Below are 57,671 nucleotides of genomic sequence, written 5' to 3' on the forward strand. Positions count from 1 at the left end.
TCGGATCGCTACGCCACCTGATCTTCGGCGGCGAGGCCCTCGACGCACGTCGGCTCACCGCCTTCCTGCGCCGTTGGCCCGACGTCCGGGCGATCAACATGTACGGCATCACCGAGATCACCGTGCACGCCACCCTGCTCGACATCGACGCCGACTCCGCGGAACGTTCGGTGGGCAGCGCCGTCGGTGCCGTGTTGCCCGGATTCACCGGTCGGCTGCTGGACGGATACCTCCGTCCGGTGCCGCCCGGGGTGATCGGCGAACTGTACCTGTCGGGTCCGCAGGTGGCCCGGGCATACCTGAACCGTCCGGGATTGTCGGCGGCGCGGTTCGTCGCCGATCCCGGTGGTGGCGGTGGCACCTGCTACCGCACCGGAGACCTGTTCCGGCTCACCGGCGATGGCCGTCTGCGCTCCGAAGGCCGCGCCGACTCGCAGGTCAAGATCCGCGGCTTCCGCATCGAACTCGGTGAGGTGCGCGCCGCCGTCGCCGGGGTGAGCGGCGTGCGCGACGTCGTGGTGATCACCCGCCCCGGCCCGGCGGAGGGCCACCGGCTGCTCGCATACGTCGTCACCGACGGGATCACCCCAGACGACGTGCGCTCGGCGCTCGCCACGTTGCTGCCCGAGCACATGGTGCCGGTGGCGGTAATCGGTATCGACGCCATTCCGTTGACCACCAACGGCAAGACCGATGTCGCGGCGCTACCCGAGCCGCACACCTCAGGCGTGGCACGCGAGGGTGCCCGAGAGCCGGCCACCGAGGCCGAATCGGCACTGCTGGCGATCTTCGCCGAGACACTGCACCTGCCGGCGTGCGACATCTCGGTCGATGACGACTTCTTCGCGCTCGGTGGTGATTCGATCGTCTCCACCACGCTGGTCAATCGTGCCCGGCGGGCCGGTTGGCGCCTACGAACGAAGGATGTCTTCACCCACCGCACCATCGAAGCCCTGGCCGTGGTGGCCGGACCGATCAGCGAGGGTGACGACGCTGACACGCACTCCGACACGGCACCAACGGGTTCCGGTGAGGTCATCGCTCTGCTGCCGATCATGCACCGGCTCCGCGAACTGGGTGGGCGGATCGATCGCCACAATCAGTCCGTCGTCGTCGACACCCCACCCGAGGCCACACCCGCGTCGATCACGGCGGCACTGCAGTCGCTGATCGACGCCCACGAGGCACTGCGCATGACCCTGAACGTCATCGCCGGCGACGTGTGGACGCTCACCGCTCGAGCCCCTGGCGATGTCGCGGCCACCGACATCCTCGACGTCGTCCCCCTCGACGCCCACGACACTGTCGCCGACGCGATCGCCGCGGCCTCCGATGCCTGCGCTGCACGGTTGTCGCCGGTTTCGGGCCGGATGATCGCCGCCGCCCATCTGACGCCGAGGAATCCGGGCGATCCGGGACGCCTCGTCCTCGTCATCCATCATCTGGCGGTCGACGGGGTCTCCCGCCGCATCCTCCTCGACGACCTCGCCGCCGTGCACGACGCCGGTTCGGCCACCGACACCGCAGACGCAACGAGGCTCGGCGACTTCGCCGCCGCCGTCGCCGAGGCCGCACTCGCCCCGGAACTGCTGGGCGAGGTGGCGCACTGGGCTGCGGTGCTCGCACCGGGAGGCGAGTTGATCCCGGGGTCCCCGGCACGCTCCGGCACTCTCGCGGCACAGCGCAGCCACGTCGTCGAACTCGATCGCGCGACCTCACGGGCGATCGTCACCGATCTGCCGAGCCGTCTCGGGGTCGGGGTCACCTCGGTCTTCCTCGGCGCGCTGCGCATCGCGGCGACCGAGGTCACCGGCGCCGGTGACCTCGTCGTCGACACCGAGCGACACGGTCGCGACACCGAATCGGCCGGTCTCGGTCACCGGGATCTGACCCACACGGTGGGGTGGTTCACCACCATGGCCCCGCTGCGCCTCCCGGCCGCCGACGGCACCGATCCGCGCGCGGCCGTACTGGCGGCAGAACACCAATGGCAGGAGATGCCCTCAGCCGGAGCCGGTTTCGGGATGTTGCGGTATCTGAATCCGCAGACCGCCATGGCGCTGGCCACGCTGCCACCAGCGAGTGTGCTGCTCAACTACCTGGGCCGCTTCTCGGTGGGCAGCGGCGGTGCGTGGCAGCCATCGGCCGAGTCGTACGCCGTGGCGGCGGCCGCCGACCCGGACCTCGGGGTGGCCCATCCCCTCGAGGTGGAGATCGTGTGCCGCGACGAGGCGGATGGCCCGATCCTCACCGGGACCTTCCGCCATCTCGGCGACCAGATCGACGCCGGGACCGTCGCACGACTCGCCAACCGGTGGCGCACCGCGCTGCAGGATCTGGTCGCGGCCAACCCACCCGGAACCGACGCGTCTCATCACACGGACCAGTCCCCCGCTCAGTCCCCCACGCATCAGCAAACCACCGGAGTGTGTTCGTGACCTCGATCTCCCGCCTGTCCCGTTCGACCGAGTCGACCGGGCGGCGTCATCCCCTCCTGGCCGGACAGCGTGACATCTATCTCGGCATGCAGATCGCCGCCGACCCGACGCTCTACAACACCGGCCTCTACATCCGGATGCCGTCGACCACGGACCCTGATCGCCTGCGGACGGTGATGCGCCAGACCCTCGACGCCGCCGAGGCCATGCGGGCGGTGTTCGCCGAGGAGGACGGCGAACTCACCCAACGACTGCTGTCGATCGACGAATTCGACGTCCCCGTCGTCGACATCCGCGGCACCGATCCGCACGCGTGGATGCAGCGAACCATGGCCCAGCCCATGGATATTCACGCCGGTCCGCTCAGCGACTTCCGGATCCTGCTCGCCGGTGACGAACCGGCGGCACCCCCCACGGCGGTGTTCGCCTTCCTGAAGGTACATCACCTCGTCTGCGATGGAATGGGTCTGGTCTCCTACGCCGAGACCGTCCGCAAGCGCTACGACGCCCCGGCGGATCCCTCATCCGGTGACGGCGGTCGCATACATTCCGACAGTTGGGCGCTCGGCGACATCGTCGCGGCCGAATCCGACTACCGGTGCGGTCCCGCCTATCTCGAGGACCGTGAATACTGGACCGGGTTGATGGCCGACCACCCCGAGCCGGTTCGACTGCTCGATCAGCAGTTGCCACCGGGACCGGGAATCACGCACGCCCGCTTCGAGATCGACGCCGACCGATTGGCGGTGCTGCGTGCCCTCGCCTCCCGGGTGGGGGTGCGGCCCGCGGTCATGTTGATCGCGGCGGTGGCGGCCTTCGCCCACCTGCGCACCGGTCGTGACGATCTCGTGTTCGCACTGCCGGTGACCGGTCGCCTCGACCGGGGGACGCGTTCGGCGCCGTCGATGGTCACCAGTGTGTTGCCGCTGCGGGTGGCGGCGTTCGGCCGTGACCATCTCGCCGACCTGGCCACCCGGGTGGACCGCGCCCTCTTCGGCCTGCTGCCCCGAAGCCGTTTCCGCGCCGAGGATCTCGGTCGTGCCCTCGCCGCCGACGCCGATCCGGCGAGCGGGCCCTACCGTATGTTCGGCCTCGGCATCAACGTCCTCACGAACAGCACACGACAGACCATCGGCGGCGGTGAGGTGAGTGTGCACGCCCTCGCCTCCGGTCCGGTCTCCGACGTCGAGATCCAGATCCAACTGCGCCGCAAAGGACTTCCCGCCGAGGTCATCGTCCGCGGAGTGGCCGAGGCGGCCATCGAGAGTGCACAGATCGCCACAGCCTTCGACGATTTCCTCACCGACCTGAGCCACGGGCCCGACGACCGCCTCACGGAGATCGGCGTGAGCGCCGACGACCGCCCGGCGCAGGACAGCCCGATGCCCGCCGCCGGCCTCACGCCGGCCCTGCACCGGCTGCGGATCGCCGAGATCGACCCGGATAGCCTGGCACCGAGCCGCATTCACGTCGACGTTGCGCCGGAAACCGCACCCGGGACGGTCACCGAGATCCTCTCGGCCCTCGCCGCCCGCCACGACGTGCTGCGCACCACGCTGGCCCGACCGGTCCCGATCCTGTGGACGCTGTCCACCGCGCCGGCCGACGGCGCGACGATCCCACTCGACTGCACCACCGAGACCGCGTCCGAGCCGGATTCGGCCGCCGCACACCTTCCCCGCGCCACGCTGGACCAGGCGTCGGGCCGACTGACGCTGTGGGTGCACCCAGCACTGGCCGATCCGGTCACCATCGACATCCTGCGCCGAGATCTGACGGCCGCGGCGGACGACCTCGCGCGTGGGCGCACGATCGAGATCGATCCGGTGCCCATGTCACTGGGTCGGGCCTCCGCCGCGCTGGCCGCACAGGCCGCGGACCCGTCGGCCCTGCCGCAGTGGCTTGCGGTGCTGGCCCCCGGAGCCCAATTACCGACCCACCCAACCGGTCTTGATGACCCTGCGGACCACGGTGGCCCGGTCTGCGTCCGTCGCCCGGTCGACGTCACCGTTGCGCCGGACCCGGCGGAGATCGCCGGCGTGGTGTGCTCCGCCCTCGCGCAGCACCTCGGTGAGCGCCTCGGGAGCCACCTGCTCGTCGACGTGGTCACCGACCTGCGACCGGCGGGTGCCGAGCGCACCGGCGGGCCGTTCCGGGGCGTCACACCCACCCGCATCGCCGTGTCCGATGGCGCGACCACCGCGGTGCCCGGCCCGGCCCTCGATATCCTGCGATACCTGTCTCCACAGGTGGCGGCCTCGCTGATGGCGGCACGGAGCGCCGGTGACATCGTCGATCCGGACGTGATCGTCGGCGACCACGGACTGCCCACCTCGCATGCGGTGTCGGTGGCGGTCCGTCCCGCCCGGACCGATGACGGCGCACCCACGGCCGCGGGATGGGAGGTGCGAGTCCGTATCGATCCCGCGCGGGTCGAGGATGCGAGGCGTCTCGCCGACGCCGTGGCGGGTGCCGTCGTCGGATTCGCCGAGGACCGCCTGGTCGATCTGGACTCCGAGTCGCTCACGGAACTGGTTGCCGCACATGGTGACATCGCCGATGTCTGGCCCCTCACGCCCCTGCAGGAGGGGCTCTACTATCAGGCCCGGATGGATGCCGACGCCGACATCTATACCGCCCAGTTCTGGCTGGATTTCGGTCATCGCATCGAGGCCGCGGAATTGCGTCGGGCCGCGGGCACCCTGCTGGACACCAACCCCGAGTTGCGGGCCGCATTCGTCGAGGTGGACGGCCGGCCCCTGCAGGTGATCGCCGCCGTCGTCGAACCCGATGTGACCGAGATGGATCTGTCGCAGCACTCGGCCGCCGATGCCGAGCATCGCCTCGCCGAGTTGCTCGCCGAGGACCGCGCCACCGGGTTCGCCCTCGACCGGGCACCGTTGTGGCGGATGCGTCTGGTGCATCTGCCCGGCGATCGTGACCGTCTGGTGGTCAACCGGCGATTCCTGTTGTGGGACGGCTGGTCCGGTGGCCTCTTCGTGTCCCGACTGCTCGCGCACCTCAACGGCAGTCCGATTCCGGTGCGGGAGGCGTCACTGCGCGACTACCTCTCCTGGCTGGCCCGTGGCGCCGACGACGCCGATGCGGTGGCGGCGTGGATCGCCCACCTCGACGGCTACGACGAGCCGGCGTTGATCGCACCTCGCGGCACCACCGCGACCACCACTCCGCGCGCCCCCCGACGCATCGACGTCGACCTCGGCGCGGAGTTCTCCGAACGGCTGCGCGCCGATGCCCGCACGGCCGGCGTCACGCTCAACACGGTGCTGACCGCCGCTCTCGATCTGACCCTGTCGCGCCAACTCGGCCGCACCGATGTCGCGTTCGGTTCCACGGTGGCCGGCCGACCCCCCGAGGTGCCGGGCATCGACACCGTCATCGGCCTGTTCCTCAACACAGTGGCCGTCCGCACGGTCCTGCGACCCGACGAGACTGTCGCAGAACTGTTGCGCCGCATGCAGGATCAACGTGTCGAGATGATGGCCTATGACCATCTCGGCCTCAACCGGCTCCAGCAGGAGACCGGGCACCCGGTGCTCTTCGATGTGCTCTACGTGTTGCAGAACTTCCGGACCGAGGACGAGGAACGCACGCAGTCGGCGTTGCACGACGTCATCGGCGAGGGCAGTCTCGATCACACGCACTATCCGGTGGCGCTGGTGGTCACCCCGTCCCGCAACATCCGGTTCCGGTTGGAGTACCGCGACGACCTGATCGACGAGACCACCGCGCTTGCACTTGTCGCGCGTTTCCGCCGGGCGCTGGATGGTATCGGCACCCACCTCGACGCACCGGTGGCCGCGGTGGATCTGAGCCTGCCCGGCGACACCGGCCTCGCCGGCCCGCTCCACGAGCTACCCGACGTGACCGTGTCGAACCTCCTGGGTGAACGCGCCGCGACAATCCCCGACGCCGATGCACTCGTCTTCGAGAACCGGCGGATGACCTACGCCGAACTCGAATCCGAGGTCGACCGCGTCGCCCACATCCTCTCCGATCACGGCGTGGGTGCCGAAACCGTTGTCGCGCTGGCCATTCCCCGCAGCATCGACACGGTTGTGGCGTTGTTCGCGATCCTGCGGGCCGGCGCCGCCTATCTGCCCCTGGAACTCGATCATCCCGACGAGCGGCTACGCACCATCATCGACGACGCCGCACCGCGAATCATCCTGTCCCACAGCCGCGTCGGCGAACGATTCGCCGACACCGGGGTGCCGATCCTGACCATCGACGACCTGCCCGCGCCCGACGAGCCGACCTGGACCACACCCCGGGTGCATCCGGACTGGCCGGCGTACGTCATCTACACCTCCGGTTCCACCGGGAAACCCAAGGGTGTCGTCACGCCGTACCGCGGCCTGACCAACATGCAACTCAATCACCGGGAGAAGGTCTTCGAACCGGCCATCGAGGTGGCCCGCTCGGCGGGCATCACCGGACGACTGCGCATCGCGCACACCGTGTCCTTCGCGTTCGACATGTCCTGGGAGGAACTGCTCTGGCTCGTCGAGGGTCACGAAGTGCACGTCTGTGACGAGGATCTGCGCCGTGATTCGGCTGCGCTGGTGGCCTATTGCGCGGCCCACCGCATCGACGTCATCAACGTGACACCCACGTATGCCGCGCAATTGTTCGCCGACGGTCTGCTCGACGGCAACGCCGGCGATGCGGCCGATCATGTGCCGCCACTGGTGCTGCTGGGCGGTGAGGCCGTCGGAGATCCAGTCTGGACCCGGCTGCGGGAGAACCCGAAGACATTCGGCTACAACCTGTACGGGCCGACCGAGTACACCATCAACACGCTGGGCATCGGCACCGACGAGTCGCCGACCTCGTCGGTGGGCACCCCGATCTGGAACACCCACGCCCATCTGCTCGACGGCTGGCTGCGGCCGGTGCCCCCGGGGGTCGCCGGTGAGCTCTACATCAGCGGTGCCGGATTGGCGCGCGGCTACCTCGGCCGCGCGGACCTGACCGCCGAACGTTTTGTCGCCGATCCGTTCTCCAGCGGCGGACGGTTGTATCGCACCGGCGATCTGATGCGGATCCGCGCCGACGGCAACCTCGACTTCCTCGGGCGCACCGACGACCAGGTGAAGGTTCGCGGATACCGCGTCGAACTCGCCGAGATCGACACCGCCCTCACCGCACTCGACGACGTGGCATCGGCCGCCGTGGTCGCCGCCGCCGACCCCGGCGATCCGTCCATCAAACGTCTGGTCGCCTACGTCATCCCCACGGACCCGTCGGCCGGTGTGGACTTCACCGATATCCGGCGGCGCCTGGCGACGCGACTACCCGACTACATGGTCCCGACGCTGTTCGCCGCGGTCACCGAATTCCCGATGACGGTCAACGGCAAGCTCGACGTGCGAGCCCTTCCCGACGCGCGACCGGCCACCACCCATCGTGAGCCGCGGACGGAGATCGAACGGCAGCTGTGTGCCGTGTTCGCCGATGTCCTCGGCACCGCCGATCCGGTGGGCGTCGACGACGACTTCTTCGAACTCGGCGGCCATTCGATGTCGGCGATGCGGCTGGTGTCGGCGGTCCGCACCGAACTCGGTGCGCAACTGTCCATCAGAGATCTGTTCGAGGCCCGCACCCCCGCCGACATCGCCCTGCGGGTCCACCGAACCGGCTCGGCCAGCGACATCGTCGTCGGCGTCCGACCCGACCCGCTGCCCCTGTCGCCGGCACAGGAACGGCTGTGGGTGCTGCATCGCCTCGATCCGACCGATACGTCGTATCACTACGGGCACGTCGTCCGGCTGCATGCGGCGATCGATCCGTCGGCGTTGCGTTCGGCGGTCACCGACCTGCTCACACGTCACGAGAGCCTGCGCACGGTCATCGTCGAATCGGCGACAGGTGAACCGTCCCAACGGATTCTGGACATCACGGAGATCCCCGACATCGTCGAGGTCACCACCGTCACCGGCCCGGCCGGTGAACTGGATGCCGAACTCGGCGAACGGGCCCGCGAGACACTCACCCGTCCCTTCGATCTCGCCGCGCAACCACCCATCCGGGTGCGCCTGGATCGGGTGGCTGCCGACGTCGTCGAATCCGGCGGGAGCGGTGAGACCGCCGGCGTCCTCACCATCGCGATGCATCACATCGCGACCGACGAATGGTCCGACCGACCGCTGTTGACCGATCTCACCGCCGCTTACGCGGCACGGCTGGCCGACGCGGCACCCCCATTCGCGCCACTGCCCGTCCAGTACGGCGATTACGCCGTGTGGCAACGAGATCGGGTGGACGCCGTCGGCACCGGTCAGCTCGAGTTCTGGGCGCAGACCCTGTCCGATCTCCCCGACGAACTGCCGCTGCCCCGGGACCGGGCCCGACGTCCCGGGGCCGCCGGTCCCGCCGCCACCGAGATGGCGACCATCGACGCCGCCACCCGCAGCCGCCTCGCCGAGGTCGCCACCGCGCACGGCGCCAGCATGTTCATGGTGGCCCAGGCCGCCGTCGCCACTCTGCTCCACCGGGAAGGAGCGGGCGACGACATCCCGCTGGGAAGCCCCATCTCCGGCCGCAACGACCCGGCCCTCGAGGACCTCATCGGCTTCTTCGTCGACACGCAGGTGATGCGCATCGACGTCTGTGGCCGTCCGGCATTCGGTGAGTTGATCGATCGGGTCCGTGAGGTCGACCTCGCGGCCTTCGACAATCAGGACATCCCGTTCCAGCGGGTCGTCGAGCGGCTCGCACCGGCACGGGTGTCCGGACGCAACCCGCTGTTCCAGGTCAGCGTGTCCTACCTGCCGCTCGACGGAGTCCCCGACCGATTCCTCGGTGTTCCGGCGACCTTCGCACCGCTCACCTCGGTGGCGGCGAAGTTCGACCTCGCCTTCACCTTCGTCGACGCCGCCGACAGCGGTGAACTGACCATCGGCCTCGAGTACGCGACCGCCCAGTTCGACCGCACCACCGCCCGGGCACTGCTCGATCACCTCACCCGGGTCATCGGGGCGGTGGCCGCCGATCCCGATCTCGCGCTCGATCGCATCGCGGTGCTCGATGCGGCCGACCTCGACGCCCTGCGTCGTGCCGAACGTGGCGGTGACCCGACGGCTCTCGCCGGTGACGGCGGCACCTCCACGCTCATCGACCTGCTCGATGACGCGGCGCGGGCCACCCCGGACGCGCCGGCCCTGACCGACACCACGGGCAACATGATGACCTACCGGCAGTGCCGCGACGCGGCCCGGCGGATCGCGGCACGACTCAGCGCGGCCGGCGTCGGACCCGAATCCGTTGTCGCGGTGATCATGTCCCGCAGTATCGGCCAGCTCGTCGCGCTGCAGGGGGTGCTGTATTCCGGTGCCGCCTACCTGCCGATCGACGCGGATCTGCCCAGCGCACGTATCGCCGAAATCCTCGGTGACGCGACGCCCGCCGTCGTCCTCCTCGACGACGCCACCCGGCACCTCGCCACCGCGGAACGTCCGGTGCTGGTACTCGACGGACTCGGCGGTATCGCCGAGGACGGGCCGACCCCCCAGCCCGCTCACCCCGATCATCACCGGGCCCCCGCGGTCACGGCGTCGGCGGTCACAGCGTCGGCAGTAGCACCACCGACGATTCACCCCGACCATCCCGCGTACGTCATCTTCACCTCCGGTTCCACCGGACGTCCCAAGGGTGTCGTCGTCAGTCACCGCAGCGTCGTCAACGTACTGCGGTGGCGTCTGGCGACCATCCCCGGCGGCTTCGGTGCCGGGGATCGGATGCTCGTCAAGACCCCGGCGGGCTTCGACGGTGCCGTGTGGGAACTGTTGCTGCCCTTCGTGTCCGGTGCCGCGGCGGTGGTGGCCGAACCCGATGCACACCGCGACCCGCGTCGGCTCGCGCGGATCATCGCCGACCACGCGGTCACGGCTGCGGTGTTCGTCCCGTCTCTGCTCGACCTGTTCGCCGAACACCTGCCCGAGCTGGCAACGATGCGACATATCATCGCCGGCGGTGAGGCCCTGACCACACCGTTGGCCACGCGAGTCGCCGCCGCGGCACCGCAGATCGCGTTGATCAACGCCTACGGCCCCACCGAGACGGCCGTCGTCGTCACCGATCAGGTGGCCGATACCGACGATTCGGCGACAATGCCGACGATCCCGATCGGTACCCCGATCGCCGGAACCGACCTACTGATCCTGGATGCGGCCCTGCACCGGGTGCCCGACGGTGTCCTCGGGGAGCTCTACGTGCGTGGAATCCCGGTCGCCCGTGGATATCTGGGCCGAAGTGGACTGACCGCGGCGTCGTTCGTGGCCGATCCGACCGGCGAGATCCCCGGCGGACGCCTCTACCGCACCGGCGACCTCGTCCGCCGCCGCGGCGGCATTCTCGAGTACGTCGGACGCGCCGACAGTCAGGTCAAGGTGCGCGGCAACCGCATCGAACTCGGCGAGATCGAGGCCGCCTTGCGGGCCGTCGACGGCATCGCCTCGGGTGCCGTCGCCGTCGACGCCGATCGTCTCGTCGGGTGGGTGGTACCGGAGGATTCCGCGGCCACACCCACCGACGTGGCCGCGGCCGTCACCGCCGCGTTGTCGCGGCGGCTGGCGCCCTACATGGTGCCCGCGCCGATCATGGTGGTCGCCGCATTGCCCCTCAACCACACCGGAAAGCTCGACCGTGCGGCACTGCCGGCGCCGGAGATGACGACCGCGGGCGGCACCGCACCCCGCACCGATCTCGAGTCCGACCTGGCCGAGATCTTCGGTGAGGTCCTGGGCCACCCGGTCACCGACGTCCACGCCGACTTCTTCGCGCTCGGCGGTCATTCCCTGCTCGCTATCAAGGTGCTCAACCTGGTGCGCTCCACCCTCGGATACGACGCCGAGCTGCGGGTGCTGTTCGACGCGCCCACCGTGGCCGCACTCGCCGAGCACCTCTCCTCGGGAACCGCCGCATCGGCCGCGCCGCTGCCGGAGCTGGTGCGCCGCACCGATTCCGCACCGATCCTGTCCTACGGGCAGGAGCGGATGCTGACGCTGCACACCCTGGCCGGACCGACCACCACCTACAACGTGCCGCTGATGTGGCGTCCGGGTGGGCCCACCGGGGCCGCCGAGCGGATCGACATCGAGGTTCTCCGCGCGGCCGTGGCCGATGTGGTCGATCGTCATGAGGTCCTGCGGACCTGCTATCCCGATCAGCAACCGCACCTCGTCGACGAACCCGACATCGTCGTCGAGCATGTCGACGGTCCGGCCGATCTCACCCGCTCGAGTGCGCACGCCTTCGATCTGGCCGCCGAGATCCCGATCCGGGTGGCGGCCACCGACGACGTGGCCGTGGTGACGATCCACCACATCGCCACCGACGAATGGTCCGCGCCACCCTTGCGCGCAGACCTGACCACCGCGTATCGGGCCCGTCAGGCCGGTGCCGCTCCGCCGTGGGAGCCCCTGGGTCTGCAGTACTCCGACTTCGCGTCGTGGCAACGCGAACTCATCGACGGCGGGCGGGGTGAGCAACAACTCGACCACTGGCGTTCGGCCCTTGCGGGACTCCCCGACGAGTTGGCGTTGCCCTACGACCGCACCCGCCCACCGCGACCGAGCGGGGCCGGCGACGGTGTGTTCCTGGCCCTCGAACCGCACCTGGTGGCCGGGCTGCGTGACCTGGCGTCGGCCACCGGGACGTCGATGTTCATGGTGATGCGGACCGCGGTCGCGGTGCTGCTGTCGCGGCTCGGTGGCGGCACCGACATCCCCATCGGCACACCGGTGACGGTGCGTTCGGATGCCCGCCTCGACGATCTCGTCGGCTTCTTCCTCAACACACTGGTGTTGCGCACCGACCTCGGCGGCGACCCGACCACGCGTGAACTCCTCGCACGGGTTCGCACCAGCGATCTCGATGCCTACGGCAACAGGGACATCCCGTTCGAGCGCGTCGTGGAAGCCGTTGCACCACAACGCTCCACATCGATGAACCCGCTGTTCCAGACGATGGTCGTCTACGTCGACGGAATCCTTCCGGACCTCGACGGGCCGGTCTCGCTGCCGGCACCGACCACCGCGAAATTCGACCTGTCCTTCGACTTCACCGAGGACACCTCGCGTGGTGACGCGCGGGTCGGCGGCGTGATCGAATACAGCACCGACCTGTTCGAACGCGCCACCGTCGAGGCCATGGCGGCACGCCTGACCGGCATCCTCGAATTCATGGTGGCCGACACCGATACCCCACTGCGGCGCATGGACATCCGCACCGCCGACGAACACCGCTCACTGTTCCACCCGGCCACCGAAGCGCCCACCACCGTCGCCGATCTCCTCGACCGCGCCACCGAATCCGACCGACTCGCCCCGGCACTGCGCGGGCCGGACGGCCGACGCAGCTTCGGTGAACTCCACGACCGTGTCCGGGTCATCGCCGGACGGCTCGCCGCCGCCGGCATCGGACCCGAAGACGTTGTGGTGGTGCGACTCCCGCGCGGGGTGGACGCACTGGAGGTGATCTTCGGTGTGCTGTACTCCGGTGCCGCGTACCTGCCGATCGAGCCGGACACTCCCGACGATCGGGTCGCGGCGATGGTGGACGTGGTGCGTCCGGTCCGGGTCATCGACCGCCTCGACGATGAACTCCTCTCCCCGGCAACCGAAGCGGAACTCGCGACGGTGTTCCGGCCGTCGGCGGGTGCACGGCCGTTGCGACCGGAGCACCCCGCCTACGTGATCTTCACCTCGGGTTCGACGGGAACGCCGAAGGGTGTGGTCATCCCCCATCGGGCGCTGGCGAATCTCTTCGGCAGTCACCGACGGATGCTGCACGAACCGGCGCGTCGACGCACTGGTCGCGCCAGGCTGCGGGTCGGGCATGGCTGGTCGCTGGCGTTCGACGCGTCGTGGCAGCCGCAGCTGTGGCTGCTCGACGGCCATGAGGTGAGCATCGTCGACGCCGACACCCAGCGCGACGCCCAGACGCTCGCCACCCAACTCGTCGACGAGGCGTGGGACTTCCTGGAACTCACCCCATCGCACCTCGCCGCGCTCGGCGGCGCCGAGACCACCATGGCCGCCATCGGTTTCGGTGGCGAGGCGGTCGCACCCGAGCAGTGGCAGCGGTGGCGCGATCTGCCCGGCTCCGACGCCTACAACCTCTACGGACCGACCGAGGGCACCGTCGACGCCCTCGTCGCACGCGTCGCCGACACCGAGCGCCCGGTCATCGGCCGACCGGTCGACGGGATGCGGGCCTACGTCCTCGACGACGTGCTCGTCCCGGTGGCCGACGGCGTCGACGGCGAGTTGTACCTCTCCGGGGCCGGACTGGCCCGCGGGTACCTGGGCCGCGGCGATCTGACGGCCGAACGGTTCGTCGCCGACCCGTTCACCGCCGACGGTTCCCGGATGTACCGGACCGGCGACACGGTGCGCTGGACGAGCACCGGTCACATCGAATACCGCGGTCGCGGCGACGATCAGGTGAAGATCCGCGGTCACCGGGTGGAACTAGGTGACGTCGAGGCGGCATTGATCGCGGTCGGCGGGGTGTCCACCGCAATCGCGGTCGAGCGGTCGAATCGACTGATCGCCTACGTCGTCGCCGACGCGACGGAGGGTGACCGCTCCGATGGCGCGCCGGATCCGGCCGGTCTGCGGGCGGCCGTGCGCGCGGTACTGCCCGATTACATGGTGCCGGCGGCGGTCGTCGTCCTCGATGCGCTACCGACGCTGCCCAACGGGAAGATCGATCGCCGGGCGCTGCCGGAACCGCACGTGGAGCGCTCGTTGCGGGCACCGACGAACTCTGCCGAACGCCGAATCTGCCGGGCATTCACCGAGGTGCTGGGCCTCGACGCCGACGACGTCGGCGTCGATGACGACTTCACCGAACTCGGTGGTGACAGCATCGTGGCGATGCAACTGGTGGCGCGGTTGCGGGCGGACGGTTTCGTCGTCGGCCCGCGGGATGTGATGACCCACCGCACCGCCGCGGAGTTGGCGGCGCACCTGCACACCGTCGACGGGCCGGTGCAACCGTTGCCGGTGGTGTCCTCCGGTCCGGTGCCCGCGACCCCGATCATCCGGTGGCTGCAGGAGGTGAGTGCCGGCGATGCCGAGGTCATCGCCGGGTTCCATCAGTCGGCATTCCTGACGGTCCCCGCGCATCTGGATGTCAATGCCCTGAGCACCGCGTTGGGCACCCTGGTGCATCGTCACGCGATGCTGCGCGCGCACCTGGTCGCCGACGAATCACCGTGGCGCTTCGAGATACCGGAGACCGCATCCGCGGTGGAGGTGGTCACCGAGGTCGTTGCGGAACTGAACCCCGGGGTCGTCGAGGACATCGCCCGCCGCACCCGCGACCGCCTGAATCCCATTGCCGGAGAGATGCTGTCAGCCACCTGGATCGATCGTGGCAACGAGCCGGGACGGTTGCTGCTGGCGATCCACCACCTCGTCGTCGACGGTGTGTCCTGGCGCGTACTCGTCCCCGAGGTGGTCGCCGCGTACTCGCAGATCGTGGCGGGCGACGCCGTGTCGCTGGGGTCCGTGCCGCCCGGATTCGGATCGTGGGCAAGGGAACTGGTGACGCTCGATCGCTCCGACGAACTCCCGATGTGGCGGGACCTCACCGATTCGGTGGCCGCGCCACCCTTCTCACGACCGATCGACCCGGGCACCGACCGCGAGGCCGACGCTCGCGAGTATCGGGTGACCGTCGACACCGATGTGGCCCGCGATCTGCTGGGCCCGGTTCCCGCCCGCCTGGGTGTGGGCGTCGACGATGTGCTGCTCGGTGCGCTGGGCGCGGTACTGGCGCAGACGACCCTGATCGATCTCGAAGGCCACGGCCGCGAGGAGCAGGTGGTGCCCGGTGCAGACCTCACCGGCAGCGTCGGCTGGTTCACCGCGGTACATCCGGTGGTAGTGGGCAACGCCGGGTCCGTCGCCGAGGAGGCGCGGGCGTTGAATGAGCAGCGCGCCACCATCGCGGACGGCGGCCTTGGTCACGGCCTGCTGCGCCACGTCGCCGGTGCTTCGCTGCCCGGCGCCGCCATCGAGTTCAACTACCTGGGCCGCTATCGGTCCTTCGAGTTCGATGGCTGGGGTATGGCGCCGGAGTCGGCGGATGTCGGACCGGGCGAACGGATGCCCGCGTCCTACGGTCTGATCGTGAACGTCACCACCCTCGACGGTCCGGACGGACCACGCCTGGTGGCGACCTGGGTGTGGCAGCCGGGTGTGGTCGACGAGGATACGGTGACGTCGTGGGCCGATCGCTGGGTGGCGGAGTTGACCGCCGCGACGGCCGTCTCCGGCGCTCCGAGGGACACCGTGAACACCGTGACCAACGACGAGGGAGAACACTGATGGCCGGGCGGGCCCGAGGATTGCTGATCGACATCACGCCGCTGCGGGTGTCCCCGCCGTTCCGACGGATCTTCGTTGCGCGACTGGTCTCGTTGGTCGCCATCGGGATGCTGCTGGTGTCTGTGCCGGTGCAGATGTACGACCTCACCGGTTCGTCCGCGCAGGTCGGTGCGGCGACCGCGGTCACCGGGATCGCCACCTTCGTGGGCATGCTGCTCGGCGGTGTCCTCGCCGATCGCTTCGATCGCAAGCTGCTCATCCTGGCCGGCCGCTCGGCGGCCGCGCTCTCGTTTGCCGGATTGGCGGCCAACGCCTTCGGTGTCTTCGGCGGCTCCGCGTCGGTGGCCGTGCTCTACGTGCTCGCGGTGGTCGACGGTCTGATCGGCGCCTTGTCGACGTCGGCGTTGATGGCCGCGGTCCCGACGTTGATCCCGCGCCGACACCTGGCAGCCGTTGGAGCGCTGGGAGCGCTGACGGTGCGCATCGGTTCGGCGGTGTCACCGGGCATCGCGGGCTTCGTGATCGGTGCCGCCGGTGTCGAATGGGCGTACACCGTCGCCGCGGTGCTGGCCTTCCTGACCGTCCTCATCATCAGCGGACTGCCCTCTCTGCCACCGCATGCCCCAGTCCTCGACGACGCCGTCCACGACGATGGCCGCCTCGATGACGCGGCCGTTGATGACGGCGGTCGGCCGCAGCCGACGGCCCAGACACCCACGGCCGATCGGGCCGACGCCACCGATTCCGCCGACTCTCCCGCCACCACGGTTCCGCCGCTCTGGTCGTTTCTCCGCAGTCAGCGCATCGTCGGGGCGGTGATGGTCGTCGGTGTGCTGGCGATGTTCGCACCCGGTGTGGTGGCGTTGCTCCCGGCACTGGTCGCGCAGCGATTCGACGGCAACGCGTCGATCACCGGCCTGCTGTTCGCAGCTGTCGCGGCCGGTGCGATGGTCGCGGCACTGACCAGCGGGTGGCTCGGGTCGGTACGTCGACCGGGAGTTCTCCTCCTCGGCTGCCTCATCGCAACCTTCGCGCTCATGGCCGTGTTCGGTCTGACCGCCTACGCGTGGCTCGCCATCGCGTTGCTCGTGGTGATCGGATTCCTCGAGGCGATCCAGGAAGTGCTGCGCTACACGCTGATCCAGCAGCACACACCCGGGCCGCTACTGGGCCGGGTCAACGGTATCTGGATGGCCCAGGAGGTCGGTGGTGTCACCGTGGGCGCGCTCGTCGCCGGCGCATTCGGGTCGATCTGGGTGGCCTCGGATGCGATCGTGTACTACGGCCTGATGCTGCTGGCCGCTGCCGTCGTCGCGGCCCTGGTGTTGCGGTCGCTGGTGACGCTGCGCCAGGAGGCGCCCACGCAGACACCGGTCGGCTGAGGCCGCCGCGCGTGAGCCGAACCCGGACGGGACTCTGAGCCCGATCAGCGGGTCAGCAACTCGCGCAGTTTCTTTCGGCTGACCTTGCCGACGCCGGTCTCGGGGAACTCGTCGATCACCGTGATCGCATCGGGTAGCTTCCACTCCGCCAGACCTGCGCGGCGCACGAATGCGCGGATTGCGGCGAGCGTGGGCGGATCGTCGCGGTCGGCGGGGATCACGTAGGCACAGGTCCGCTCGCCGAGGTAGGTGTCGGAGGCGGCGACGACGATCGCATCCCGGACCGACGGATGTGCAAGGAGATGCTCTTCGAGTTGTTCGGCGGACACCTTCTCGCCGCCACGGTTGATGCGGTCGGTGCCCCGCCCCCGCACCACCAGGTTGCCCAGCGCGGTGAACTCGACGACGTCGCCGGTGCGATACCAGCCGTCGGCGGCAAAGGATGTGGGGCTCGCTCCCTCCCAGTACGAACGAATCGTATAGGGCCCCTGCGTCTCCAGGAAGCCCGGCCCGTCGGTGACGGGGACCCCGTCCTCGTCGACGAGGCGCAGTTGGTCCCACTCCGACATGGGTCGGCCCTGCGTGGTGGTGATCTCGTCGTCAGGATCGTCGAGCCGGGTGTAACAGACCAGTCCCTCGGCCATGCCGAAGACCTGCTGGAGTCGTGCACCCAATGCGGGGCCGATCCGCTGCGCGAGTTCATCCGGACAGCGGGCACCTCCCACCTGCACGGTCTGCAGGCTCAACAGGTCGAAAGCCGTTCCGTTCTCCGCGGTTTCGGTCCAAACGCGGGCGAGCGGTGGCACCAACCCGACCATGGTGACCCGCTCCCGTGCGACCAGCTCCCACGCCACCGACGGCAACGGGGCCGCCGACAACACGACCGTGCCACCGGCGTGCAGGGCGCCGAGGATGCCAGGTGAACTCATCGGGAAATTGTGGGCGGCCGGCAGGACGACGAGGTACACCGTGTTCTCGTCGACGCCGCAGACCTCGTTGCTGCGCCGCACGCTGTACAGGTAGTCGGCGTGGGTGCGGGGAATCAACTTCGGTACGCCCGTACTACCACCGGACAATTGCAGGAATCCGAGATCCTCCGGGTCGGCCCGACCGTGATCGATGGGGTCGGCCCAGATCTCCTCGAGTACATCCGAGTCGATGAGGTGACCGACCGTGTCAACCTGGTCGGCGACCGACCGCGCGAGACCGCGATAGTCGAAACCCGGCGCCGACGCCGGGGAGATGATCGCCACCGCCCCGGCCGACCGCGCGATACCGACTAGCTCGTTCTCGCGGTGAGCTGGCAGACCGAACACCGGCAGGGCCCGTAGGCGGAACAGTGCGAACACCACTTCGACGTACTCGACGGAGTTCGGGATCTGTAGCAGGACCCGATCGTCCGGCGCGATACCGAGGGTAGCGAGGCCGGCGGCCAGACGACCCACCCGATCATCGAGTTCGGCATAGGTCAGCGAACGATCCACGTCGACCACCGCGAGCTTGTCCGCGAACGCCGGATCCGCGGCCCGACGTGCGACGATGTCGTCGAAGGTGTCGTCGGTCCACACCCCGTTCTCGCGATAGTGGTCAGCAAGTTCGGAGGGCCATGACATCGCACGCACAAGGTGAGGCTACCCTAATGCTGTGTCCATTCCGCCCATAGCTCCTTACCGTATACCCGACGGGCCGTTCCCTGCCCGGGTCGACTGGACGCTGCACCCCGATCGATGCGCACTTCTCATCCACGACATGCAGCGCTACTTCATTGATGCCTATCGACTCGATCATGAGCCGATGGCGACCGCGCTCCCCAACATGGTGGCGATTCGCGATGCCTGCCATGCGGTCGGAGTGCCGGTCGTCTACACGGCCCAGCCCGGTGATCAGCATCCGTCCCGACGTGGCATCCTCTCGGAGTTCTGGGGCCGCGGTCTCAGTTCCGGACGAGACGAGGAAATTATTCCCCAACTGACTCCGGGGCCGGACGACATCTGCGTCACCAAATGGCGGTACTCCGGATTCCAACGCACCGATCTGCGGCAGTTGCTCGCCCATCACGGCCGGGATCAGCTGATCGTGGTCGGGGTGTACGCGCACATGGGATGCATGATCAGCGCGACCGAGGCCTTCATGAGCGATGTCGCCCCGTTCTTCGTCGTCGACGCCATGGCCGACTTCAGCGCCGATGAGCATCGAATGGCGGCCGACTACATCGGCAAGCGCGCGGGACGTGTCCTGGATGCCGCCGCGGTGATCTCGTCGATCACGCCGCCGACGCAGGGCGGGACAGCTCGCACCGACGATCCCGGCGCGCGTGGCCGGTCCGGAATCACCGCATGAGCGACGATCCACGGACGCCCGTCGCCGGGGTGGTGGGTGAGGTCGCCGTCGTCACCGGCGCCGCAGGCGGTATCGGATCCGCAGTCTGCGCGGTGCTGCGCGACTCCGGTGCCACCGTGATCGGCTGGGATGTCCACGAGGACAACGGCACGGCGCCCGATGACGTGCACGGCACGGCGCGCGATGACGTGCACGGCACGGCGCGCGATGACGTGCACGGCACGGCACCCGATGACGTGCACGACCGCCCCGCTCGGGCCGGTGACATCGCCGACGTCGACATCACCGATCGCGAGGCCGTGGCGGCCGCCTGGGACGCCGTCGCGCGCGAGCACGGACCAGTGGGCATCGTCGTCTCGGCGGCCGGAGTGATGAGTGACGACTGGGATCTGTGCATGGCGGTCAACGCCGGCGGGGTTCGGAATCTTCTCGACGCGGCAGTTCCGACGCTGGTGGAGCATCGCCACGGAGTGGTGGTCGTCGTCTCGAGCAACGCGAGTGCCACGCCACGGTCCGCCTTCCCTGCCTACGCCGCATCCAAGGCGGCCGCGACCTCCTATGCACGCAGCATCGGATTGGCCGCGGCACCATCCGGGGTACGCGTGAACGTGGTATCACCCGGCTCGACCAACACGCCGATGCTGCGCGGCATGTGGTCGTCGGACGATGACCGCACTACCGTATTGGCCGGTGATGCAACGCAATTCCGCCTCGGTATTCCCTTGGGGAGGATCGCCGAAGCACGAGACATCGCAGAGACGGTCGTCTTCTTGGCCTCCGACGCGGCGCGACACATCACGATGCACGACCTCCGGGTCGACGGAGGTGCGACATTGGACAGCTGACGGCGATCCACCATCCCTGCTCATTCTCCCGACCAACAACCCCGACGATTGGAATCAATTCTCGTGAGAAATTCCCGATTGATGCTGCGCGGCCTGGTAGTGGCCGTCGCCATCGGCATGACAGCGTTCCTCGGCGCCTGCTCGTCTCCCGATGAGGACTCGTCCTCGAGTGACGCATCGTTCTCGCCGGTCACCATCACGCACGAGTACGGCTCGACCGAGATCAAGGCGAAGCCGACACGTGTGGTCACTCTGCTCACCGACTGGACCGACACGCTTGCGGCGCTGGACATCCCGATCACGGCAAGTTTCGTGCCGGAATCTTCACCGACGTACTCGTGGACACCGCAGAACAATGCGGAGGTCGTCAAGGTCGCCGATCCCACGCAGGTGACGGTGGCCGAGTTGGCCAAGTACAACCCCGATCTCATCCTGGCCGGGCCGCTCGGTGACCAGAACCGCTACAACCAGCTCAGCGAGATCGCGCCCACCATTCCGCTGATCAACAAGGGCGCCACGGTGGACACCTGGGAACAGCTGGCCACCACCACCGGGCAGATCTTCGGTGTGCAGGATCAGGCTCAGAAGCTGATCGACGAGACGAATGCGAAGATCTCGAAGTTCAAGTCCGACAACCCCGGTTCGCAGGGTAAGACCTTCACCTTCGCACAGGTCATGCCGACCGGTCAGATCGGTGCGGTCAACACGACCGAGGATCCCGCTGCCGGTCTGATCGCGCAACTGGGCTTCACCCTCAACCCCGAGGTCGCCGCGCAGCACACAGAGGGGCAGACACGGTCGCGAATCTCCCCCGAGCGCATTGACCTGCTGAACTCCGATCTGCTGATCGCCTACGTTCCGGGCGGCGATTTCGCTGCGGTGCAGAAGATTCCGGGTTGGAGTAACCTCACCGCCGTCAAGAACGGGACCGTGGTGTTCCTCAACGACGACACGCAGCCCGCGTTCAGTGTGCCGAGCGCACCGTCGGTCGGTTTCGTCATCAACACCCTGAATCCGGTGGCCGCCAAGCTCTGATCCGGCGGACCGATTGCGACGAGCCGGTGTGGGTGATTCAGATCACCCACACCGGCTTCGTTGTGCAGTACGACCCCCCTGGCCGGTGCCGGCCCAGCCACTTTGATTCGCTGGTCGAGCAGGCCCTTTCGCCGTTCGAGCCGTGAGTCAAGACCACGCAGTGTGCGCCGGACATTCCCCGGCCACAACGATTCTGCGGCGGTGCGGCCGGCCAGTCCCGGCGGGCGGGCTGGTTCAGCAGGTGTCGAGCCGGTGGTGGAGCCGGGCGGCCAGGACACGTTCGACCCCGCTGTTGCGTGGGTTCATGCCGATGGCGGCCAGTTCCTCAGGCTCACGTTCGCGGTTGGCACAGGTGGTGGTACGGATGCCGCCATCACGGATGCGGCGCTCGCGTTGTTGTCCTTCGGTGGTCGTGTCGCGGACACGAATCCGGGTACGCGAGGCGCGCTCCAACCCGGCAGTGGTGGCTGGGTCGTCGGGATCGTCGGCGATCGCAACACCGTCTCCGTCGAAGATGACCAGGTCGATCTCCCCGGTGTCGATGACACCGGATTCGCCGGAGTGCTCGTCGCCAATGGCGTCGGGCCTGTCCCGCTGGTCGGGGCTCGACCTGATCACATTGGACTACGCCCGAGCCGTATTCGTCGACGCCTGGTTCAGGCGATCAGCGACGCCGGACTCGTGGCCGTCATCCTCGCCGATGCTGCCTGCGCTGTCGACGGTGTCGACGATGGTCGCGGCGTCGGCGGTCGGAGCCTGGTGGTCACTCGGAACACCACGGTCGGAGGGAATTTCGGCCTCGACGGTCGGTGCCGCGTCCTCGTGGTCGTGGTGAGTGTCGGGCTCGGCCTCACCACCTGCGTCAGCGTCAGCGGCGTCGGCTTCGAGGTCAGCAGTTTCGGCATCGATCGCTTCGGCGTCGACAGCGTCGGTGTCTGCGGCTCCGGTTGCTCGACCGGGCGGAACTAGGTGCGCGATTCGCCGTCGAAGATCTCGACGATCTGTGCCGCACCGAGAGCCGGCGTCAATTCTGCTCCGCGGACACGGTTTTCGATGTCGGCGCGCGTGGCCTTGACGGCTGGGCTGTTGGCGAGACGGGACACCACGGTCTCACGCGCCATCTCCCACATCCAGTCGATCTGCTGACGGCTGCGGCGCGCGTCGAATTCGCCTGCAGCCATCAGTGTTTCGCGGTGCTTCTCGATCGCCGCCCAGTAGTCGTCGACTCCGGTGTTCTCGATCGCACTCATCGTCTGCACCGGCGGGAACCACAGCGCGTCGTGCGGATAGATCAGTTTCAGCGCATTCTTCAGTTCGCGCGCAGCCGATTTGGCCTCGTTGAGGTGTTTGCCGTCGGCCTTGTTGACGACGATCACGTCGGCGAGTTCGAGCACGCCCTTCTTGATGCCCTGCAGGGAGTCACCGGTGCGGGCGAGAGTCAGGAACGAGAAGGTGTCGACCATATTGGCCACGGCCACCTCCGACTGTCCGACACCGACGGTCTCCACGAGTACCACATCGAAGCCCGCGGCCTCGACGAGGACGATCGTCTCCCTTGTCGCCTTGGTGACACCACCGAGAGTGCCCGACGTCGGCGACGGACGGATGTAGGCGCGTCGATCCATCGACAGCCGCGCCATCCGCGTCTTGTCACCGAGGATGGACCCGCCGGTGCGCGTCGACGACGGATCCACCGCGAGAACCGCGACCTTGTGACCCTTCTCGATCAGATAGAGCCCGAGCGCCTCGATCGTCGTCGACTTCCCCACCCCGGGCACACCGGTGATTCCCACGCGAAATGACTTGCCCGCGTGCGGAGTCAACCGGAGTAACAGCTCCTGGGCGGCCGCCCGATGTTCGGGACGTGTCGACTCCACCAGCGTGATCGCACGCGCCAATTCGGCGCGACCGTCCTCCAGGATCGCCTTCTCGAGCTCGTCGACGTCGATCGGGCGTCGCGTCACCCTCGCTGTACCGGTCACTCCGACGCGGCGCCCGCGAGTTCGAGGCCGAGGTTGTCGGCCAGCTTGTTGACCAGCTCCACCGCCGAGTCGGCGATGACCGTGCCGGGCGGGAAGATCGCGGCGGCGCCGGCCTCGTACAACTCGTCGAAGTCGCCGGGCGGGATCACGCCACCGACCACGATCATGATGTCCGGACGACCCACCTTCTCGAGGGCCTCCCGAAGTGCCGGCACCAGGGTGAGGTGTCCGGCGGCCAACGACGACACGCCGACGACATGCACATCGTTGTCGGCGGCCTGCGCGGCCACCTCTTCGGGCGTGGCGAACAGCGGGCCCACGTCGACGTCGAAACCGAGATCGGCGAACGCTGTCGCGATCACCTTCTGACCTCGGTCGTGGCCGTCCTGGCCCATCTTGGCCACCAGTACGCGGGGACGGCGGCCCTCCGCCTCGGCGAACTCCGCGACGATCTTGGTGGCGGCGTCGACGCCGGTCACTTCGCCCACCTCATGTCGATACACCCCGCTGATGGTCTTGATCTCTGCCTGGTGCCGACCATAGACCTTTTCCAGCGCGGCGGAGATCTCACCGACCGTCGCCTGTTGCCGTGCCGCCTCGATGGCCAGGGCCATCAGGTTGTTCTCCATGCCACCCTCGGTGGCCGCGGCGGCCCGGGTGAGATTGGCCAGCGCCGCCTCCACCGCCACCGAATCCCGGCCTGCGCGAAGACGTTCGAGCTTGTCGAGCTGTTCGGCGCGCACCTTGGAGTTCTCGACCTTGAGGACCTCGATCTCCTCGTCGTCGGCCACCCGGTACTTGTTCACGCCGATCAACGGTTGCTGACCCGAGTCGATTCGCGCCTGGGTGCGTGCGGCCGCCTCTTCGATGCGAAGCTTCGGCAGGCCCTCGTTGATGGCCTGGGTCATTCCGCCGGTCTCCTCGACCTCGGCGATGTGAGCGCGGGCCTTCTGCGCCAACTGGTGGGTCAGCCACTCGACGTAGTTCGAACCGGCCCACGGATCGATGGGTCGCGTCGTCCCCGATTCCTGCTGCAGCAGCAGCTGCGTGTTGCGCGCGATACGCGCGGAGAAGTCGGTCGGCAGGGCGATCGCCTCGTCGAGGGCGTTGGTGTGCAGCGACTGGGTGTGTCCCTGGGTGGCAGCCATCGCCTCCACGCAGGTGCGGGCGACGTTGTTGAACACGTCCTGTGCGGTCAGCGACCAACCCGAGGTTTGCGAATGTGTACGCAGGGACAGCGATTTCGCGCTCTTCGGATCGAACTGGGCGACCAGTTCGCTCCACAGCAGACGGCCCGCGCGCAGCTTGGCGACCTCCATGAAGAAGTTCATGCCGATACCCCAGAAGAACGACAGTCGCGGTGCGAACTTGTCGATGTCCAGACCCGCGTCGAGACCCGCCCGGATGTACTCGACACCATCGGCAAGGGTGTACGCCAACTCCAGATCGGCGGTCGCCCCGGCTTCCTGAATGTGGTAGCCGGAGATCGAGATCGAGTTGAACTTCGGCATCTTCTGGCTGGTGTACTCGAAGATGTTCGAGATGATCCGCATCGACGGTTTCGGCGGATAGATGTAGGTGTTGCGGACCATGAACTCTTTGAGGATGTCGTTCTGGATGGTCCCGGCGAGCTTCTCCGGTGGCACGCCCTGCTCTTCTGCCGCAACGACATACAGCGCCAGAATCGGCAGCACCGCGCCGTTCATCGTCATCGACACCGAGACGCTGCCCAGGTCGATACCGTCGAACAGCTGGCGCATGTCGAGGATCGAGTCGATCGCCACGCCGGCCATACCAACGTCCCCGGCCACACGGGGATGATCGGAGTCGTAGCCACGGTGGGTCGCGAGGTCGAAGGCCACCGACAGGCCCTTCTGCCCGGCCGCGAGGTTGCGACGGTAGAAGGCGTTCGACTCGGCGGCGGTTGAGAAGCCCGCGTACTGACGGATCGTCCACGGCTGATTCACGTACATCGTCGGATACGGACCCCGGATGAACGGCGCCGATCCGGGAATCGAATCCAGCGGATACGGATGGTCGTCGTCTGCGGTGACCGCGTCACGGTCGGCGCGGGTGTACACCGGCTGCACGTCGATCTGCTCCGGGGTGCTCCAGGTGACCTGCTCGGTGGTGTAGCCGTGGGCACCCGACAACGTCTCGATGACGTCGTTGCCGGCGTCGGCGCTCACTTCGGGGACGTCGAAGTCGAGGGGGACGTCGGCGAAACTCGGTATGGCGGTTCGCTGTTCGGTGTTGGTCATGCGGATGCTCCCGAGGTCGCGGGCTCGGCGGGTGCGAGCCGGTCGAACAGTTCGGTCAGGGTGGTCACCGCGTCGATCCCGACACGTAGCGAGCCATCCGGGGTGTCGTCTCCGGCCGGCCATTCACGATCGGGGCCGGCGAGCAGCACCTTCTCGAGACCCGCGGCACGGGCCGCGGCGAGCGCGGCGGCACCGTCGGAGGCGTACCGCGCCTTGGTGCCGCAGAGGACGGCGATCGAGGTGTCCACGTCGGCGACGGCTCCTGCGATGGCCTCGGCCGTCAGCGGTCCGGGATTGATCGCCGAGATGCCACCGGCCGCGAGGAGGTTGGCGACAAAGGTGGTGCGGCCGTTGTGCTCGGCGACACTTCCCAACGGCAGCAACAGGATCCGGGGACGAGAACCGGTCGCGGCGAGCACCCCGTCGGACCGGTCACGCAGTGCCTCGAAGGCCCGGCCGACCCGGGCGAGTCGTGGGGTCGCACCGACGAGGTCCGTCGCGGTGGAGACGTCGGCTCCCAGCGGCTTCTCGTCGAGGTTCGGGAATTCGTTGACACCGGTCACTGACTCGCGACGGTGGGCGACCTCGACGTCGCGGGTGGCCAGCGATTCGGCAACCCGCTCGGCGATCCAGCCGTCGTCGAGGGCCGCACGGTAGCCACCCCTGGCCTCGATGTCGCCGAAGACCGCCCACGCGTTGGCGGCGAGGTCGTCGGTCAGCGATTCGACGAACCATGAACCACCGGCGGGATCGAGGACGCGTCCGACGTTGGATTCCTCGAGCAGCAGCAGCTGCGTGTTCCGTGCGATGCGTCGCGAGAACGTCGCGCTCGAGGTGCGGTGGTCGGCCGGAATGGCCGCGTCGAAGCCGAGGACGGTCACCTGGTCGGCACCGCCGACGCCGCCGCCGAAAGCTCCGATCGTGCTACGCAGCATGTTCACCCACGGGTCACGCTGCGAGTACATCGACAGATCGGTGACCGCGTGGGTCAGGGCCGCTCCGGCCGCACGTGCGCCGAGCACGTCGGCCACCCGCGCCCACACGCGACGCAGGGCTCGCAGTTTGGCGATTCCGGCGAACTGGTCGTCGTCGACGGACACCGCGAAGGAGATCTGTCCGAGTGCCTGATCCACGCCGAGTCCCGCGGCGGTCAGCTCGCGCAGATGCGCCACGGCCGCGGCGACGACGAGCGCGAGCTCGAGTCCGTTGTCGGCGCCGGCGGTCGCGAAATCGGTGCCGTCCACGCGCAGCGTTCGCACCCCGGCCGGGCCGTCGGTGGCGACCTCGACGGCGAGCGCGGTTGCCGCCGCCGGATCGACGGTGTCACGACCGGAGAAGGCGGCGGTCAACGGGGACAGACCCAGCGACACCGTGGTGGCAGCGGTCGGTGCCGCGGCACCGGATACCGATGCGGATGCCTTCTTGAGATCGAGCAGCGCACGAGCGGCGTCGATGCCCAGAACCCCAGCGTCCAGGGTGACCGGTACGAGGTCGAGGTAGACACCGGCGAGAACTCCGGCGAGGTCGTCGACGCCGATGGCCTCGCCGACCTTGAGCCACAGTCCACTCGCGCCGTTGGTCATCGCCTCGAGGATGGTGGTGTTGATCTCGGAGATCGCCGTGGTGCCGGATTCGCCGGTGGTCGGGTCGCCGAAACGTTCGGTCACCCGCCACCCGGTCAGCACGTCACGCTCGGGGTCGGCGCCCCGCACATAGGGGAACCGGCCGGGGACTCCGGGCTCGGTCACCTCGTCGCGGCGTGTGTAGAGCGGGCGAATGGTGAGACCGTCTCGCGTCTGCGTCGACAGCAGGGCCTCGGGACTGTCGGGCAGATCCGCGACCTCGACTCGTCGGGACTTGGCCAACACCGCCGCCGCGGCCGTCGACCACGTCTGATAGGCCTCATCGAGTGTCGGCTGAGCTTGGGCTGGTTGCTCGGGCATCGTGTGGGACACACCTCCGTCGTGCACTCGGTTCGAGAGCGTAAATGACCTTAGCCGATCGCTCGCTCGGTCGACGCATGTGGTCGGCATCGTGAGATATGCCACGCCGTCACGGCCGGTAAAGTGAGTCGGTGCCCTCCGATTCTCCCATCACCGACGACGCCACGACGACGGGTCGGTCGGCATCGGCGCACCCAGTCCAGGCGCAGGGACGACGGAACATCCGCAATGCGGTGATCGGGTTTCTCGCCCTCTGCGCGGTGCTGGCCATCTCCTATCTCATCCCGATTCCGTCGATCTCCAGTGTCCGAAGCTGGGGTGAACACCTCGGACCGGCATTCGTCTGGGTGTTCTTCGTCGCATACGTGCTGTGCACCCTGCTCCCGATCCCCCGGACGATCTTCACCGTCATGTCGGGTGTCTTCTTCGGTCCGGTCGTGGGCTTGGTCGGGGCGATGATCGCGGCCACCACCGCTGCCTTCCTGGCATTCGAGATCTCCCGGCGGGTCGGACAGGAACGCGTGCAGAAACACTTGCGTCGACCGGTGATGCGCGCCGTCGAGTATCGCCTCAACACCCGCGGGTGGCTCGCCGTCGGGTCGCTGCGCCTCATCCCGATCTGTCCGTTCTGGCTTCTGAACTACTCGGCAGGACTCTCGTCGGTGCGCGTCGTGCCATACATGATCGCGACGGTCGTCGCCATGGCACCGGGTACGACGGCGGTCGTGTTGCTCGGTGACGCGCTGACCGGCACCCGCAATCCGTGGCTGATCGCCCTCAGCGGATGCTTCTTCGCCATCGGTGTGGTCGGGCTCATCCTCGACGCACGGATGCCGGTCCGACAGCGGACCTGATCGATCCCGGATTGCGGGCTCAGCCGGGCTGATACCCGCCCACCGGCCCATCAACGGCGGGTGTCTGCGGCACACCCGGTACCGCGGGAGTCTCGATGCCCGTGCCGCCGCCGATCCCCGGGGTCGCGATGTCCGGCCTCGCGATTCCCGGTCGACGCACCGGAACCTCGGGTTCGACGGGCTGTCGTGCCACGGCCTCGGCGGCGGCGACCGCCTCTGCGACCTTGGGATCGGTCGACATGTCGAACCACGTCTCGGTCTCGGAATCGTCGACGTCGGGCGCCGGGTCGTCGGCGGGTTGATACCGGAACACCCCGTCGTCGCCCTGGACGCCGAAGGACTTCGCGAATCCCTGCAGGGCCGAACCGAAGTCGGTGGGTAGCACCCACACCTTGCTGGCCTCACCCTTGGCCATCTCGGGGATCTGCTGCAGGTACTGATAGGCCAGGATCTCCGGGGTGGGTTTGGCGGACTTGACCGCGGCGAAGGTCTTCTGGATCGCCTTCGCCTCGCCCTGCGCCTTCAGGTAGGTCGCGGCACGGTCACCCTGGGCGCGGAGGATCCGTGACTGCCGGTCGGCTTCGGCGCTGAGGATCGCGGCCTGCTTTGCGCCCTCGGCGGCCAGGATCTGACTTTGCTTGGCACCTTCTGCGGTCTTGATCGCCGATTCGCGTTGGCCCTCGGCCGCCAGGATGGTGGCGCGCTTCTCGCGGTCGGCCTTCATCTGCTTTTCCATCGACTCCTGGATCGACGGTGGCGGCATGATCGACTTCAGTTCGACTCGTGCCACCCGCAGTCCCCACCGGCCGGTGGCCTCGTCGAGGACGCCGCGGAGTTGACCGTTGATCGAGTCACGCGAGGTGAGGGTCTCCTCGAGGGTCATGCCGCCGACCACGTTGCGCAGCGTGGTGATGGTCAACTGCTCCACACCGGCGATGTAGTCGTCGATCTCGTACACCGCCGACCGCGGATTGGTGACCTGGAAGTAGACGACCGTGTCGATCGAGAGGGTCAGGTTGTCCTCGGTGATCACCGGTTGCGGAGGGAAGGACACGACGCGTTCACGGATGTCGACGCGCGCCCGGATACGGTCGATGAACGGCACCAGCAACGTCAGTTGGCCGGACACGGTCCGGGTGTACCGGCCCAGTCGCTCGATCACGGCGGCCTCCGCCTGCGGGATCAGCGCCACCGACTTCGCCAGCACCACCACCACCAGCACGATCAGCAGGACCGCGATTGCCAGTCCGAGATACTCCACGCCACTCACCCTTTCCATACGACGGCGGTCGCGCCGTCGATCTGCATCACGGTCACCTCGTCGCCGGCCTCGAAGACGTCACCGGGGGTCATCGACCGGGCCGACCAGATGTCCCCACCGATCTTGACCAGGCCCTCGTGCTCATCGACACGCGCGGTGACGGTCGCGTGCTTGCCCTCCAGCGCCTCGGTGTTGGTCAGCAGCGCGGGACGAGAAAGCATGTGCCGCTTGGCAACCGGGCGCACGAATGCGAGCAGCAGGACCGACACGACGGCGAAGACGATGCCGTCCACCCAGATCGGCGGGGAGAACAGGAAGTCGGTGGCCGACGCCGCGAGCGCTCCACCCCCGAGCATGAGCAGCACGAGATCGCCGCTGACCATCTCGCCGATCAGCAACACGATGACGGCTGCGAGCCAGAGCAATGCGCTCATGTCACCAGTCTGCCAGACACCCGGCCGACGGCAGCCCGACTCGAGGTCAGGCGTCGCCGTCGGCGGCGGTCACGAAGTCGATGAGTTCCTCGACCGGCCGGAGCAGATCGACCTCCAGATCCTTGTACCCCGACACTCCGCCGAGCACCCGACGCCAGCCGTCTTGCGGTGTGCCCCAGCCCAATCGGGTGCAGATCCCGGTCTTCCAGTCCTCCCCGCGCGGCACCCTCGGCCACGCGGTGATGCCGACCGAGGCCGGTTTGACGGCCTCCCAGACGTCGATGAACCGATGCCCGCACACCAGCACGTGTTCACCGACATCGGCGGTCAGGCGTTCCTCCTTGGACCCCGCGACGAGGTGATCGACGAGGACACCGGCACGACGATGTGCGGCGGGCCCGAACTCCTCGAGCACGACGTCGAGGTTGTCGAGTCCGTCGAGACCGACGACCACCACACCCTCCGCGCGCAGGTCGGCACCCCACACGCGTTCGATCAGCGTGGCGTCGTGGACGCCCTCGACGAAGATCCGACTCGCGCGCGCCCGACGGGCCCGGGTCGTGGGTGCCACCCGCGACCCGGACGCGGTGCGTGTCGCGGCGACGGGACCGCGGCCGCGTGGCCGCACCAATGTGACCGGCTTCCCGTCGATGAGGAACGCGGCCGGATGCATCAGGAACACCCGCGTGCGCCCATGCCGGTCCTCGAGTCGGACCAGGTCACCGGCGTAGCTCTTCTCATGGCCGACGACAGCGCCGCAGAATCCGCTCGCCGCGTCCTCGACGACCAGATCGCGTTCGGCGGCGACCTCGGGCACTCGTGGTGTGGCCCGACGCGGCGACGACAAGACATCTCGTCCGTATCGATCATTCATCACTCCGGCCACGCTAGTTAACAGGTGCCCCAAGACGTGGGTGCCACGCCGTCGGGCCGACCAGCATGCCCGACGGTACTGTGGAGTGCCTATGACCAGTACCGACCACGGCATCGCAGCGGCCTGGCCGGCCTGCGCCCTCGGGGCATGGGCCGCGGCCTGGATCGCCGGTCGCTGCTCCCCCGACGACGTCGTCGACACCCTGGCGAGCTCGGCGGACCTGCACATCGTCGACGACCGCACTGACGGCGCCGACATGTCGCACACCGGCGTCCTAGCGCTCCTCGGACGACTCCGCGGCGCGCGCGGACTGTCGGTGCGGCTCCCCGTGGCCGGCGACCCCCAGGGCCTCCCACCGGGCGCGCCCACGTCGGCGGCCCTGGCCGCCGGCGAGGTCCTGCTCGTCGACGACGGCGGTCGGGACACGCCGCTGGCCCTGATCCCCGCCGAACACGACGGCAGTTACCGCTGGACGGTGCTGCGCTACGACACCGAGGTGCCGCTGACCCCGTCGCGGTCGCCCGGGGACGTCGAGTACGAACTACGGCAGGCGGTGTCGTCGGCCACCGAGCTGATCACGCGTGTCGGCGCCCGGTCCAGTACGGCGCCGGCCGACCTGCGCGGAACCCTGCGCACACTGACCCATCGGCACCTCGTGGAACTGCCCCCGCACGACGACGCCCGTATCACCCGTATCATCGCCACCGCGGCACAGGTCGAGGCCGTCGTCGCTCTCGCCGGCGACGGGGTGGGCATCGGCGACACGGCGGGTCAGTGGTCCGCCGGTGACGGCGAATTGCGGCGACTGGTGACCCTGACCCATGCCGCGCGGTCCGCAGCGGTCAACCGGCTCATCACCGAATTCCTGCCCCCTGCACCGTGATCGGTTGCGGGCGCCGACGGTGACCGGCTCGACCTCGACGCCCGGTCAGGACCGACGCGCCGGGCGTTGCACCGGGACGCAACAGCGGTCACGGCACACCCGCCCGTTGTCGCCGCATCCCATCGCGCCCAGATCGCCTGCGCCGGAGACATACTCATCGACGAGGTCGGCGATCATCGCCACGAAACGCCGGTCGGTGCCGACCGTGTCGGCGCGTGCGTAGGCCATACCCAGCCGGGCGGCGAGATCGGCGGCCTCGTTGTCGAGGTCCCAGATGACCTCGAGGTGATCGGAGACGAACCCGACCGGATAGACCACCACCCGCGTAACACCGTCGGCGGCAATGTTTTCCAGATGATCACAGATGTCCGGCTCCAGCCATGGCACCTGCGGTGGGCCGGATCGTGACTGCCACACCTGGTCGAACTCGGTGAATCCCGCAGCGTGCGCGACGAGTTCGGCGGCGCGTGCCACCTGCCGCGAGTAGAGACCACCACCGTCGGCGGCGGGTCCGGATGCCGCGTCGGCGGACGTCGGCACCGAATGCGCGGTGCACACCAACCGCACCGCCGCCCGATCGCCGTCCGCCCGATCGCCGTCAGGCAGTGCCGCCATCGCCCGGGCGATGGCATCGCGGCCGGCGGCCACCATGGCCGGATGATCCCAGTACTGCGGGAGTTTGCGCACCAGAACGGGATCCGAGGCCGATGCGGGGCGTCGCACGGTCAACGCCGCGATCGCACGTTCGATGTCCTCGTGATACTGCCGGCATCCGGAGTAACCACCCCACGCCGACGTCGGGAACAGCAGGAACCGACGATGCCCGTCGTCATAGGCGTCGACGAGGACGTCCTCGATGAGCGGATGCCAGTTACGGTTCCCGAAGTACACCGGCAGAGCGCCACGTCCGCGGGAATCGAGTTCGGCGCGCAGCGTCTCGATCATGTCGAGGTTGAGGCGATTGATCGGCGACACCCCACCGAAGTGGAGGTAGTGTTCGGCGACCGCCTCGAGCCGTTCCCGCGGCACGCCGCGACCGCGGGTCACGTTCTCCAGGAACGGCATCACCTCGTCGGGGCCGTTGGGCCCGCCGAAGGACAGGAACAACACGGCATCGAAATCGGCACCGACGACGTCTGCGCCGCCGAGACTCCCGTCGCTCACCGACGCACGCTCACTTGATGAAGTCCTCCGGGAACCAGGTGTTGTGGCTGGCACCGCCGTCGACGTAGATGATCGAACCGGTGGTGCCCGGCAGGTAATCCGAGAGCAGGGTGCAGACGCTGGTGCCGACCACACCCGGGTCGTTGACGTCCCAGCCGATCGGCGAGGCCCCGTTCCAGTAGTCGTTGAGCATGTTCAGCTTCTTGGCATCGTCGGTGGCGGTGCCCGAGATCGCCTTGGCCGCAAGGGTCTTGATCGGTCCGGCGGCGACCAGATTCGACCGGACTCGCTTGGCGTAGCCGACCTCGCGGGCCACGTAACGGTTCACCGACTCCAGGGCCGCCTTGGCCACGCCCATCCAGTTGTAGTCCGGCATCGCCGTGCGCGGATCGAAGTCCATCCCGACGATGGAGCCACCCTCGTTCATCACCGGAAGCGCGGCGCGTGCCAGCGACGCATAACTCCATGCCGAGATCTCGAACGCCTTGGCCACATCCGGTCCGGGACCGTCGAGGAACGGCACCGCGTCCGGTCCCATCAGCGTCTTGGGGGCGAAGGCGATCGAATGGACCACGCCGTCAACGCCTTCGGGGGCGAGTTCACGCACGGCGTCGGCCAGGGCCGACAGCGACTCCTCGTTGGTCACATCGAGCGGAATGGCCGGTGGCACCTCCTGCGGGAGGCGCTTGGCGATGCGGTCGATGAGCCGCAGCCGCTCCGGGATGCCGGTGATGATGACCTTGGCGCCCTGTTCCTGGGCGACCTTGGCGGTGTGGAACGCGATCGATGCGTCGGTGATGATGCCGGTGATGAGGACGGTCTTCCCGTCCAGGATTCCGCTCATGGTGGGGCTCCTGTCGTACGTGGTCGAATCGGGTCGGCGGGGCCGTGGTCGGCGTGAGCCGATGCTGCTGTGGGAGTCGCGGGACGTGACGGTCAGTGCCCCATGCCCAGACCACCGTCGACGTTGATCACGTTGCCGGTGACGTAGGCGGAGTCGTCGGAGGCGAGGAAGCTCACCACGGCGGCGACCTCCTCGGGCTGTCCCATGCGCTTGGCCGGAATCGCCTGATCGACCGCGGTCTTGGTGTATTCCTCTGGCAGTCCGCGGGTCATGTCGGTGTCGATGAGGCCCGGTGCGACGACGTTGGCGGTGATGTTGCGGCTACCGAGCTCACGCGTCACCGACCGGGCGAGTCCGATCACGCCGGCCTTGGACGCGGCGTAGTTGGCCTGACCGGGGGTACCCATGAGTGCGACCACCGAACCGAGATAGATGAACCGGCCCCAGCGGGCACGCAGCATGCCGCGGGTGGCCGCCTTGGTCACCCGGAAGGCGCCGGTGAGGTTGGCGTTCACGACGTTCTCGAAACTGTCCACGCTCATCCGCATGATCAGCGTGTCCTCGGTGATGCCGGCGTTGGAGACGACCACCTCGACGGGGCCCTGGTGCTCGGCGACCTCGGCGAACGCCCGGTCGACGGATTCGGTGTCGGTCACGTCGCAGACGACGCCGAACAGCCCCTCGGGCGCTCCCGAACCGCGGTGGGTCACCGCGACCTTGTGGCCGTCGGCGGCGAGGCGGCGGGCCACCGCCAGTCCGATCCCCCGGTTACCACCGGTGACCAGCACCGACCGCGACACCTTCTCACCATTTCCGGCTTCGTTGCTCTGCACCATGCGCCCCAACCTATCGGTTCGGCCCTGTCCGGTTCCCGTCAGGTCCGGTTCGTATCGGCCCGCGTCTCAGGGGAGTCGCTGGTTGATCACCAGCGACCCGATCACCGCGACGATCGCCAGGATGGTTCCGGCGATGATCCACGGACGGGAGTTGTCGCCCTTGCGCATCTCGTAGCCGATCTCCTCCTGCAGTGTCTCGTACACCTTGTTGAGTTCGTCGAGACTCGACGCGGTGAAGAATGTGCCGCCGGACAGGTTGGCGATCTCGCGCAACGAGTCGTCATCGACGGGAACCGGTACCCGATCACCGTCGAGATCGACCGTGCCCGTCATCGTGCCGAACGAGATCGTCGACACCGGGATGTTCTCCTCCTTGGCCTTGCGCGCCGCGGTGAACGCCCCGCGCGGGTCGTCCGGGTCGTCCGGGACGGTCTGCTTTCCGTCCGAGAGCAGCACGATCCGTGCGGGCGGGGCTCCGGCCGCGCCACCGAGCACCGCGTTGAGGGTCTGGATCTGCTGGATCGCGGCGAAGATGCCCTCACCGGTGGCGGTCTTGTCGGCGAGCACCAGCTTGTCGACCGCGGCCTTCGTCGCGTTGTGATCGGGGGTGGGCGTCACCAGGTTCGACGCGGTGCCGGCAAAGGAGATCAGACCGAGGTTGATGCCGTCGGTGAGTTCGTCGGCGAACTTCTTCGCGGCGGCCTGGGCGGCCTTGATCCGCGACGGCGCGACGTCGGTGGCCTCCATGGATCGGGAGACGTCCATGACGAGGATGACCGTGGCCTTGTTGCGGGGCACCTTGCGGTCGGCCTGCGGACCGGCGGCGGCCACCACCAGCAGCAACAACGCGACCATCAACAGTGCGATCGGGGCGTGCCGGAGCCACCGCATCCATTTCTTCTCGGGTGGGGTGATCTGGTCGAGCACCTCGAGATTCGCGAACTGCAGGGTACGCCGGCGACGCGCACGCAGGATGTAGGCGTAACAGCCGCCGAGGACGACGACGAGCAGGGCAAGGAACAGCCACCAGGGGTTGGAGAACACCGCGACCTCACCCCACCCCGGCCGCGAGCCCGCGGCGTCGTCGGCCGACGAACTTCACGACGTCGGTCAGCCAGTCCCGATCGGTGCGCAACGACAGCACCGGTCCACCGCAGCTGCGGATGGTGCGCAGCACCTGATTCTCGTGCGCCTGCGCAGCCGCGGCGAAGTCCCGGCGCAGGCCGTCGGTGATGGTCACCTCGCGGATGTCACCGGACTCGGCGTCGGCCAGCCGGACCTGTCCGACCGGCGGGAGTTCCTGATCTCGGGGATCGAGGACCGCAACGGCCAGCAACTCGTGGTGGCCGCCGATCGCCCGCAGCGATCGCTCCCAGTCGATCGGTCCGAGAAAATCGCTGATCACCACGGCCAGTCCGCGTCGACGCTCCGGTCGACGCAGCGCCTCGATGCCGGCGTTGAGGTCACCACGCACGCCCGCCGAGGCACGTTTGGTGGTGGCGATGGCCTTGAGCAGGTGCTGGGCGTGCATCCGGCCGGTTCGTGCCGGGATCCGCACCACCTGATCACCGGTCACGATGATGGCGCCGTGCCGGTTGCCGCCGCCGGAGGTCAGATGCACGATCGCGGCCGCGGCGGCGACCGCGAGGTCGCGTTTCGTGCAGTTCACCGTGCCGAAATCGAGGCTTGCCGAGGCATCGACGACCAGCCAGGTCTCCAACTCGCGGTCGGCGATCATCTGACGGACGTGGGGCTGGGTGGTGCGGGCGGTGACCGACCACTCCATCTGACGGATGTCGTCACCGGGCTGGTAGGGACGGGCCTCCCCCGGCTCGGATCCCGGCCCGGGGATGAGTCCGAGGTGCTCGCCCTGGAGTACGCCGTCGAGCTTGCGGCGGACCGTCAGCTCGAGCATCTTGAGGGCGGCCGTCAGCTGCGGCTCCTCGGCCACCCCCGCCCCGAGCGACGGCAGATCGCTATTGGCCGCCATACTGCGCGGGTGCCTGGTTCGGAACGGGTGCCGCGGCCGCATTCGGCACCGGCGGCTGTACGGGATTCCCCACGCCGGGGCCGCCCTGTCCGGGTGCCGGATACTCGGTGGGTGCCGGCGGTACCGCGGGCGCCTGAGCGGGATACCCGGGGGTCGGGGCGACGGGTTGCGCGCCCACCTGGGGAAGTCCGATGGTCTGCAGGATGCGCGCGATGACGGCATCGGCGGTGACCTCGTCGGCGAGGGCGTCGTAACTGAGAACCAGCCGGTGCCGCAACACGTCCGGGATGATCTCGACGACATCGGCGGGGATCACGTAATCGCGGCCGCGCACCAGGGCCAGTGCCCGCGCCGCGGCGACGATACCGAGCGTCGCGCGAGGTGAGGCGCCGTAGGACAACCAGCTCGCGACATCGGTGAGACCGACCTCGGCGGGCCGGCGGGTGGCGTTGATGACGCGCACGACGTAGTCGACCAGCGCGTGGTGGACGAATACGTTGGCGGCGGTGCGCTGCAGGCGGATCGTCGTCTCGGGGTCGAGGATCCGCGAGGCCGTCGGCGGCACATTGCCCATCCGGTAGACGATCTCGCGTTCCTCCTCGACCGAGGGGTAGTCGACGAGGACCTTGAACAGGAAGCGGTCCCGCTGCGCCTCGGGCAACGGGTACACGCCCTCGTTCTCGATCGGGTTCTGCGTCGCCATCACCAGGAACGGATCCGGCATCGGGTAGGTGGTCCCGCCGATCGACACATGCCGCTCGGCCATGACCTCCAGCAGCGCGGACTGAACCTTGGCCGGCGCGCGGTTGATCTCGTCGGCGAGGAGGAAATTGGCGACCACCGGTCCGAGTTCGGTGTCGAACTCTTCGCGGCCCTGGCGGTAGATACGGGTGCCGATGAGGTCGGTGGGCACGAGGTCGGGGGTGAACTGGACACGCGAGAAGCTGCCGCCGATCACGGTGGCGAAGGTCTCCACGGCCAGGGTCTTGGCGACGCCGGGCACGCCCTCGAGGAGGATGTGCCCGCGGGCCAGCAGACCGACGAGGATGCGCTCGACGAGCTGATCCTGTCCGACGATGACACGTTTGACCTCGTAGATCGCTCGTTCCACCAGCTTGACGTCGCTGTCACTCAATTCGACGCCACCGGCGCCGCCGGTCGGTGCCGACGAATCGGCGGTGGGATGTGAGGTCAACCCCTACTCCTGTCCTCGGCGAGGTGATGTGGTGGCGGTGCGGACCCTCGCGCCGCGCGCCGTTGCCAGCCTAGCGGCGTCGACTGAGAACTTGCCACGAAGGTCGGGGCGGGTGTCGGCCGGTCGAGTGAGTGTGGGCTCAGAGCAGGCGCACGACGTTGGGCATGGCGCCGTCGGTGCGCACCGGCGACACCTTGACCACGTCGCCGGATTGCGGGGCCTCGACCATCTTGCCGTCGCCGAGGTACAACGCGACGTGCTCGCTGGCGTTGGGACCGTAGAAGATCATGTCGCCGCGTTGCATCTGGGCGAGGGGGAACTGCGGTCCGGAGGTGTACTGGTAACCCGTGTAGTGCGGCAGTTCGATGCCGACACCGGCGAAGGCGTAGACCATCAGGCCCGAGCAGTCGTAGCCGACCTTGGCGTAGTCGCCGTAGCTGTCGGCGACACCGCCGTCGCGGATGCCCTGGGTCGGGCCCTCGGCGTTTCCGCCGCCCCACGCGTACGGCACGTTGAGTTGCGACAGGGCCCGGTTGACGACGATCTCGACCGCCTGGGGTCCGCGCAGACCGGGTCGGACCACGCCGCCGCCACCGCCGGAACTGCCGAACAGGCTGCCGAGGCTGCCCGAGCCGAGGCGGGCGCTCAGGGTGTCGCCACCGCCGTCGCTGCCGAGTCCCGCGCCGCCGACTCCCAGTTCGTCGAGCAGTTCCGAATGCGGCACCTGCTGCTGCCCGACGAGGGCGGCGAGCACCTTCTGCGAGACATCGAGCGCCAGTCGTGTCGCGGCCTCAGCGGCCACCTGCATCGTCTGGTTGTCGCCCTCGGCCTGGGTGGGACTGATCGCCGCGGGACCCGGTTGTTGTTGTCCGGGGAGGTTGCGGAACAGGCCGGTGAGCAGGTCGGTGGGCTCCGGGTCGGCGACCGGGGTCGGGCGCACGGTGCCGCGGAGCGCGTCGAGCCGCGCCTGCACCGAGTCACGCTGCCGAATCAGGGTGGCGCGTTGACGTTGTTGGTCGACGATCGCGGTACGGGCCTCGGTCACCGCCGCGACCGCCGAGTCACGACGGGTCGCCGCTCCCTCGGTGGCATAGGCGGTCTGCCGTTTGGTCGCCTCGAGCGCCGCGACCTGGTTGGCCTGCTGATTGCGCGCCACCTGCAGCCGGCGGATGGTCTGCTGTTGATCGCGACCGATCTGGTCGATCACCGCCGCCCGGTCGAGGACACGCTGCGGATCCGGCGACGACAGGTAGTTCGACATGGTGGCCTGATTTCCCCCGGTCCGATAGACCGACCGGACGAACTCGTCGAACTCGCGCTGGGCGGCCGCGGTTGCCTGCGTCGCGCGGGTGAGCGACGACCGGGCATTGGTGGCCGCCACACTGGCCAGGCGCTGAGCGGCCAGGGCGTTCTGGTAGTCGACGACCGCATGATTGGCCGCCTCCTGGCGCAATGCGACGGCCTTGTCGAGGTCGCTTAGGTTCTGGTTGACCTGCGCGATCTGATTGATCAGGGACGAGACCGGGGAGGTCGTCGGAGTCGGTGCGGCGTGGGCCGGCCCCATCATGGCGGCGGCACCGGCGATGACGGACGCCACCGCGGCCGTGACCTGCAGCCGACGCCGCGGCACATCGCGGCGTGTCGCCGTGGTCCTTCGCCTCACTGGCTGCTCCCTCACCGTTTGCCGAGTGCGGGTGCGTGGCAGTCGATCTGCCCCTCCGGCTCCGATGGCCGTCAGAAACCCCCGCACAGCCGCACCTCTGTCGCATGTACAACTCGCATCACATGGAGCGCACTGATGAGCAGATGCACCACACGTGACATTGGAACCGTACGTCACATCTACCACTCGCGAAAACAAGCGCAACGAATTACAAAGACGTGATTACCTGCAGAGATGGGCGTGAACAGCCGAAAGTCCGCGACCTCTGGTCACGTTTCGAATTGGTAACAGAGCCGGGCGTCGGCGGTCGCGACACTTGGAGAGCTCGGCGCCCCGGTGTAGATGCGGCCCGCGTAGATGCGGCCGATCATGAGAAGCCGAGCGGCGACGGCGAGACGCTGCCCGGTTGGCGATCAGTCGTTCGCCACCGCGGAAGCGGGCGTCGGGTCGACCTCCGCCTCATGATCTGGATCATCGGCACGTCGACGCAACGACCGAAGGCGGCCGAGGACGGCGCCGATCGCGACGACGACCATCAACACCAGCGTGATCAGCGTCCAATCCAGGCTCGGAGCCGTGATCGAATCGACCATCTCCGCGGCCGCCTGCGGCGGGTTGGACAGGGTGAGATTGTCGGTCGACTCCTCGAGGACCACGCGACTGAACTCCGGAGAGGCACTCCCGACCGCGTTCGGTCCGAACACCAGGACCGTTCCACCGACCTGTTGCTGCAACTCGGTGGCGATGTCGCGGTACATGGTGAACACCGGCATCTTCTGGTCGAGGACGACGATGTTGATGTCGTGGCCCTGTCCCTGGGCGTGATTCACCACGGCACGCAACGCGTCGACCTGATCGGGGTTCTGGGTGTAGACGTGATCGTCGCGCAGGCCGTCGGCGATGGTCGCGAGGACGATGCCACCGGGCGCCGTGGTGTCGGTGACGCCCGGCGAGTCGTACTCCGACGCCGGGGCGGCCACCGGAGCGGCGAGAATCAGCGAGCCGTCGGCGACGGGGCCAGGAGTCATGCTGTCGCTTCCTCACACCACCAGGTGACCCGCCCGGAACCGGACGGCCACGTTTCACGATCATTAAATGTGCGTGGTGCGGCGTCTGCTCACCGAACCTCGACCAGCACGGTACGACAGAATGGGATGGTCATGGGCCACCGGGTCCGCCGTGGCTCGCGCGCGTGTCGGTGGTTGTTAACAGTACGGACGTACTGTTAGACTGGTTTGCGTCGCCGCGGAAACCCCGCGGTCGCTGGATGACACAGCTGGATGACACAACAGCACGACCCCGGCGCAGCCCGTCGGGGGATGGTCAGAGTCGACGAGATGGTGACGCTCGCCGATGAGCCCGGAGTAGGCCCGGACTTCTCGCCCGGGACGCACAATGCCGACGCAGCCCGTCGGCCAGAGGAGAGTGGAACAACGTGAGCATCAATTCGTTTGGCGCCCAGGGCACCCTTGAGGTGGGCGACAACTCCTACGAGATCTTCCGCCTCAGCGCGGTCAAGGGCACCGAGAAACTCCCCTACGCCCTGAAGGTCCTCGCCGAGAACCTCCTGCGCACCGAAGACGGCGCGAACATCACCAAGGAGCACATCGAGGCGATCGCCAACTGGGATCCCTCGGCCGAACCGAGCATCGAGATCCAGTTCACCCCGGCGCGCGTCATCATGCAGGACTTCACCGGCGTCCCGTGCGTGGTGGACCTGACGACCATGCGCGACGCTGTCAAGGAACTCGGTGGCGACCCGGAGAAGGTCAATCCCCTCGCACCGGCCGAGATGGTCATCGATCACTCCGTCATCATCGAGGCCTTCGGCAATTCGCAGGCCCTCGAGCGCAACGTCGAGATCGAGTACCAGCGCAACGAGGAGCGCTACAAGTTCCTCCGCTGGGGCCAGGGCGCGTTCGACGACTTCCGGGTTGTCCCCCCGGGCACCGGCATCGTCCACCAGGTCAACATCGAGCACCTGGCCCGTTCCATCATGGTGCGTGACGGTGTCGCCTACCCCGACACCTGCATCGGCACCGACTCGCACACCACCATGGAGAACGGCCTGGGCGTGCTCGGTTGGGGCGTCGGCGGTATCGAGGCCGAGGCAGCGATGCTCGGACAGCCCGTGTCGATGCTCATCCCGCGCGTCGTCGGTTTCAAGCTCACCGGTGCCGCCAAGCCGGGTGTGACCGCCACCGACGTGGTGCTCACCATCACCGACATGCTCCGCAAGCACGGCGTGGTCGGCAAGTTCGTGGAGTTCTACGGCAACGGCGTGGCCGAGGTGCCCCTGGCCAACCGCGCCACCATCGGCAACATGAGCCCCGAGTTCGGCTCGACCTGTGCGATGTTCCCGATCGACGGCGAGACCATCAATTACCTCAAGCTCACCGGCCGCAGCCAGGAGACCCTCGACCTCGTCGAGGCGTACGCCAAGGAACAGGGCATGTGGCTGGAGAAGGATGCCGCCGAGGCCGAGTACTCGGAGTACATGGAGCTCGACCTGTCGACGGTCGTCCCGTCGATCGCCGGCCCGAAGCGCCCGCAGGACCGCATCGAACTGTGGGACGCCAAGAACGCCTTCCGCAAGGACATCCACAACTACGTCGAAGAGGGCAACACCCCGCAGATCAACGGCGTGGACGAAGCCAGCGAGGAGAGCTTCCCGGCCTCCGACGCGCCGGCCACCTCGCCCGGTGCGGCCAAGCTGTCGTTCTCCGACGACGAGGTTCCGGCGCACGACGCGTCGAAGGGTTCGGCGGGCCGTCCGTCCAAGCCCGTCGTGGTGGAGTCGGCCGAACGCGGCACGATGGTGCTGGACCACGGCATCGTGACGATCGCCTCGATCACCAGCTGCACCAACACCTCCAACCCGTCGGTGATGCTGGGCGCAGGCCTGCTCGCCAAGAAGGCGGTCGAGAAGGGCCTGACCTCCAAGCCGTGGGTCAAGACCTCGATGGCCCCGGGTTCGCAGGTCGTCACCGGCTACTACGACAAGGCCGGCCTCTGGCCGTACCTGGAGAAGGTCGGCTTCTACCTGGTCGGCTACGGCTGCACCACCTGCATCGGCAACTCGGGACCGCTGCCGGAGGAGATCTCCAAGGCGATCAACGACAACGATCTGACCGCCACCGCGGTGCTCTCGGGTAACCGCAACTTCGAGGGTCGCATCAACCCCGACGTGAAGATGAACTACCTCGCGTCGCCGCCGCTGGTCATCGCCTACGCCCTGGCCGGCACGATGGACTTCGACTTCGAGACCGATCCGCTGGGTCAGGACACCGACGGAAACGATGTGTTCCTCAAGGACATCTGGCCGTCCAACGAGGAGATCGCCGAGACCATCAAGAGCTCCATCTCGGCCGAGCAGTACGCCGAGGACTATGCCGACGTCTTCAAGGGCGACGAGCGGTGGCAGAACCTGCCGACGCCGGACGGCAAGACCTTCGAGTGGGACGACGAGTCGACCTATGTGCGTAAGCCCCCGTACTTCGAGGGCATGAAGCTCGAGGCCGACCCGGTCAGCGACATCAAGGGCGCGCGTGTGCTGGCGAAGCTGGGCGACTCGGTCACCACAGACCACATCTCCCCCGCGTCGACCATCAAGCCCGGCACCCCCGCCGCGCAGTACCTGGACGAGCACGGGGTGGCCCGAAAGGACTACAACTCGCTGGGTGCCCGCCGCGGTAACCACGAGGTGATGATCCGCTCGACCTTCGGCAATATCCGCCTGGCCAACCAGCTCGTCGATGTCACCGGTGGTTACACCCGCGACTTCACTCAGGAGGGTGCGCCGCAGGCCTTCATCTACGACGCCGCGCAGAACTACGCCGCCGCGGGTACTCCGCTGGTCGTGCTCGGTGGCAAGGAGTACGGCACCGGAAGTTCGCGTGACTGGGCCGCCAAGGGCACCAGCCTGCTGGGCGTCAAGGCCGTCATCACCGAGAGCTTCGAGCGTATTCACCGCTCGAACCTGATCGGTATGGGTGTCATCCCGCTGCAGTTCCCGGAGGGCGAGTCGCACAAGTCGCTGGGCCTCGACGGCACGGAGACCTTCGACATCACCGGTATCGAGGAGCTGAACTCGGGTACCACCCCGAGCACGGTTCACGTCACCGCCACCAAGGAGGACGGCTCGACGGTCGAGTTCGACGCCAAGGTGCGCATCGACACCCCCGGTGAGGCCGATTACTACCGCAACGGAGGCATTCTGCAGTACGTGCTGCGCAACATGATCAAGGGCTGATCGGGGGTATCTGCACAGTGCCCAAGGTCAGCGATGACCGCCTTGCCGCGCGTCGTCGGGAGATTCTCGACGGCGCGCGGCATTGCTTCGCGGAGTACGGATACGACGGAGCCACCGTCAAACGCATCGAGGAGTCGACGGGTCTGTCGCGCGGTGCGATCTTTCACCACTTCCGGGACAAGGAGGCGTTGTTCCTCGCCCTCGCGCAGGAGGACGCCGAGCGGATGGCCGACGTGGCGGCCGAGCAGGGCCTCGTCCAGGTCATGCGGGACATGTTGACCAGCCCGCAGGACTTCGACTGGCTCGGCACCCGGCTCGAGATCGCCCGGAAGTTGCGCACCGACACCAAGTTCCGGGATGCGTGGAGCGCCCACTCGGCGGATCTGGAGAAGGCCACGGCGGCGCGACTCGAACGAGGCCGCGCCTCGGGCCGACTCCGTGACGACGTGCCCACCGAGGTCCTCGTGGGGTACCTCGACCTCGTCCTCGACGGGTTGATCACGCGGCTCGCGACCGGCCAACCCACCGATGACCTGCACAAAGTTCTCGATCTCGTAGAGGAATCGGTGCGTGTCTCGCGAAATGCGGGAAGTGAGACGTGAATCACACCCAGGTGCCCCTAAAGAGGTATGCCTAGCCTAATTTTCTGGCTAGCTTCACAGGGTGCATTCAGACTTCTCGTCCACGGGACTCCCGACCGCCCCCCTGACCCGACGCTCTCTGCTGCGCGGCATCGGTGTCGGGTCGGTGGGTGCCGGCCTCGCCGCCGCCGGACTCGGTTCCACGTTCGCCGCCGCACCCGCGAGGGCCGCCGACGGTGCCACCGCCATCGTCATCGGCAGCGGCTTCGGCGGGGCCGTTGCGGCCCTGCGGTTGGGGCAGGCCGGAATCCGCACGACGGTCCTCGAACGCGGCCGCCGATGGCCGATCCGGGGCGACGGCAACACCTTCGCCACCTTCGACCGCCCTGACCGGCGGGCCGCCTGGTTCGACACCACCGCCGGGATCTCCAGCGTCGGCCGGACGCCCACCACCCCCTACCCCGGTGTGCTCGACACGATCCGCGGCAACGGGATCGAATCGGTCCACGGGGCCGGCGTCGGTGGCGGCTCACTGGTGTTCGGGGCCTTCACCCTGCAGCCGGACAAGGCCGACTTCGAGCATGTCTTCCCCGGTGGTAGCGGATACGACGAACTGTCGCGCACCTACTTCCCGCGCGCCCGGAAGGTGTTGGGTACCGGCCCGCTCCCCGATGACATCCTGGCGCATCCCAACTACGTCGGCGCCCGGTCGTGGCTGACGATCCTCAAGCGCTATGGAATCGCGCCGCAATTCGTCGACTACGCGATCGACTGGGACCGCGTGCGGGCCGAGTTGGCGGGTCGCGCACCGAAGGGCGTCTCCATCGGCGACCTGTCCTACGGCGTCAACAGCGGCGCCAAGAACTCCGTCGACCACAACTACCTGCCGGCGGCCGAACGCACCGGATTCGTGACGATCAAACCGATGCACGAGGTCTTCGAGATCACCGAGCGCACCCGGCGACCGGGCTACGTCGTGCGGTCACGACTCATCGACGACGCCGGGCGCACCGTGCGGATCGTCACCACCGAGGCCGACTACCTGTTCATGGCCGCGGGCTCGTTCCACACCACCTCGCTGCTGGTACAGGCCCGGGCGCGCGGAACGCTGCCGCGCCTGTCCCCCAAGATCGGCAACGGCTTCGGCGGCAACGGCGACTTCCTGATCATCCGTACCGCGCTGCGCAATCAGCACGGGCCGGTGCAGGGTGGTCCCGGGTATGCCCGGATCCGGGAGGATCGCATGCCCGGCGGGCCGGCGACGATGATCTATCAGGCCAGTCCCTTCCCGGCCCCGGCCGGCTCACTGGCGACCACACACCTCATCCAGGTCCACACCGACGAGCGCGGCACCATCGACTACGACCACACCACCGGCCGCACCACGCTGAACTATCCGCACCCTGCGGGCACCAGCGATCTGGACCGGCAGGCCATCGCCTTCGCCCGGCACTTCCATGACCGGACCGAGGGCCGATTCGGACATCCGCTCAACGGGATTCCGGTGTACGACCGTCTCTCCGGCTTTGGTTCGGGCGCTACCTTCCACGGACTCGGCGGAGTGGTGGTCGGACAGGCCGCCGATGCGAACGGCGCGGTCAAGGGCTACGACAACCTCTACGTCGTCGACGGTGCGTTCGCCCCGGGGGCCGTCGGCCTGGTCAATCCGTCCCTCACCATCACGGCACTCGCGGAGCGGACGATGGACCGCTTTCTGGCCGCACACTGATCCGCCTCGCAGATGACGCCGGGTGCGCGATCGGCCAGGGTCGCCGATCATGTCTGCGCACGACTGTACGAACTGGGCATCTCGACGGTGTTCGGGGTGCACGGCGCCAACATCGAGGACATCTTCGACGCGGCATCGGCTCACCCCGGCATCACGCCGGTGATCGCGAAACACGAGTTCGCGGCCGGCGCGATGGCCGACGGCGTGGCCCGCATGCGAGGCGCGCCGTCGGCGGTGCTGACCACCTCGGGCGGCGGAGCCCTCAACGTCATCGCCGCACTCGGCGAGTCGTATGACAGTCGGGTGCCGGTACTCGCCGTCATCGGTGCACCACCCTCGAACACCGTCGGCCGCGGCGGATTCCAGGACATGCTGTCGCCACCGGACACCATCGATCTCGAGGTGGTGCTGTCCGGGGTTGTCGGCGCCGTTGCGGTGATGCGCACCGTCGACGACGTCGACGCCGCACTCGACACTGGCGCCGCGACACTGCGCCGATCGCTGCCGGCGGCCGTCGTGATACCGAAGAATATTGCGGCACAACATTTTTCCGAAGAAGCAGGCAACAGGCGTGCGCATATCGACGCCCCGGCCGATGTAACGGCTCATCCGGACCCGGACGTGTTGGACCACATCGCCGAAACCCTCTGCCGTACAGCAGGTCCCGGTCAGGTGTGCATCTGGTCGGGTGAGGAGGCGGCACGGCATCGTCTTGGTGGCGCGGTGACGGAGCTCGCCGACCTGCTCGGCGCCACCACGGTGGTGTCCCCGGGCGGTCGGGACGTCGCCGGGCCCGGGTGCGCGGGAGTGACGGGGGTGATGGGTCATCCGTCGGCACATGCCGCCCTGGCTGAAGCGTCGACGATCCTGGTGCTCGGCTGCCGGATGTCGTTGACCGATCGCGCCGGGCTCGACGACATCCGCGCCGAGCGGACCGTCGTTCATCTCGGCGCGCATCCACCGCGCACCGGCGGCGTTCGCCACATCGGCTGCGATCACCTCGAATACGCTCTCGCACAGGTGGTCTCACGAGTTCGTCGACAGTCGAGGTGCGTGCCCGGAGCCGCCGCCCGGGAGGTCGTCGCCCTCGTGACCCCGAAATTCGACGGCCCGCACCCCGACATGCGTTCGGTGATCGAGGCCGTCGGCGCGGCACTGCCCGACGACGCCGCGGTGTTCGCCGACGCCGGCAACACCGGAGCCGCCGCGATCCACCATCTGCCCTTCGGTGTCGGACGGTTCGCCGTGGCCCTGGGCATGGGCGGCATGGGATACGCGATCGCGGCCGGTGTCGGTGTCGCCATCGCCGGTGGCGACGGGGATACACCACGACGCACGGTGGTGATCGCCGGCGACGGCTCCTTCCTGATGCACGGTATGGAGATCCACACCGCGATCGAGCACGATGCGCCGATCACGATCGTGGTGGCGAACAACGACGCGCACGGCATGTGCCGCACCCGCGAGGATCTGTACTTCCCGGCCACCTCATCGCTGAACAGCTTCCGGCACACCGACTTCGCCGCCGGACTCGACGCGATGTTCCCGACGCTGACCGTCTGGCATGTGACCGAATCCGGCGAGCTCGACGCGGCCCTCGGCGCCGCACTGACACATCCCGGGCCGAACTGCGTCGTCGTCGAGGTCGACGCCGACGACCTACCGCCGTTTGCACCGTTTCTGAGAGGACACCCATGACGACGACCACCACCGCATTGTCGGATCTTCCCGAGGGAGAACACCTGCCGGGAGTGATCAGGGTCGAGACCCATTCCCGGGCCGAGTCGACACCGATGCTCGTCGACCGAATCCGGTCGGTCTATCCGCATCAGCAGATCTACGGCGACTACTGCACCGTGCAGGGCTACGTCGACGCGCCGCCGCGCCCGCTGTACGCATGGCTCGCCGACCCCCGGACACTCGAGGAATGGACGTACAGCACACGGGGTCTGCGCGTCACGCGGACGCCCGGACTGTTCCTCGGCCAGGATCGCCTCAATGACGACACCGACATCTACGTGCGGGCCGTCACCCACGATGACGCGATGACGGTGGACTATCACTGCGCGTGGGACCAACCCGATCACCTGTGGATGGTCTATCTCATGCGGGTCGTCGACGCGCAGGTGGTCCTGAATCGCCCCGGTTCGGTGGTCACGTGGACCAACTGCCGGCACCCGTTCTATGACTCGAACCCCTACCCGGATACCGCCCCCGCGGGCCGGGAGGAGTGGGTCGGCGATCTCTGGGACATGTTCGCCGCCGGGCATCAGGTCGAACTCGACAATCTCACCGCGATTGCCGAGTCCCGGCACCGCGCCGGTCTTCCCCTCACCCCGGAATGGATGCGTTCATGACCGCCTCGATCAGCCCCGCGATCAGCCTGGCCGACGTGGCGACCTACCGCCCCACCAACCGGGTACCGGCCACGTGGTTCGCCGAGTATGCGGCCGACGACGCACTCGCCGACAATGCGATGTTCCGAGCCCCCGCACACCGCCATCATGCGGCGGACGGGGAGACCTCGGCCGACATGATCGTCGCTGCGGCAGCGGTATTGGCCGATCGGCACGGTTCGGACTACCTCGACGACGTGGACGTGGTGCTCACCCACAGCCAGCTTCCCGAGGTCCCGGTGCGCGGATGCGTGGGCGAGGTGGCCCATCGCCTGGGGTTGCGGCCGACGACCGTCCTCGACGTCCACAACGGCGGATGCGCCGCCTTCGTGCACATGATCGAGATCGCCGGCGCACTCCTGCGCGTCCGCGGCGGAGGCAAGGCACTGATCGGGGTGGCCACCAACACCGCCGGTCAGATCTTCACGCAGGAACAGGTGCGGCCCAAGGCGCAGGGGCGCGATTCCCGGGGATGGTGCCGCGGTGGCCGTGCTCACCCTCGACGGGTGCAATCCGGTGCTGGCCACGGTGTGCCGGTCATTCGGGGAGTACTCGGCGGATATGACCGCGGTCAGCGATCCGCCACGCAAGTATTGGGAGGCCGGCCCCGGCCAGATCCACGTCGGCTTCACCGACGCCAAGATCGCCAAGGTGCTTTCCCGCGGAAACCGTCTCGTGCCGGAGGTGTCCTACGAGGTCGCCGGCCGAATCCCGGTGGCGCCGCGGGATCTGGACTGGTTCATCACCAATCAGCCGAACCGCATCTTCCTCCGGAACTGGCGCGAGGCCCTCGAGTTGCCGGAGTCACGGCATCCGGACACCTTCGACGACTGCGGCAATCTGTTCGCGGTCGGTATCCCGATGACGCTGGACGCCCTCGTCGACAGCGGCAAGGTCGCCGACGGTGACGTCATCATGATGTCGGCCTTCGCCCACGCCGGTGACTTCGCCGCGGCCTGCGCGGTGCGTTGGTCCGGACGGTCGTGACCCCGCGCGGGTCCACCGTCGCAGATGCGCCGGTGCGTTGTGACCTCAACGAGTCGGCGTTCGCACCGCTGCCCGCCGTCGTCGAGGCCATGGCGACCGCCGCCCGCGACGCCCATCGATATCCCGAGTTCACCGCCGACCGGCCGCGCCTGGCCATCGCCGCCCATCTGGGAATCGGCGCGAATCAGGTGACCGTCGGGCCGGGCGGAACTGCGGTGGCGCAAGCGATTATGGCCGACGCCATGTTGTGCGCCCGTGAGCACGGGATCGCTGACCCCACCATCCTCACACCCGCCCCGACCTGCGACGGGTTCGGCATTCTCGCGCGGATCCTCGGCGTGCGACTCGTCACCACCCCTCTCGACGAGCGTGGATGTCCCGACCTCGACGCCCTGGCCGCGGCGGTCGACTCCTCGACCGCCGCGGTGATCCTGTGTTCACCACACAATCCGACCGGCGCCGTCCTCGGCGAGTCGCGCCTGCGCGCGTTCCTCGCGGATCTCGACGGGGCGCTCCCGGTCATCCTCGACCAGGCCTACATCGAGTACTGCGAGTGCCCGGTCGACGCAGTGGCCATTGCCGAGGAGTTCCCGAATGTCTGTGTGCTACGCACCTTCTCGAAGGCCCATGCGCTCGCCGGGGTCCGGATCGGATACGCATTCGGTGCGCCGTCGGCGGTGGCCGGCGCCCAAAGCCAGGAGATACCATTCGCGATCAGCGCGGCCGCGGCCGCCGCGGTCCCGGTGGCACTGTTGGCCCACCGGGAACTCGACGCGCGGATGTCGGCCGTTCGCGCCGAACGCACACACCTCGCACGATCCCTCGCCTCCGTGGGTGTGGAGGCCCTCGACGGCCACGCCAACTTCGTCTACCTGCCGGGTGCCGGCGGCCTCGCCGTGGGACGGGCACTGGCCGCGAACGGGATTCACGGCAGGTTCTGTGGCTCCGACGGTTTCCGCCTGACGGTCCTCGACCGTGCGGTCACCGAGCGGATCATCGGTAGCGTCACCGACGCGCGGAAAGGCGCTATTCCCTGGACTCACGAGTCGCCGTCGAGGAATCGGGTGATCAGCCGCCAGGTGGAGGCGACGAGGGCCTCATCGAGTTCCTCGGCGACCACCGCACCCAGGTAGTCACCGTGTGCCCCGGGCACCACCAGCGCTCGACCGTCCGGGGCGAGTCGGCTCATCGCGAGGGTGTGTTCGCCGCGGACGATGTCGCGGTCACCGCTGACGAACATCGCCGGCGCCCGTAGTCCCGCCAGGTCGGCGTCGGCCCAGTCGACGAATCCACACATCAGGGTGACGTCGAGTTCAAACATCCGGCGGAAGTCGTCCGGGTCGGGGTTGATTCGGCCATAGGCCTCGGCGAGCAGCGGCGGCACCCCGTCCGGACTCGGATCGTCGAAGGAGTCCCAGAAACCGTCGATCATGCCGTCGCGGCGCGTGAAACCCGAGGCCACCACCACACGCCTGGTGAGCTCGGGACGACGCAATGCGAACCGCAGGACCGTCGGCCCGCCGTTGGAGAAGCCCATGATGTCGACCTGTCCCACACCGAGCGACTCCACCAGCGCCGCGATGTCGGCGGCGGAGTTGTCGAAGGTGTACGGCCGGCGATGGTGTGGGGTGTGGCCATGCCCCTGCAACTCCACGGCGATCAGTCTGCGGTGTGGGGATAGCACGCGGATCGCGTGACCCCAGTCGACGTCGATCACACCGGCGCCGCCGTGTACCAGGACGAGCGGTGTGGAACCGTCGTCGGGCCCGTGGATCTCGTAGTACAGGTCGATCGTGGTCATCTCGGGCCTCTCGTGTGGTGGTGTGTGGCCGGTGGTGCCGAGTGGTCGGGCACGTGCGCCGCGGTCATAGGTGATGACCGTCGCCGACCGTGGAACTCACCGGTCGCACATCGGACAGTTCGGCCCCGCCGAGCGAACGCTCGCTATAACCTGAGTTCTACTTGTGTCGTTCGTCACCGAGGAGTGAGCGTGTTCCCTGGAGTCTTTGCTGCCCGTACCCCCGAAAAGCCCGCCGTGATCCGCGCGTCCACCGGCGAGCAACTCACCTACGCCGAGCTCGACGAGGACTCCACCCGACTGGCCAATCACCTCGAGACCCTCGGGCTGAGGCCCGGCGACTGCGTCGCCATGATCTCCGAGAACGATCTGCACATGTTTGTGGCCTATTGGGCCGCGCTCCGCAGCGGGCTCTACATCACCGCCATCAACCATCATCTGACCGCGGAGGAGACGAACTACATCCTCACCGACTCCAACGCCCAGGTGCTGTTCGCCGGCGCCTCGGAGGCCGCCGCCGTCGAGAAGAGCGGCGACATCTCCGCTCTCGCCGTGCCGGGCCACCGCATTGCGTGGGGCGGCGACATCGCGGGCTTCGAGTCCTACGACGCCGTCCTCGCGAGCGCCTCCGCGCAACCGCGCACCGATCAACCGCGCGGCACCGACATGCTCTACTCCTCGGGTACGACCGGACGCCCCAAGGGAATTCAGACTCCGCTGCCCCAGGGCCAGGTCAACGAGATCCCGGACGCCTACACCGCGATCTTCGCCCCGATGTACGGATTCGACGAGAACTCGGTGTACCTCTCCCCCGCTCCGCTGTATCACGCTGCGCCACTGCGGTACTGCGGTGTGACCAACTCGGTCGGCGGCACCGTGGTCTTCCTGGACCGGTTCGACCCCGAGGACGCCCTCGCGGCGATCGAGAAGTACGGCGCCACCCACAGCCAGTGGGTGCCGACGATGTTCATCCGAATGCTCAAGTTGCCGAGCGAGGTTCGCGATCGTTACGACGTCTCCAGCATGAAGCTCGCCGTCCACGCCGCCGCCCCGTGTCCGGTCGAGGTCAAGCAGGCGATGATCGCGTGGTGGGGCCCGGTCATCCACGAGTACTACGCCTCGACCGAGGCCGCCGGTGCGACGTTCATCGGCCCGCAGGAGGCCCTCGATCACCCCGGTTCGGTGGGTAAACCGCTCCTCGGGGTCGTCCACATCTGCGACGAGGACGGCAACGAACTCCCCGTCGGCGAAGTCGGGCTGGTGTACTTCGAGCGCGAGGAGGTGGCCTTCGAGTATCACAACGACCCGGCCAAGACCGCCGAGGCCCGCCACCCGGCACACGAATTGTGGTCCACCACCGGCGATGTGGGATACGTCGACGACGAGGGCTACCTCTATCTGACCGATCGCAAGGCGTTCATGATCATCTCCGGCGGCGTCAACATCTACCCGCAGGAGGCCGAGAACGTCTTGGTGAATCATCCCGCGGTGTTCGATGTGGGTGTCATCGGTGTCCCCGACGCCGATCTCGGTGAGGTCGCCAAGGCCTGCGTGCAGTTGGCCCCGGGGTTCACGCCGTCCGACGAACTCGCCGCCGAACTGCTCGAGTTCACCGGGTCACGCATCGCCACCTACAAGGTTCCGCGGTCGGTCGACTTCGTCGACGAACTCCCCCGCACACCCACCGGAAAGCTGGTCAAGGGCATTCTGCGCAAGTCCTACTGGCCCTCGACGGTGTAGGCCGCCGGTGTAGCCCACGATCACGAGCCCATAACATTCCTGCGCGACGCTAACGATCTCCCCGGCCCGACGGATATTCCCCTTGTCGGGATCACACAGTCGGGACCACACAGTCGGGACCACACGATCCACTCCGGGTCGGGGAGATCGCGAGTCCGCGCCATGCGCACACTCACCGAATACCGTCGCACGCAGCCGCGTGGCGGACGTCCAACTCACCATCGAAACCGCTGCCACACAGGCCATCCCATCCGAATCGCGATGGCCCTGACCGCCACGATCGGCTGTTCGCTGATCGCCGGCGTCGGCCCGGCTGCCGCCGAGCCGGTCAATACCACCACCACGCCGGCCCCGGACTCATCCACACCGGCCGATCCGTCGACGCAGCCCAGCCCGTCCACGCACCCCAACCCCACCACATCGCCCGGCCCACCGGTCACGTCGTCGTCCGAATCGAGCCCGAGTCCGCTGCGCCGTGCTCTGATCACCGCCGTCCTCGACGGCGCCCATGACACCGTCGCCGGGGTGACCGTCCGCATCGCGGCACCGTCGCCGTACGTCTACGAGCTTCCTGCCACCATCGACTCGCCGACCCACTCGATCCCCGTTCGGGTACTCACCGTTCCCGCCGGACTCACCCTCGTCGGTCCATCGGACTTCACCATCGGCCTCACGCCCGGCGAAACCGTCACCTACACGGTGCATCTCACCACTGCATCGACATCGCCGGGATCCCCTGGCGGAACCGTACCCGGCCGTGATCCCGCGGGCCGCGTGCCGCTGACCTCCATCCCGTCGGGTCCGATCACGCGGTCGTGACGTCGGCCGCGTGAATGACATTGTCCGCCCATTTCCTATGCACGGCTAACGACCGGACCGGGTCGCGCGACACACCCCATGCCGGCACCGGCACTCCGCATTCCAGTCCGCATTCGAACCAGGGTCGGGGAGACCTCGGGAATCATCATGAGCCGAAAGCACTTCCGCGTCATCCGCACCGCTGCACTCCCATCGGTGGCGCTCGTCGTGGCCACCATGACAGCGGGCATCGCCGCGGCCGACGACACCACGACCACCACCCCACCGCCGATCGCGTCCACCACCACACAGACCACACCGCCGTCACCGGCAACCACACCACCGGCAACCACACCACCATCCACCACCGGCAGCGATCCCGCTCCCCCGTCGACACCCGCGTCGACCAGCGTTTCGGTTCCGCCGTCGGCACCATCGACCAGCAGTCCTACTTCGACGCCGCCGGAGGGCCAGGGAACGCTGAACCTCACCACCCGCGACACCGCCGGCAACCCGGTCCCCGGGGTGGTGATCGACTTCGCCGGACCGGCAGGCAGCCAACCGATTCCGCTTCCGGCGTCGATCAACAATTACCCGGGGTCGTACGGCATCACCGTCACCGACGTTCCGGCCGGCTATCGGCTCCTGGGCTCTGGCGGGTTCTCGGTGGACATCGTCGCCGGGCAGACGGTGAGCCATGAGTTCACCTTCACCCGCACCGACGGCGGACAGAACTTCGGCTGGCTTCAGGTCACCAAACGCGATCGGATCGACGGCCACACGTTGCCCGGCGCGCAGTTCGCCGTGGCGACCTGCGACGGGCAGGGCCTCGGCGTGATCACCACCGACGCCGAGGGCATCGCGTCGAAACGGGTTCGCGGCGGTTGCTACACCGCACGCGAAATCGCAGCTCCGGTAAGGTATCTCAACGACGGATTGACCTACACCTTCGACGTGCTCGGCGGCCAGACCGCCGATCAGTCGATCTACAACACCCGCGCGGGGCATGTCAGCTCACGCAATCCCGCAGGCCGAGTGCCACTCTCGTCGATCCCGTCAGGACCGGTGAACCAGCCGTGACGACCATCGTGAGCACGGCGAACCCTACGCGCGGCCCGCTGCACCGGATGGCTCTCCTCCTGGTCTGCCTCGCCGCGGCGATCCTGACCGGCTGCGCGACCACCGGCACACCGTCATCCGAACCCGGCAGTTCCACGGTGGCACAGTCGGATCTGCGTCCGCCGGTCAGTGCGCGAACGGGCGATCCGGGCGCCCCGACCTCGGTGACCGCGGGTGGTCAGACCGCCCCCACCGAATCCGTGGCCACCGACACCTCCGGCGCATTGCTGCCGCCCCAGGATGTCGGCCACCTCGGCTGGTGGGTGGACTCGGCGCTACCCGGTTCGGGAACGGGCACGGTGGTGATCACCGGGCACGTCGACGACGTCAACCAGGGACGGGGATTCGCCGCCCGATTCGGTTCACTGACAACGGGATCCGAGGTCACCCTGCACACCGCCGGCGGCGAGACGGTCCGGTATCGGGTCCGGGACGTCCAGACCGCCGACAAGGAGAACGGTTTCCCCGCAGCACAACTCAACCGGCTTGACGGGCCGGAGACATTGGCACTGGTGACCTGCGGCGGACCGTTCGTCGGTCCACCCCTCGGGTATCGGGACAACATCATCGCCTGGGCGGTTCGCTCCTAGACCGCCGGGTAGTTCGTTGAGAGAGCTCTGAATCTCGTTGACAGCGCTCGCCCACCCGCTGACAGCGCCTCCGCGGGTTGCGTTGGGAAGGCTCAGAGCGCTGTCAACGGATTTCAGAGCGCTGTCAGCGTAGTTCGGAGCGCTGTCGACGCAGCGAAAGAGAGTGGTACTCAGGCCAGCTCGATGAGTTCCTGATACTCCTCGCTCCAGTGATCCTCGGTGCCGTCGGGCAGCAGGATCACCCGCTGCGGCTCCAGGGCCGCCGCCGCACCGGGATCGTGAGTCACCAGGACGACCGCGCCGGTGTAGCTGCGCAGTGCCTCGAGGACCTGCTCGCGCGAGATCGGATCCAGGTTGTTGGTCGGCTCGTCGAGGAGCAGCACGTTGGCCGCCGAGGACACCAGACCGGCCAGGGTCAGGCGCGTCTTCTCGCCGCCGGACAGCGTGCCCGCGGGCTGGTCGAGTTGGGCGCCGGAGAACATGAACGCGCCCAGCAACCCGCGGAGATCCTGCTCCCCCGCATCCGGCGCGGCGTGCCGGATGTTCTCCCACACCGATGCGGCGTCGTCGAGGGTGTCGTGCTCCTGGGCGAAGTAGCCGATCTTGAGTCCGTAGCCGGGTTCGATGGAGCCGATATCGGGGGCCTCGGCGCCGGCCAGCAGCTTGAGCAACGTCGTCTTTCCCGCACCGTTGAGACCCAGGACGACGACGCGGCTGCCCTTGTCGATGGCCAGGTCGACACCGGTGAAGATCTCCAGCGAGCCGTAGTTCTTCGTCAGGCCGGAGGCCATCAGCGGGGTCTTTCCGCACGCGGCCGGTTCGGGGAATCGGATGTGTGCGGTCCGGTCGGCCACCCGCTCCTCGTCGAGCGCGTCGAGCATCCGGTCGGCCCGCTTGAGCATGTTCTGCGCCGCGGTGGCCTTGGTGGCCTTGGCGCCCAGTTTGGCCGCCTGCGTGCGCAACGCCGAGGCCTTCTTCTCCGCGTTGGCGCGCTCACGCTTACGGCGCTGTTCGTCGGTGGCGCGGGCGTCGAGGTACCGCTTCCAGCCCATGTTGTAGATGTCGGCCTCGCCACGCACCGCGTCGAGGAACCACACGCGGTTCACCACATCGGCGAGCAGATCCACATCGTGACTGATCACGATGAGCCCACCCTCGTGGTTCTGCAGGAACCCACGCAGCCAGGTGATGGAATCCGCGTCGAGGTGGTTGGTGGGCTCGTCGAGCAGCAACGTGGTCTGCGACTTGCCGGCACCGTCGGAGGCGGCGAACAGGATGCGGGCCAACTCGATTCGACGACGCTGTCCACCCGACAGTGTCCTCAGCGGCTGACCGAGGACGCGGTTGGGCAGGCCGAGGCTGTGACAGATTCGCGCCGCCTCGGATTCGGCGACGTAGCCGCCGAGCGCCGAGAACCGCTCCTCGAGTTGCCCGTACTTGGTCACCGCACGATCGCGGACCCGCTCGTCGGCGGTCTCGGCCATGAGTGCCTGCTGCTTCTCCATCTGCCGCAGGATGGCGTCGAGGCCGCGCGCCGACAGCACCCGGTCCTTGGCGAGCACCTCCAGGTCGCCCTCTTTCGGGTCCTGCGGAAGGTAGCCGATCTCGCCGCTGCGGACCACGGTGCCGGCGTAGGGTTCGGTCTCCCCGGCCAGGATGCGCAGCGACGTGGTCTTGCCCGCTCCGTTACGCCCGACCAGGCCGATGCGATCGCCCGGTTGGATGCGCAGCGCGGAACCGGGCGCCGACAGCAGGGTCCGGGCGCCCGCACGGACTTCGAGGTCGGTCGCGGTGATCACGACGTTCGAGTCTATCGACTCCACCGACGGTGACCGAATCGGCGAGCGCGTGCGACGGTCACCTCACTCGATTGGGTAGAGCCGCTAAGGGTCCACTACAGTAGCTTAGGCTCACCTTATTGGGGGCCGTTTGTGCCTGGACCCGACCATGCGCCCGACCGATGGAGATACGCGGTGACCACACCCCACCAGCCGGCAATCACCATGCCGGTGCGATCAGTCTCGGGGTGATCATCTGTTGCTACACCACCGAACGCCGGGATCAGCTGGGCGCCGCGATCGACGCCGCGACGGCTC

At 68.1% G+C, this 57,671-nt stretch carries 38 protein-coding genes and 1 pseudogene (2 of these 39 running past the window's edge); 21 read left to right on the forward strand and 18 right to left on the reverse strand.

Annotated features, from left to right (window positions below; all coding sequences use genetic code 11):
- The 3 genes in view from ACWDPV_RS10235 to ACWDPV_RS10245 are tightly spaced (each overlapping or abutting the next) and all read left to right on the forward strand, a layout consistent with a single transcriptional unit that may run on beyond the window.
- Positions 1-2,438, forward strand: the end of a protein-coding gene (locus ACWDPV_RS10235; protein ID WP_449742861.1) for an amino acid adenylation domain-containing protein. It extends 5,170 nt beyond the left edge of the window; 2,438 of the gene's 7,608 nt are visible here — the last part of the coding sequence; the start codon falls outside the window, past its left edge; the stop codon is at positions 2,436-2,438.
- Positions 2,435-15,799, forward strand: a complete 13,365-nt coding sequence (locus ACWDPV_RS10240; RefSeq protein WP_449742862.1) for an amino acid adenylation domain-containing protein — start codon at positions 2,435-2,437, stop codon at positions 15,797-15,799. The genes ACWDPV_RS10235 and ACWDPV_RS10240 overlap by 4 nt, the downstream gene beginning before the upstream one ends.
- The gene (locus ACWDPV_RS10245) at positions 15,799-17,181 is read left to right on the forward strand and encodes an MFS transporter (RefSeq protein WP_449742863.1); all 1,383 of its coding nucleotides are present in this window, start codon (positions 15,799-15,801) and stop codon (positions 17,179-17,181) included. The genes ACWDPV_RS10240 and ACWDPV_RS10245 overlap by 1 nt, the downstream gene beginning before the upstream one ends.
- Before the next feature lie 44 nt (positions 17,182-17,225).
- On the opposite strand, the gene ACWDPV_RS10250 is transcribed toward ACWDPV_RS10245, so the two are convergent.
- Positions 17,226-18,794, reverse strand: a complete 1,569-nt coding sequence (locus ACWDPV_RS10250) for a (2,3-dihydroxybenzoyl)adenylate synthase (RefSeq protein ID WP_449742864.1) — start codon at positions 18,792-18,794, stop codon at positions 17,226-17,228.
- 31 nt (positions 18,795-18,825) lie between these two features.
- Between ACWDPV_RS10250 and ACWDPV_RS10255 the strand changes: the two genes are divergently transcribed.
- The 3 genes from ACWDPV_RS10255 (at position 18,826) to ACWDPV_RS10265 (ending at position 21,401) form a co-directional block, all read left to right on the forward strand.
- Entirely contained in the window at positions 18,826-19,521 is a 696-nt protein-coding gene (locus tag ACWDPV_RS10255) for an isochorismatase family protein (protein WP_449742865.1), read from the forward strand.
- Entirely contained in the window at positions 19,518-20,366 is an 849-nt protein-coding gene (locus tag ACWDPV_RS10260; RefSeq protein ID WP_449742866.1) for an SDR family oxidoreductase, read from the forward strand. The genes ACWDPV_RS10255 and ACWDPV_RS10260 overlap by 4 nt, the downstream gene beginning before the upstream one ends.
- Positions 20,367-20,429: 63 nt before the next feature.
- Positions 20,430-21,401: an ABC transporter substrate-binding protein gene (locus tag ACWDPV_RS10265; RefSeq protein WP_449742867.1), complete on the forward strand. Its 972-nt coding sequence runs from the start codon at positions 20,430-20,432 to the stop codon at positions 21,399-21,401.
- A gap of 234 nt (positions 21,402-21,635) precedes the next feature.
- Here ACWDPV_RS10265 and ACWDPV_RS10270 read toward each other — a convergent pair whose 3' ends face one another.
- Positions 21,636-22,019 carry a hypothetical protein gene (locus ACWDPV_RS10270; RefSeq protein WP_449742868.1) on the reverse strand — a complete coding sequence of 128 codons (384 nt, stop codon included), beginning with the start codon at positions 22,017-22,019 and terminating at the stop codon, positions 21,636-21,638.
- Between the two features lie 63 nt (positions 22,020-22,082).
- Here ACWDPV_RS10270 and ACWDPV_RS10275 point away from each other — a divergent pair, with 63 nt between their 5' ends.
- A complete protein-coding gene (locus ACWDPV_RS10275) occupies positions 22,083-22,370 on the forward strand; it encodes a hypothetical protein (protein WP_449742869.1) in 288 nt (95 codons plus the stop codon).
- Here ACWDPV_RS10275 and meaB read toward each other — a convergent pair.
- The 3 genes from meaB to ACWDPV_RS10290 are packed head-to-tail and all read right to left on the reverse strand — an operon-like array spanning position 22,367 to position 27,587.
- A complete protein-coding gene (meaB, locus tag ACWDPV_RS10280) occupies positions 22,367-23,365 on the reverse strand; it encodes a methylmalonyl Co-A mutase-associated GTPase MeaB (RefSeq protein WP_449742870.1) in 999 nt (332 codons plus the stop codon). The genes ACWDPV_RS10275 and meaB overlap by 4 nt on opposite strands.
- A 14-nt stretch (positions 23,366-23,379) precedes the next feature.
- Complete coding sequence (gene scpA, locus ACWDPV_RS10285; protein WP_449742871.1) at positions 23,380-25,644, reverse strand: methylmalonyl-CoA mutase; 2,265 nt, start codon at positions 25,642-25,644, stop codon at positions 23,380-23,382.
- Entirely contained in the window at positions 25,641-27,587 is a 1,947-nt protein-coding gene (locus ACWDPV_RS10290) for a methylmalonyl-CoA mutase family protein (protein WP_449742872.1), read from the reverse strand. The genes scpA and ACWDPV_RS10290 overlap by 4 nt, the downstream gene beginning before the upstream one ends.
- A gap of 131 nt (positions 27,588-27,718) precedes the next feature.
- Between ACWDPV_RS10290 and ACWDPV_RS10295 the strand changes: the two genes are divergently transcribed.
- A complete protein-coding gene (locus ACWDPV_RS10295; RefSeq protein WP_449742873.1) occupies positions 27,719-28,441 on the forward strand; it encodes a TVP38/TMEM64 family protein in 723 nt (240 codons plus the stop codon).
- 19 nt (positions 28,442-28,460) lie between these two features.
- On the opposite strand, the gene ACWDPV_RS10300 is transcribed toward ACWDPV_RS10295, so the two are convergent.
- The 3 genes from ACWDPV_RS10300 to ACWDPV_RS10310 are packed head-to-tail and all read right to left on the reverse strand — an operon-like array spanning position 28,461 to position 31,010.
- Positions 28,461-29,720, reverse strand: a complete 1,260-nt coding sequence (locus ACWDPV_RS10300; protein WP_449742874.1) for an SPFH domain-containing protein — start codon at positions 29,718-29,720, stop codon at positions 28,461-28,463.
- Positions 29,708-30,136, reverse strand: coding sequence for an NfeD family protein (locus ACWDPV_RS10305; RefSeq protein WP_348803790.1), 429 nt, complete (start codon positions 30,134-30,136; stop codon positions 29,708-29,710). Before ACWDPV_RS10305 ends, ACWDPV_RS10300 begins: the two co-directional genes overlap by 13 nt.
- A 46-nt stretch (positions 30,137-30,182) precedes the next feature.
- Complete coding sequence (locus ACWDPV_RS10310; protein WP_449742996.1) at positions 30,183-31,010, reverse strand: DUF3097 family protein; 828 nt, start codon at positions 31,008-31,010, stop codon at positions 30,183-30,185.
- Positions 31,011-31,101: 91 nt separating this feature from the next.
- Between ACWDPV_RS10310 and ACWDPV_RS10315 the strand changes: the two genes are divergently transcribed.
- Positions 31,102-31,893 (forward strand): hypothetical protein, encoded by a 792-nt coding sequence (locus tag ACWDPV_RS10315; RefSeq protein WP_449742875.1) that lies wholly within the window; start codon positions 31,102-31,104, stop codon positions 31,891-31,893.
- A 45-nt stretch (positions 31,894-31,938) separates the two neighbouring features.
- On the opposite strand, the gene ACWDPV_RS10320 is transcribed toward ACWDPV_RS10315, so the two are convergent.
- The 8 genes from ACWDPV_RS10320 to ACWDPV_RS10355 form a co-directional block, all read right to left on the reverse strand.
- The gene (locus ACWDPV_RS10320; RefSeq protein ID WP_449742876.1) at positions 31,939-33,057 is read right to left on the reverse strand and encodes a ferrochelatase; all 1,119 of its coding nucleotides are present in this window, start codon (positions 33,055-33,057) and stop codon (positions 31,939-31,941) included.
- A 10-nt stretch (positions 33,058-33,067) separates the two neighbouring features.
- Positions 33,068-33,901, reverse strand: a complete 834-nt coding sequence (gene inhA / locus ACWDPV_RS10325; RefSeq protein ID WP_449742877.1) for an NADH-dependent enoyl-ACP reductase InhA — start codon at positions 33,899-33,901, stop codon at positions 33,068-33,070.
- Between the two features lie 92 nt (positions 33,902-33,993).
- Positions 33,994-34,737 carry a 3-oxoacyl-ACP reductase FabG1 gene (gene fabG1, locus ACWDPV_RS10330; protein ID WP_348803786.1) on the reverse strand — a complete coding sequence of 248 codons (744 nt, stop codon included), beginning with the start codon at positions 34,735-34,737 and terminating at the stop codon, positions 33,994-33,996.
- A 66-nt stretch (positions 34,738-34,803) separates the two neighbouring features.
- A complete protein-coding gene (locus tag ACWDPV_RS10335) occupies positions 34,804-35,781 on the reverse strand; it encodes a VWA domain-containing protein (protein WP_348803785.1) in 978 nt (325 codons plus the stop codon).
- Between the two features lie 7 nt (positions 35,782-35,788).
- Positions 35,789-36,727: a DUF58 domain-containing protein gene (locus ACWDPV_RS10340; protein WP_449742878.1), complete on the reverse strand. Its 939-nt coding sequence runs from the start codon at positions 36,725-36,727 to the stop codon at positions 35,789-35,791.
- Positions 36,714-37,922, reverse strand: a complete 1,209-nt coding sequence (locus ACWDPV_RS10345; RefSeq protein ID WP_449742879.1) for an AAA family ATPase — start codon at positions 37,920-37,922, stop codon at positions 36,714-36,716. Before ACWDPV_RS10345 ends, ACWDPV_RS10340 begins: the two co-directional genes overlap by 14 nt.
- Positions 37,923-38,061: 139 nt before the next feature.
- Positions 38,062-39,489: an NlpC/P60 family protein gene (locus ACWDPV_RS10350; protein ID WP_449742997.1), complete on the reverse strand. Its 1,428-nt coding sequence runs from the start codon at positions 39,487-39,489 to the stop codon at positions 38,062-38,064.
- 509 nt (positions 39,490-39,998) lie between these two features.
- On the reverse strand, positions 39,999-40,613 hold the full coding sequence (locus tag ACWDPV_RS10355) for an Rv1476 family membrane protein (protein ID WP_348803782.1): 615 nt from the start codon (positions 40,611-40,613) through the stop codon (positions 39,999-40,001).
- 407 nt (positions 40,614-41,020) lie between these two features.
- On the opposite strand from ACWDPV_RS10355, the gene ACWDPV_RS10360 reads away from it, so the two are divergent.
- From ACWDPV_RS10360 to ACWDPV_RS10390, 7 genes and pseudogenes are all read left to right on the forward strand, one after another.
- Entirely contained in the window at positions 41,021-43,837 is a 2,817-nt protein-coding gene (locus tag ACWDPV_RS10360) for an aconitate hydratase (RefSeq protein WP_348803781.1), read from the forward strand.
- 17 nt (positions 43,838-43,854) lie between these two features.
- Positions 43,855-44,439 carry a TetR/AcrR family transcriptional regulator gene (locus tag ACWDPV_RS10365; protein WP_348803780.1) on the forward strand — a complete coding sequence of 195 codons (585 nt, stop codon included), beginning with the start codon at positions 43,855-43,857 and terminating at the stop codon, positions 44,437-44,439.
- A gap of 61 nt (positions 44,440-44,500) precedes the next feature.
- Complete coding sequence (locus tag ACWDPV_RS10370; RefSeq protein WP_449742880.1) at positions 44,501-46,147, forward strand: GMC oxidoreductase; 1,647 nt, start codon at positions 44,501-44,503, stop codon at positions 46,145-46,147.
- A 12-nt stretch (positions 46,148-46,159) separates the two neighbouring features.
- Positions 46,160-47,845: a thiamine pyrophosphate-binding protein gene (locus ACWDPV_RS10375; RefSeq protein WP_449742881.1), complete on the forward strand. Its 1,686-nt coding sequence runs from the start codon at positions 46,160-46,162 to the stop codon at positions 47,843-47,845.
- Entirely contained in the window at positions 47,842-48,504 is a 663-nt protein-coding gene (locus ACWDPV_RS10380; RefSeq protein ID WP_449742882.1) for an SRPBCC family protein, read from the forward strand. The genes ACWDPV_RS10375 and ACWDPV_RS10380 overlap by 4 nt, the downstream gene beginning before the upstream one ends.
- Positions 48,501-49,530, forward strand: a pseudogene (locus ACWDPV_RS10385) (3-oxoacyl-ACP synthase III family protein). The gene ACWDPV_RS10380 and the pseudogene ACWDPV_RS10385 overlap by 4 nt, the downstream one beginning before the upstream one ends.
- Positions 49,527-50,663, forward strand: coding sequence for a pyridoxal phosphate-dependent aminotransferase (locus tag ACWDPV_RS10390; RefSeq protein WP_449742883.1), 1,137 nt, complete (start codon positions 49,527-49,529; stop codon positions 50,661-50,663). The pseudogene ACWDPV_RS10385 and the gene ACWDPV_RS10390 overlap by 4 nt, the downstream one beginning before the upstream one ends.
- Here the strand turns inward: ACWDPV_RS10390 and ACWDPV_RS10395 are convergent.
- On the reverse strand, positions 50,570-51,331 hold the full coding sequence (locus ACWDPV_RS10395) for an alpha/beta fold hydrolase (RefSeq protein WP_449742884.1): 762 nt from the start codon (positions 51,329-51,331) through the stop codon (positions 50,570-50,572). The genes ACWDPV_RS10390 and ACWDPV_RS10395 overlap by 94 nt on opposite strands.
- 189 nt (positions 51,332-51,520) lie before the next feature.
- Here ACWDPV_RS10395 and ACWDPV_RS10400 point away from each other — a divergent pair, with 189 nt between their 5' ends.
- The 4 genes from ACWDPV_RS10400 to ACWDPV_RS10415 all read left to right on the forward strand — a co-directional run bounded on the left by ACWDPV_RS10400 (position 51,521) and on the right by ACWDPV_RS10415 (position 55,575).
- A complete protein-coding gene (locus ACWDPV_RS10400) occupies positions 51,521-53,068 on the forward strand; it encodes an AMP-binding protein (RefSeq protein WP_449742885.1) in 1,548 nt (515 codons plus the stop codon).
- A gap of 261 nt (positions 53,069-53,329) precedes the next feature.
- Positions 53,330-53,887: a hypothetical protein gene (locus ACWDPV_RS10405; RefSeq protein ID WP_449742886.1), complete on the forward strand. Its 558-nt coding sequence runs from the start codon at positions 53,330-53,332 to the stop codon at positions 53,885-53,887.
- A 147-nt stretch (positions 53,888-54,034) separates the two neighbouring features.
- Positions 54,035-54,946: an MSCRAMM family protein gene (locus ACWDPV_RS10410; RefSeq protein ID WP_449742887.1), complete on the forward strand. Its 912-nt coding sequence runs from the start codon at positions 54,035-54,037 to the stop codon at positions 54,944-54,946.
- Positions 54,947-54,993: 47 nt separating this feature from the next.
- Positions 54,994-55,575: a class F sortase gene (locus ACWDPV_RS10415; protein ID WP_449742888.1), complete on the forward strand. Its 582-nt coding sequence runs from the start codon at positions 54,994-54,996 to the stop codon at positions 55,573-55,575.
- A 170-nt stretch (positions 55,576-55,745) separates the two neighbouring features.
- Here the strand turns inward: ACWDPV_RS10415 and ACWDPV_RS10420 are convergent, their stop codons facing one another.
- Positions 55,746-57,374 carry an ABC-F family ATP-binding cassette domain-containing protein gene (locus ACWDPV_RS10420; protein WP_449742889.1) on the reverse strand — a complete coding sequence of 543 codons (1,629 nt, stop codon included), beginning with the start codon at positions 57,372-57,374 and terminating at the stop codon, positions 55,746-55,748.
- A 161-nt stretch (positions 57,375-57,535) separates the two neighbouring features.
- Between ACWDPV_RS10420 and ACWDPV_RS10425 the strand changes: the two genes are divergently transcribed.
- Positions 57,536-57,671 carry the start of a glycosyltransferase gene (locus ACWDPV_RS10425; RefSeq protein ID WP_449742890.1) on the forward strand. 1,937 nt of this gene lie beyond the right edge of the window, so 136 of the gene's 2,073 nt are visible here — the first part of the coding sequence; the start codon lies at positions 57,536-57,538; its stop codon lies beyond the right edge, outside the window.

Source organism: Gordonia sp. NPDC003504 (genome assembly GCF_053587995.1).

Coding starts and splice junctions, on each gene's coding strand:
- ACWDPV_RS10245 (WP_449742863.1), top strand. CDS start 15,799: ATGGCCGGGCGGGCCCGAGGATTGCTGATCGACATCACGCCGCTGCGG.
- ACWDPV_RS10250 (WP_449742864.1), bottom strand. CDS start 18,794: ATGTCATGGCCCTCCGAACTTGCTGACCACTATCGCGAGAACGGGGTG.
- ACWDPV_RS10260 (WP_449742866.1), top strand. CDS start 19,518: ATGAGCGACGATCCACGGACGCCCGTCGCCGGGGTGGTGGGTGAGGTC.
- scpA (WP_449742871.1), bottom strand. CDS start 25,644: ATGACCAACACCGAACAGCGAACCGCCATACCGAGTTTCGCCGACGTC.
- ACWDPV_RS10290 (WP_449742872.1), bottom strand. CDS start 27,587: ATGCCCGAGCAACCAGCCCAAGCTCAGCCGACACTCGATGAGGCCTAT.
- ACWDPV_RS10300 (WP_449742874.1), bottom strand. CDS start 29,720: ATGGAAAGGGTGAGTGGCGTGGAGTATCTCGGACTGGCAATCGCGGTC.
- ACWDPV_RS10305 (WP_348803790.1), bottom strand. CDS start 30,136: ATGAGCGCATTGCTCTGGCTCGCAGCCGTCATCGTGTTGCTGATCGGC.
- ACWDPV_RS10310 (WP_449742996.1), bottom strand. CDS start 31,010: ATGAATGATCGATACGGACGAGATGTCTTGTCGTCGCCGCGTCGGGCC.
- ACWDPV_RS10315 (WP_449742875.1), top strand. CDS start 31,102: ATGACCAGTACCGACCACGGCATCGCAGCGGCCTGGCCGGCCTGCGCC.
- inhA (WP_449742877.1), bottom strand. CDS start 33,901: ATGAGCGGAATCCTGGACGGGAAGACCGTCCTCATCACCGGCATCATC.
- fabG1 (WP_348803786.1), bottom strand. CDS start 34,737: ATGGTGCAGAGCAACGAAGCCGGAAATGGTGAGAAGGTGTCGCGGTCG.
- ACWDPV_RS10340 (WP_449742878.1), bottom strand. CDS start 36,727: ATGGCGGCCAATAGCGATCTGCCGTCGCTCGGGGCGGGGGTGGCCGAG.
- ACWDPV_RS10350 (WP_449742997.1), bottom strand. CDS start 39,489: ATGATGGGGCCGGCCCACGCCGCACCGACTCCGACGACCTCCCCGGTC.
- ACWDPV_RS10355 (WP_348803782.1), bottom strand. CDS start 40,613: ATGACTCCTGGCCCCGTCGCCGACGGCTCGCTGATTCTCGCCGCTCCG.
- ACWDPV_RS10375 (WP_449742881.1), top strand. CDS start 46,160: ATGACGCCGGGTGCGCGATCGGCCAGGGTCGCCGATCATGTCTGCGCA.
- ACWDPV_RS10380 (WP_449742882.1), top strand. CDS start 47,842: ATGACGACGACCACCACCGCATTGTCGGATCTTCCCGAGGGAGAACAC.
- ACWDPV_RS10395 (WP_449742884.1), bottom strand. CDS start 51,331: ATGACCACGATCGACCTGTACTACGAGATCCACGGGCCCGACGACGGT.
- ACWDPV_RS10405 (WP_449742886.1), top strand. CDS start 53,330: ATGGCCCTGACCGCCACGATCGGCTGTTCGCTGATCGCCGGCGTCGGC.
- ACWDPV_RS10410 (WP_449742887.1), top strand. CDS start 54,035: ATGAGCCGAAAGCACTTCCGCGTCATCCGCACCGCTGCACTCCCATCG.
- ACWDPV_RS10415 (WP_449742888.1), top strand. CDS start 54,994: ATGGCTCTCCTCCTGGTCTGCCTCGCCGCGGCGATCCTGACCGGCTGC.